The sequence below is a fragment of the Pseudomonas sp. WS 5078 genome, assembly GCF_012985745.1.
Taxonomy (GTDB): domain Bacteria; phylum Pseudomonadota; class Gammaproteobacteria; order Pseudomonadales; family Pseudomonadaceae; genus Aquipseudomonas; species Aquipseudomonas lundensis_A.
Genome location: NZ_JAAQWX010000012.1, coordinates 115,344 through 168,236, shown reverse-complemented (window position 1 = coordinate 168,236; position 52,893 = coordinate 115,344). Strand labels below are relative to the sequence as shown.

The 52,893-nt window shown below is 56.8% G+C and carries 43 protein-coding genes (1 of these 43 cut by a window edge); 19 read left to right on the top strand and 24 right to left on the bottom strand.

Annotated elements, in window-relative coordinates:
• Positions 1 to 209: 209 nt before the first annotated feature.
• Entirely contained in the window at positions 210 to 998 is a 789-nt protein-coding gene (locus tag HBN68_RS16735; protein WP_169965360.1) for a VacJ family lipoprotein, read from the bottom strand.
• Positions 991 to 2,289 carry a serine/threonine protein kinase gene (locus HBN68_RS16730; RefSeq protein ID WP_169965358.1) on the bottom strand — a complete coding sequence of 433 codons (1,299 nt, stop codon included), beginning with the start codon at positions 2,287 to 2,289 and terminating at the stop codon, positions 991 to 993. The genes HBN68_RS16735 and HBN68_RS16730 overlap by 8 nt, the downstream gene beginning before the upstream one ends.
• Before the next feature lie 229 nt (positions 2,290 to 2,518).
• Between HBN68_RS16730 and HBN68_RS16725 the strand changes: the two genes are divergently transcribed.
• Positions 2,519 to 2,884: a hypothetical protein gene (locus tag HBN68_RS16725; RefSeq protein ID WP_169965357.1), complete on the top strand. Its 366-nt coding sequence runs from the start codon at positions 2,519 to 2,521 to the stop codon at positions 2,882 to 2,884.
• A gap of 48 nt (positions 2,885 to 2,932) precedes the next feature.
• On the opposite strand, the gene HBN68_RS16720 is transcribed toward HBN68_RS16725, so the two are convergent.
• Positions 2,933 to 4,486: a glycosyl hydrolase family 17 protein gene (locus tag HBN68_RS16720; RefSeq protein WP_169965355.1), complete on the bottom strand. Its 1,554-nt coding sequence runs from the start codon at positions 4,484 to 4,486 to the stop codon at positions 2,933 to 2,935.
• A gap of 212 nt (positions 4,487 to 4,698) precedes the next feature.
• Here HBN68_RS16720 and HBN68_RS16715 point away from each other — a divergent pair, with 212 nt between their 5' ends.
• The 3 genes from HBN68_RS16715 (at position 4,699) to HBN68_RS16705 (ending at position 7,742) form a co-directional block, all read left to right on the top strand.
• Entirely contained in the window at positions 4,699 to 5,550 is an 852-nt protein-coding gene (locus tag HBN68_RS16715) for a glycine betaine ABC transporter substrate-binding protein (RefSeq protein WP_094995134.1), read from the top strand.
• A gap of 225 nt (positions 5,551 to 5,775) precedes the next feature.
• Positions 5,776 to 6,087 (top strand): DUF485 domain-containing protein, encoded by a 312-nt coding sequence (locus tag HBN68_RS16710; protein WP_047274253.1) that lies wholly within the window; start codon positions 5,776 to 5,778, stop codon positions 6,085 to 6,087.
• Positions 6,084 to 7,742: a cation acetate symporter gene (locus HBN68_RS16705; protein ID WP_070411960.1), complete on the top strand. Its 1,659-nt coding sequence runs from the start codon at positions 6,084 to 6,086 to the stop codon at positions 7,740 to 7,742. Before HBN68_RS16710 ends, HBN68_RS16705 begins: the two co-directional genes overlap by 4 nt.
• 305 nt (positions 7,743 to 8,047) lie before the next feature.
• On the opposite strand, the gene gltA is transcribed toward HBN68_RS16705, so the two are convergent.
• The gene (gene gltA / locus HBN68_RS16700; RefSeq protein ID WP_094995135.1) at positions 8,048 to 9,337 is read right to left on the bottom strand and encodes a citrate synthase; all 1,290 of its coding nucleotides are present in this window, start codon (positions 9,335 to 9,337) and stop codon (positions 8,048 to 8,050) included.
• 351 nt (positions 9,338 to 9,688) lie between these two features.
• Between gltA and sdhC the strand changes: the two genes are divergently transcribed.
• From sdhC to HBN68_RS16640, 12 genes are all read left to right on the top strand, one after another.
• Complete coding sequence (gene sdhC, locus HBN68_RS16695; RefSeq protein WP_070411961.1) at positions 9,689 to 10,075, top strand: succinate dehydrogenase, cytochrome b556 subunit; 387 nt, start codon at positions 9,689 to 9,691, stop codon at positions 10,073 to 10,075.
• Positions 10,069 to 10,437: a succinate dehydrogenase, hydrophobic membrane anchor protein gene (gene sdhD, locus HBN68_RS16690; RefSeq protein WP_003446906.1), complete on the top strand. Its 369-nt coding sequence runs from the start codon at positions 10,069 to 10,071 to the stop codon at positions 10,435 to 10,437. The genes sdhC and sdhD overlap by 7 nt, the downstream gene beginning before the upstream one ends.
• A gap of 3 nt (positions 10,438 to 10,440) precedes the next feature.
• Positions 10,441 to 12,216 carry a succinate dehydrogenase flavoprotein subunit gene (gene sdhA / locus HBN68_RS16685; RefSeq protein ID WP_047274260.1) on the top strand — a complete coding sequence of 592 codons (1,776 nt, stop codon included), beginning with the start codon at positions 10,441 to 10,443 and terminating at the stop codon, positions 12,214 to 12,216.
• An 11-nt stretch (positions 12,217 to 12,227) separates the two neighbouring features.
• Positions 12,228 to 12,932: a succinate dehydrogenase iron-sulfur subunit gene (locus HBN68_RS16680; protein ID WP_047274262.1), complete on the top strand. Its 705-nt coding sequence runs from the start codon at positions 12,228 to 12,230 to the stop codon at positions 12,930 to 12,932.
• Positions 12,933 to 13,191: 259 nt separating this feature from the next.
• Positions 13,192 to 16,023 carry a 2-oxoglutarate dehydrogenase E1 component gene (locus HBN68_RS16675; protein WP_169965353.1) on the top strand — a complete coding sequence of 944 codons (2,832 nt, stop codon included), beginning with the start codon at positions 13,192 to 13,194 and terminating at the stop codon, positions 16,021 to 16,023.
• 39 nt (positions 16,024 to 16,062) lie between these two features.
• A complete protein-coding gene (gene odhB / locus HBN68_RS16670; protein WP_047274266.1) occupies positions 16,063 to 17,283 on the top strand; it encodes a 2-oxoglutarate dehydrogenase complex dihydrolipoyllysine-residue succinyltransferase in 1,221 nt (406 codons plus the stop codon).
• 106 nt (positions 17,284 to 17,389) lie between these two features.
• On the top strand, positions 17,390 to 18,826 hold the full coding sequence (lpdA, locus tag HBN68_RS16665) for a dihydrolipoyl dehydrogenase (protein WP_047274268.1): 1,437 nt from the start codon (positions 17,390 to 17,392) through the stop codon (positions 18,824 to 18,826).
• 226 nt (positions 18,827 to 19,052) lie between these two features.
• Positions 19,053 to 20,219, top strand: coding sequence for an ADP-forming succinate--CoA ligase subunit beta (sucC, locus tag HBN68_RS16660; RefSeq protein ID WP_047274270.1), 1,167 nt, complete (start codon positions 19,053 to 19,055; stop codon positions 20,217 to 20,219).
• Positions 20,219 to 21,100 (top strand): succinate--CoA ligase subunit alpha, encoded by an 882-nt coding sequence (gene sucD, locus HBN68_RS16655; RefSeq protein WP_016780174.1) that lies wholly within the window; start codon positions 20,219 to 20,221, stop codon positions 21,098 to 21,100. Before sucC ends, sucD begins: the two co-directional genes overlap by 1 nt.
• Before the next feature lie 579 nt (positions 21,101 to 21,679).
• Positions 21,680 to 22,993 (top strand): branched-chain amino acid transport system II carrier protein, encoded by a 1,314-nt coding sequence (gene brnQ, locus HBN68_RS16650; RefSeq protein ID WP_169965351.1) that lies wholly within the window; start codon positions 21,680 to 21,682, stop codon positions 22,991 to 22,993.
• 152 nt (positions 22,994 to 23,145) lie between these two features.
• Entirely contained in the window at positions 23,146 to 23,886 is a 741-nt protein-coding gene (locus HBN68_RS16645) for a DUF599 family protein (RefSeq protein WP_094995138.1), read from the top strand.
• Positions 23,883 to 24,284, top strand: coding sequence for an MAPEG family protein (locus tag HBN68_RS16640; RefSeq protein ID WP_094995139.1), 402 nt, complete (start codon positions 23,883 to 23,885; stop codon positions 24,282 to 24,284). The genes HBN68_RS16645 and HBN68_RS16640 overlap by 4 nt, the downstream gene beginning before the upstream one ends.
• Positions 24,285 to 24,351: 67 nt before the next feature.
• Here HBN68_RS16640 and HBN68_RS16635 read toward each other — a convergent pair whose 3' ends face one another.
• A complete protein-coding gene (locus HBN68_RS16635) occupies positions 24,352 to 24,630 on the bottom strand; it encodes a hypothetical protein (RefSeq protein WP_094995140.1) in 279 nt (92 codons plus the stop codon).
• A 336-nt stretch (positions 24,631 to 24,966) separates the two neighbouring features.
• Between HBN68_RS16635 and htpG the strand changes: the two genes are divergently transcribed.
• A complete protein-coding gene (gene htpG / locus HBN68_RS16630; protein WP_169965349.1) occupies positions 24,967 to 26,871 on the top strand; it encodes a molecular chaperone HtpG in 1,905 nt (634 codons plus the stop codon).
• 59 nt (positions 26,872 to 26,930) lie between these two features.
• A complete protein-coding gene (locus tag HBN68_RS16625) occupies positions 26,931 to 27,659 on the top strand; it encodes a dienelactone hydrolase family protein (protein ID WP_169965347.1) in 729 nt (242 codons plus the stop codon).
• A gap of 30 nt (positions 27,660 to 27,689) precedes the next feature.
• Here the strand turns inward: HBN68_RS16625 and yegQ are convergent, their stop codons facing one another.
• A complete protein-coding gene (gene yegQ, locus HBN68_RS16620; RefSeq protein ID WP_169965345.1) occupies positions 27,690 to 29,045 on the bottom strand; it encodes a tRNA 5-hydroxyuridine modification protein YegQ in 1,356 nt (451 codons plus the stop codon).
• A gap of 160 nt (positions 29,046 to 29,205) precedes the next feature.
• On the opposite strand from yegQ, the gene HBN68_RS16615 reads away from it, so the two are divergent.
• Positions 29,206 to 30,288 carry an AI-2E family transporter gene (locus HBN68_RS16615; protein WP_094995144.1) on the top strand — a complete coding sequence of 361 codons (1,083 nt, stop codon included), beginning with the start codon at positions 29,206 to 29,208 and terminating at the stop codon, positions 30,286 to 30,288.
• On the opposite strand, the gene HBN68_RS16610 is transcribed toward HBN68_RS16615, so the two are convergent.
• The 18 genes from HBN68_RS16610 to aceA all read right to left on the bottom strand — a co-directional run.
• Entirely contained in the window at positions 30,285 to 32,402 is a 2,118-nt protein-coding gene (locus HBN68_RS16610) for a TonB-dependent receptor (RefSeq protein WP_169965343.1), read from the bottom strand. The genes HBN68_RS16615 and HBN68_RS16610 overlap by 4 nt on opposite strands.
• A gap of 85 nt (positions 32,403 to 32,487) precedes the next feature.
• A complete protein-coding gene (locus tag HBN68_RS16605; protein WP_169965340.1) occupies positions 32,488 to 33,444 on the bottom strand; it encodes a class I SAM-dependent methyltransferase in 957 nt (318 codons plus the stop codon).
• Between the two features lie 4 nt (positions 33,445 to 33,448).
• On the bottom strand, positions 33,449 to 34,642 hold the full coding sequence (locus HBN68_RS16600; protein WP_262373558.1) for a YcaO-like family protein: 1,194 nt from the start codon (positions 34,640 to 34,642) through the stop codon (positions 33,449 to 33,451).
• A 633-nt stretch (positions 34,643 to 35,275) separates the two neighbouring features.
• The gene (locus HBN68_RS16595) at positions 35,276 to 36,127 is read right to left on the bottom strand and encodes an alpha/beta fold hydrolase (RefSeq protein ID WP_169965336.1); all 852 of its coding nucleotides are present in this window, start codon (positions 36,125 to 36,127) and stop codon (positions 35,276 to 35,278) included.
• Positions 36,128 to 36,548: 421 nt separating this feature from the next.
• Positions 36,549 to 38,018, bottom strand: a complete 1,470-nt coding sequence (gene nuoN, locus HBN68_RS16590) for an NADH-quinone oxidoreductase subunit NuoN (RefSeq protein ID WP_094992625.1) — start codon at positions 38,016 to 38,018, stop codon at positions 36,549 to 36,551.
• Between the two features lie 7 nt (positions 38,019 to 38,025).
• Positions 38,026 to 39,558 carry an NADH-quinone oxidoreductase subunit M gene (gene nuoM / locus HBN68_RS16585; RefSeq protein ID WP_094992624.1) on the bottom strand — a complete coding sequence of 511 codons (1,533 nt, stop codon included), beginning with the start codon at positions 39,556 to 39,558 and terminating at the stop codon, positions 38,026 to 38,028.
• Between the two features lie 38 nt (positions 39,559 to 39,596).
• Positions 39,597 to 41,450 carry an NADH-quinone oxidoreductase subunit L gene (nuoL, locus tag HBN68_RS16580; protein WP_094992623.1) on the bottom strand — a complete coding sequence of 618 codons (1,854 nt, stop codon included), beginning with the start codon at positions 41,448 to 41,450 and terminating at the stop codon, positions 39,597 to 39,599.
• Positions 41,447 to 41,755, bottom strand: a complete 309-nt coding sequence (nuoK, locus tag HBN68_RS16575) for an NADH-quinone oxidoreductase subunit NuoK (RefSeq protein WP_003446970.1) — start codon at positions 41,753 to 41,755, stop codon at positions 41,447 to 41,449. The genes nuoL and nuoK overlap by 4 nt, the downstream gene beginning before the upstream one ends.
• A gap of 1 nt (position 41,756) precedes the next feature.
• Entirely contained in the window at positions 41,757 to 42,260 is a 504-nt protein-coding gene (gene nuoJ, locus HBN68_RS16570) for an NADH-quinone oxidoreductase subunit J (RefSeq protein WP_169965334.1), read from the bottom strand.
• A 9-nt stretch (positions 42,261 to 42,269) separates the two neighbouring features.
• Positions 42,270 to 42,818, bottom strand: coding sequence for an NADH-quinone oxidoreductase subunit NuoI (nuoI, locus tag HBN68_RS16565; protein ID WP_016780194.1), 549 nt, complete (start codon positions 42,816 to 42,818; stop codon positions 42,270 to 42,272).
• Positions 42,819 to 42,830: 12 nt separating this feature from the next.
• Complete coding sequence (gene nuoH / locus HBN68_RS16560) at positions 42,831 to 43,838, bottom strand: NADH-quinone oxidoreductase subunit NuoH (RefSeq protein WP_047274301.1); 1,008 nt, start codon at positions 43,836 to 43,838, stop codon at positions 42,831 to 42,833.
• Positions 43,835 to 46,549: an NADH-quinone oxidoreductase subunit NuoG gene (nuoG, locus tag HBN68_RS16555; protein WP_094992621.1), complete on the bottom strand. Its 2,715-nt coding sequence runs from the start codon at positions 46,547 to 46,549 to the stop codon at positions 43,835 to 43,837. Before nuoG ends, nuoH begins: the two co-directional genes overlap by 4 nt.
• 132 nt (positions 46,550 to 46,681) lie before the next feature.
• Positions 46,682 to 48,037, bottom strand: a complete 1,356-nt coding sequence (nuoF, locus tag HBN68_RS16550) for an NADH-quinone oxidoreductase subunit NuoF (RefSeq protein ID WP_169965332.1) — start codon at positions 48,035 to 48,037, stop codon at positions 46,682 to 46,684.
• Positions 48,034 to 48,531 (bottom strand): NADH-quinone oxidoreductase subunit NuoE, encoded by a 498-nt coding sequence (nuoE, locus tag HBN68_RS16545; RefSeq protein WP_047274305.1) that lies wholly within the window; start codon positions 48,529 to 48,531, stop codon positions 48,034 to 48,036. The genes nuoF and nuoE overlap by 4 nt, the downstream gene beginning before the upstream one ends.
• Positions 48,532 to 48,533: 2 nt before the next feature.
• The gene (gene nuoC, locus HBN68_RS16540) at positions 48,534 to 50,318 is read right to left on the bottom strand and encodes an NADH-quinone oxidoreductase subunit C/D (protein WP_094992619.1); all 1,785 of its coding nucleotides are present in this window, start codon (positions 50,316 to 50,318) and stop codon (positions 48,534 to 48,536) included.
• 74 nt (positions 50,319 to 50,392) lie between these two features.
• Positions 50,393 to 51,067: an NADH-quinone oxidoreductase subunit B gene (locus tag HBN68_RS16535; RefSeq protein ID WP_094992618.1), complete on the bottom strand. Its 675-nt coding sequence runs from the start codon at positions 51,065 to 51,067 to the stop codon at positions 50,393 to 50,395.
• Positions 51,068 to 51,077: 10 nt separating this feature from the next.
• On the bottom strand, positions 51,078 to 51,491 hold the full coding sequence (locus HBN68_RS16530; RefSeq protein ID WP_003446990.1) for an NADH-quinone oxidoreductase subunit A: 414 nt from the start codon (positions 51,489 to 51,491) through the stop codon (positions 51,078 to 51,080).
• Positions 51,492 to 52,031: 540 nt separating this feature from the next.
• On the bottom strand, positions 52,032 to 52,893 hold the 3' portion of the coding sequence (aceA, locus tag HBN68_RS16525; RefSeq protein ID WP_047274311.1) for an isocitrate lyase. 464 nt of this gene lie beyond the right edge of the window; only the last 862 of its 1,326 coding nucleotides appear in the window; its start codon lies off the right edge, out of view; it ends in the stop codon at positions 52,032 to 52,034.

Sequence of the window (52,893 nt, the reverse complement as noted above, 5' to 3'; positions counted from 1 at the left end):
AAATGCGCAGCCCACTCGTTACGTTTGGAACGCCAAAGGAGAAGACATATTGAACAAAATACAACAAGCCCGCGAGGCAATGGCGTCGCAGGCATGAGGGATATTATTTCTGAGACAGCACACTAGCCTGTTTCACCTTGCTTAACCGTCGCTCGCAAACATTTGCTAAAGACCCTGCGGGTGCTCAGACTGCTGTGCGACGTAGGTTCTTATTCAGCAATCTGTAACTTGCGTGCCTCGGTGTAGATATAACGCAATTTGTCGTACTCAAATGGCGAATCGAACTGTCCATAACGGAAGCTGGTGGTGTAGCGCTTGTCGACAGCGCCCAATACCCAAATTTCCGGGTGACGCGTGCTTTCGTGTGGCACGTTGAGGAAGTTGATTTCCTGATTGACGCCGTAGTCGACCACTAACCCGGTGGTGTCCCGCAGGTTGGACGGGCCAAGAATCGGAAGCATCAAGTAAGCCCCACCTGGAACGCCATAGAAACCCAAGGTCTGACCGAAGTCTTCGCTGACGCGCGGCAGGCCCATTGACGTGGCCGGGTCCCACAGGCCGCCGATCCCTAAGGTGGTATTCAACAACAGTCGCCCGGTGGTTTCCAGGGAGCGCTGCCCCTTGAGTTGCAGCAGGCTGTTAAACAGGTTGGGGACGTCGCCCAAGTTGTTGAAAAAGTTACTCACGCCTGTGCGCACAAAGCTTGGCGTCACGTAGCGGTAGCCATTGACCACCGGCAGGAACACCCACTGATCGAAGCGGTAGTTGAAGTGGTAGATCCGGCGGTTCACCGACTCCAGCGGGTCATAAACGCTCAGGGCGTTCATGGTGGCGCGTTCAAACTCGCGTTGATCCAGCCCGGGATTGAACTTGAGGAGTTTCAAGGGTTGGGTGAAGCCATCGACATCTGCGGTTCGTTCAAGGTTGGCCTTGCTGTTGTCCGCTTGGGCAACGCCAGCGCTGAGCAGGGCGGCAACCAGTAATAAATGTTTAGCCACGGAAGAACTCCAGCATATCGTCAGCGTTGACACGGTAGTTGAGGTTGCCGCAATGGCCGCCATACGGGTAGACAGTCAGCCGATTGCCAAAGGTTTTACGCAGAAACCCAAGGTCGCCAGGGCCGAGGATGATGTCGTCGGCGTTGTGCATGACGGCAATTTTCGGGCTGTTTTGCAGGTAGTCCTTCAGGGCGTACAGGCTCACCTGATCGATCAATTGCAACAACGTTCCGCCATCGGTGCGGGCCCGCCACATGGGGATGACTTGCTCAGTCAGGTAGCAATCGAAGTCGCACTGCAGTGAGCGCTTGAGGAACGGCGTGAGGCTGGTGCCTTCGGTGATCGGGTAATTGGGCGGCGTGATCAGCCCACGACGGTTGATCAGGTCGGAGGTGAACACGATGTCGGCTGACGAGAAACGGAACATGGTGCCGATCAACATCGCCATTTGTTCGTTGGTCAGTCGTTCCTTGGAGTTCTGGATGTCGTACACCAGTGCAGCGTTGATGTCGACGTAGCCTTTTTGTTTGAAGTACCGGGTCAATTTGTTCAGCACCAGTTCATAGAAGGTGGTGCTGTTGTTGATCCCTTTGACTTCGGTCTGTACCAGTTTGTCGAGGTTGCTGATGGAGGTGTACAGGTTGACTGGCGGGTTGAGCATCAGCACTTTTTTAAAGTTGAAGCTCTTGCGCGTCTCATCCAGGTGGCTGACAAAGGCTGCGTCCAGCGCGCCCAGGCTGTAGCCGCTGAGGTAGTAGTCGGTCACCGGGACATCGGCCTGCTGCGCACGCACCGCTTGCATGACGCGGTAGAGGTCTTCGGCATCGTATTGGCTGATGCCGGGCGTCGCAAAGCGTGAGGCGGCGCTCATGAAGTCATAGCTGGTGGGCGATGAGAGCTGCACCACGTGGTAACCGGCCTGGTAAAACAGTTTTTTCAGAAATTCGTTGAGGCTGCTGTTGTAGGGGGCGCCGGTGCCGGCAATCAGGAACATCAAGGGCGCCGGGTGATCTTGTCGGGCCATGCGGTAGGTGAGTTTTTTGACTGCCCAAAAGTTGGCGGGCAGGGTGAACTCGCGCTCAGGGCGCAGGGTCAGGCTGTAATCCGATTGTCGAATGTCATCTTCGCTCGGTAGATACGGGCGCATCTCCGGTGGCGTGGTGGCGATGGTGGCTTCAAACGGATTGGTGATCGGGTAGCCATAGGTTGCGGGGTCGACATCGACCGCCTGTGCGGACGCACTCAATACAAGGCCGCCGAGCAAGGCAAGGAGGGACAGAGAACGAAGCATGAAGACTATCCTAGAGAAGGTGCTGAGAAGATTCGCAGGCTATGACCACAGGGCTACCTTCGAAGTGCCTTTTGCACCCCTAAATAAATCCCCCTACGTGTCGCAGGCGGCAATTGGCTACCAGACGATACACGTTGATTGACTTTAGTGAACAGATATCTGATTGCAAGGCTTGCATACCCGACAAGTGTGATTAAGCTGAGCGCCGCTTTTGCCTATCGGAGTTGTTATGCGCCCTCGTTTGCCGTTGATATTGCTGCTCATTGCTGTGCCCGTGTGGCTGGCTGCTGGTTATGGCCTGCGCTATGGCTTGATGGAAGATCCGCAGTGGGTGGGCACCTGCGTGGCTGAGGCGGCCCGCTGGGAGTGCCAGTTGCGCGCGAATTTGGGCTTGTTGATTCATTTCAGGGTGTTGGGTTGGGCTGCGATTGCCACTGCGGTTGTGGCCTTTTTTGTGCGTGGCCCTCTTGGTAATGCTTTGGCGGTGCTGGCATTGGCTTTTGGGCTGCCAGCACTGGCGTTGTATAACGCCAGTCTCGCTGTGTTTGCGGTGGTGATTGCAGGGTTGCGACTGGTGAGGGCCAAGCGGATTTAAACCGCGCGAGGGTTGTATCCCATGCAGCCTCGCGCAGCGTTGCAGCAATTACCGGTGGTGCAGTCTCAAGCTGCGCCACAATGCCATCACCAGTAATACGCTTACCATCGCCCAACCCCACGCCTGTTCGTTGCTGAGGCCTTCGCGGTACAGCTGCAAGGGGATGCCCGCGCCGATAATAAACGCCAGTAACCCGAACTCACGGCGCGGCCCGCGCACCGGGCGCAGCAGGTATACCAGTGCCGGCAGCAACAGCGCAGCACTCGGGAAGCTGCGATAGCGCGGTTCAAACACCAGGCCGAGCATCATTACGGCTCCGGCAAACCCGGCAGCGGCCAACCACCAGCCAGCGCGGCGTTCGAGCACATTGAACAGTCGCTCGCGCCATCCGTCTTTTTGCCCTAATGCCAGCGCGGTATGGGCCATGACGATCAGATTGAGTCCCAACAGGATCCCGGCCCATAGCCATTCTCCGGCAAAGCGGCTGGTGACAGACGCCAGTTCAGCCCAGGCACTGATCGTGCACCCCGACAGTGCGCCCAAAGCAGGCAACAGCAGTGCAGCACGGCTGCTGCGAACCCGGCCGCCAATCAGTAAGGTAGCGATCAATAATGCGACGCCGAGACCTAGCCAGACGGGCCAGTGCGGCAGATTGGTCACAGGGCCTGCGAGTATCCCTTTGTCTTGACGGTCCGCATCGAACAAGCCCCAGTAACCGCCGACAGCACCTTCACTGCCGCGTTTCCAGGGTTGATCGAAGGCTTCAATCAGGTTGTATTTCCAGCCGTTCTGCTCGGCAAGGGTCACAAAACCACGAATGAAACGGGCTTCATTGACCCGGCTTGGCAGTGCTGTTTCGCGCTGGCGACCCTCGCTGGGCCAGCCGGTTTCACCGATCACAATGTCCTTGGGCGCAAACTTGCTACCGAAGGCTTGGCGAATTTGTGCGACATGGTTAACCGCCTGATCGATCCCGGCAGGGTCATCTTCCCAATAGGGCAGTAGGTGAATGGTCAGGAAGTCGACAGCGGGCGCGATTTCCGGGTGTTGCAGCCAGAACTCCCAGACGTCCGCATAGGTGACGGGTTGTTTTATCTGGCTCTTCACCTGCTCGATCAGCGTGACCAACTGCGGGGCAGTGATTTCTTTGCGTAGCAGCGCCTCATTACCCACGATGACCGAGCTGACGATATCCGGGTTGGCATTGGCCGATGCAATCAGCGCATTGACTTCTTCGGCGGTGGCTACCGGGTCCCGGCTTACCCAGGCCCCCATCATGACTTTGAGCCCATGTTTGCGAGCCAGCTCGGGCAAAGCTTCAAGACCGGCCTGCGAGTAGGTGCGTACGCAATTAAAACGCGTGGCCAGCAGGGCCAGGTCAGCATCCATTTGCTCAATGCGCGGCACGAACGGTTGATCGAAGGGTGATTGATCCTTACCGAACGGCGTATACGAGGCGCACTGCAACTTGTGGGTTGGCGTGGCCGCATCGGGCAGGATCACGGGTTGGCCTAAGCCGTACCAGAAACCGGCCACGGCAAACAGGCTCAGCACGCACGCGAAGAGGTAGGGCAGGGTGGGGAAGCGGGCAGTCGCAGACATGGTCAGGCCGTATGGGAGCAAAGCCGCGCATCTTACCTGCAATTAGGGCTGCCCAGCATGTGTGAATGATTTTGTTACGTCTAAGCGCATGTCGCTTGCAGCTGGCTTGAGGTCGCCGTCAGAGCAGGTTGCAGTGATTCAGAGGTTGATCATCGAGCTACGGGTTCAAGCGGTCCGGCACCCGTCGGGCCCGACACGGTGAGGATTCATTGATGACGATGCGACGACGCTTGAGTGTGGGGGCTGCTTTGGTGCTGGCTTTGGGGGCGGGCGCAGTCTGCGCGCAGGCGAAACCTACACTTAATATAGGTTACGTCGATGGGTGGTCGGACAGTGTGGCCACAACCCATGTTGCCGCAGAAGTGATTAAGCAGAAGTTGGGCTATGACGTGAAGTTGATGCCGGTGGCAACCGGGATCATGTGGCAGGGCGTGGCCACCGGCAAGCTGGACGCTATGTTGTCCGCCTGGTTGCCGGTCACCCATGGCGAGTATTGGGCGAAGAATAAGGACAAGGTGGTGGATTACGGGCCCAACTTTAAGGACGCAAAAATCGGTTTGATCGTGCCTGACTATGTTGAAGCCACGTCAATTGCCGATCTTAAAGAGGACAAGGGGTATCAACAGAAAATAGTCGGGATTGATGCGGGGTCTGGTGTGATGCTCAAAACGGACCAGGCGATCAAGGATTACGGCCTTGGTTATAAACTGCAAGCCAGTTCCGGCGCGGCCATGACGTCAGAGCTTGGGCGGGCTTATGCCAAAGAACAGCCGGTGGTGGTCACTGGGTGGGTGCCGCACTGGATGTTTGCCAAATGGAAACTGCGCTTTCTGGATGACCCAAAGCAGGTCTACGGGGCCGCAGAAACCGTTAACAGTGTTGGCAGCAAAGCGCTGGACAGCAAAGCACCGGAGGTGGCGGCCTTTTTGAAAAAATTCCAGTGGGCATCGAAAGACGAAATTGGCGAAGTGATGCTGGCCATACAGGAAGGTGAGAAGCCAGAAGTGGCGGCTCGGGAGTGGGTAGCCAAGCACCCCGATCGAGTAGCTGCGTGGACTCAATAAAAACAGCGAGGTGTCTAGCTCGGTGTTTGCGTAACCGCCTGATGCGTGCGTCAGGCGGTTTTTGCGTTTCTGGGGTAGGCAAAATGATGTCAACTTCCATGCAGGCCAGATAAACCGGGGGCTGCAGTGGAAGACGGTTCTACTACTAAAGTCGTCTGGCTTAGAAATTCAAGCCCCCTAATAGTGAAATCGTTCCATCTCATCTGTGCTGCGAGGACAAAAATAATGAACGACAGCATTTACCTCACGATTCAAAACAGCCCCCGTTTCAAGGAGCTGGTCAAAAAAAGAGAGCGTTTCGCCTGGATTCTTTCGGCGATCATGCTTGGGTTATATGCCGGCTTTATCCTGTTGATTGCCTACGGGTCGCACATCATGGGGGCGAAATTGAGCCCCGGTTCGTCCATTACTTGGGGAATACCGATTGGTGTCGGGCTGATTGTTTCAGCCTTTGTGCTGACAGCTATTTATATCCACCGGGCCAATGGCGAGTTTGACGACCTGAACAATGCAATTCTCAAGGAGGCTGCGCAATGATCCGGCGTCTATTGGCAACACTGGGCCTGGCAGCCTTGTCTTCTGGCGTCTGGGCGGGCGAGGCCCTGACCGGTGAAGTGCAGAAGCAACCCCTTAACGTGTCAGCGATCATCATGTTTGTGGTGTTCGTAGGTGCAACACTGTGCATTACGTATTGGGCCTCCAAGCGTAACAAGTCGGCGGCGGACTACTACGCCGCGGGCGGCAAGATCACCGGTTTTCAGAACGGTCTGGCGATTGCGGGTGACTACATGTCGGCCGCGTCCTTTCTGGGTATTTCCGCGCTGGTGTACACCTCTGGCTACGATGGCCTGATTTATTCCATCGGCTTTTTGGTGGGCTGGCCCATCATCCTGTTCCTGATTGCGGAACGTCTGCGTAACTTGGGCAAGTACACCTTTGCCGACGTGGCGTCCTACCGTCTTGGGCAGACTCAGATCCGCTCCCTGTCGGCCTGCGGATCGCTGGTGGTGGTGGCTTTTTACCTGATCGCCCAGATGGTCGGTGCGGGCAAGCTGATCCAGTTGCTGTTCGGTCTCGATTACCACGTTGCGGTGATCTTGGTGGGCATCCTGATGTGCCTGTATGTGCTGTTCGGTGGCATGCTGGCCACCACGTGGGTACAGATCATCAAAGCCGTGCTGTTGTTGTCCGGTGCAACGTTCATGGCTGTGATGGTCATGAAACACGTCAACTTCGACTTCAACTCGCTGTTTGCCGAAGCGGTGCAGGTTCATCCTAAAGGTGAAGCCATCATGAGCCCGGGCGGTCTGGTCAAAGATCCGATCTCGGCGTTCTCCCTCGGTCTGGCACTGATGTTCGGTACTGCCGGTCTGCCGCACATTCTGATGCGCTTCTTCACCGTGAGTGATGCCAAGGAAGCCCGTAAGAGCGTGCTCTATGCGACTGGCTTCATTGGTTACTTCTACATTCTGACGTTCATCATCGGGTTCGGCGCGATCATTCTTGTCAGCACGAACCCTGCGTTTAAAGACGCGGCAGGCGCGCTGCTGGGCGGCAATAACATGGCGGCTGTGCATTTGGCCGATGCCGTGGGCGGCAGTATCTTCCTGGGCTTCATTTCGGCCGTCGCTTTTGCAACGATTCTGGCGGTGGTAGCGGGCCTGACGTTGGCAGGTGCTTCGGCGGTGTCTCACGACTTGTATGCCAGCGTCATTAAAAAGGGCAAGGCAAACGACAAGGACGAGATTCGTGTCTCGAAAATCACCACCATCGCCCTCGGCGTGCTGGCGATTGGCCTTGGCATCTTGTTTGAAAGCCAGAACATTGCGTTCATGGTGGGCCTGGCGTTCTCCATCGCAGCCAGTTGTAACTTCCCCGTGTTGCTGCTTTCCATGTACTGGAAAAACCTGACCACGCGCGGTGCAATGATTGGTGGTTGGCTGGGGCTGGTAAGCGCAGTCGGCTTGATGATTCTGGGCCCGACCATTTGGGTACAGATCCTTCATCATGAAAAAGCCATCTTCCCTTACGAGTATCCGGCGCTGTTCTCCATGATCATTGCGTTTGTGGGGATCTGGTTCTTCTCGATCACTGACAAGTCCAAGTCGGCAGAGAAAGAGCGTGCGTTGTTCTTCCCTCAGTTTGTGCGTTCGCAGACGGGCCTGGGGGCGAGCGGGGCGGTGTCGCACTAAGAAAATAATGTAAGGCTGGGCTACTGAAAAATCCCTCTGTCGAAAGGCAGGGGGATTTTTTGTGCATCACAGAAAGGGGGGGGGGGCAGCGCGTCCGATGTGGCAAACCGGAGCTTGTGGGGGACGGTTAGCGTGATTCGTCAAGCGGCCGGGTGTCCAGGGCTGTGATCGTAGTTGCCTGTCTTGGCAATGATTACAGGGCGCTTAGCGTGATCTTGGTGTGCGGCTTGCGGGCAAAAAAATACGGCCTCTATCAGATAGAGGCCGTATTCGTTGCAGGCAGAGCGCTGTCGTTGGGCAGGCGCTTACTTGCGGTCTTCGAGTTTGGTCAGGTCACGCTGCTCGTAACCGGTGTACAGCTGGCGCGGACGGCCGATTTTGTACGGGCTGGAGAGCATTTCTTTCCAGTGCGAGATCCAGCCTACGGTGCGCGACAGGGCGAAGATCACGGTGAACATGCTGGTTGGAATGCCGATCGCCTTGAGGATGATCCCCGAGTAGAAGTCGACGTTCGGGTACAGCGAGCGCTCGATGAAGTACGGGTCGGTCAGGGCGATCTCTTCCAGGCGCATGGCCAGTTCGAGTTGCGGATCGTTCTGGATGCCCAGCTCTTTGAGAACTTCGTCGCAGGTCTTTTTCATGACCGTTGCGCGCGGGTCACGGTTTTTGTAAACGCGGTGACCGAAGCCCATCAGTTTGAACGGATCGTTTTTGTCCTTGGCCTTGGCGATGAACTTGTCGATGTTGGAGACATCGCCAATTTCGTCGAGCATGGTCAGCACGGCTTCGTTGGCGCCGCCGTGGGCAGGGCCCCACAGTGCGGCGATGCCCGCAGCAATACAGGCGAACGGGTTGGCACCCGAGGAGCCTGCCAGGCGTACGGTGGAAGTCGAGGCATTCTGTTCGTGGTCGGCGTGCAGGATAAAGATCTTATCCATGGCCTTGGCCAGTACCGGGCTGATCGGTTTGATCTCGCACGGTGTGTTGAACATCATGTGCAGGAAGTTTTCGGCGTAGCTCAGGTCGTTACGTGGGTACATCATGGGTTGGCCCATGGAGTACTTGTAAACCATTGCGGCCAGGGTCGGCATCTTGGCAACCAGGCGGATCGCGGAAATTTCGCGATGCTGCGGGTTATTGATGTCGAGGGAGTCGTGGTAGAAGGCAGACAGGGCGCCAACTACGCCGCACATGACGGCCATCGGGTGGGCGTCGCGACGGAAGCCGTTGAAGAAGGTCTTCAGCTGTTCGTGAACCATGGTGTGGTTCTTGACGGTGCTGACGAACTGGGCTTTCTGCTCTGCGGTCGGCAGTTCGCCGTTCAGCAGCAGGTAAGCGGTTTCAAGGTAGTCAGAGTGTTCGGCCAGTTGTTCGATCGGGTAGCCGCGGTGCAGCAGGATACCGTTGTCACCATCAATATAGGTGATCTTCGACTCGCAGGACGCGGTCGACATGAAGCCAGGGTCAAATGTGAACCGGCCCGTGGCCGTGAGGCCTCGCACATCGATTACATCGGGACCCACGGTGCCAGTTAAAATGGGCAGCTCGACGGGGGCTGCGCCCTCGATGATCAACTGCGCTTTTTTGTCAGCCATGTGGCCTCCTATTTATGCTTGAAATCATCAGACAGACCCCCCACGCAGGGCCCGCACCACTATAGTGAGATAAATTTGAATGTCAATTTGCCTAAAGTCTTGCTGTACAAGGCTTTCAGGAGCGTTTTTTAACGATTATCCCTGCCGTTTACGCCTTTTGTAGCTGCATTGCAATGCGCTATTAGGGGGAGGTGATTGCGTTGTCATTAGTGACCTAACTGTCTATACTCGGCAGCCGACCGCCAGGGGCTTTTGGGCCCGTTTAGATGGGGGTCGTCACTCCCTGGGTGGTGGGTACCTGACCAGTGCACATCCCAACAAACTTGCCCTGATTGTTAGGGGCTCTTCAGTGTGAAAAAAGCCGTGAATAGCCAACGACCTGTAAACCTAGACCTAAGGACCATCAAACTCCCCATTACCGGCGTTACGTCATTTCTGCACCGTGTATCGGGCATCATTCTCTTTCTCGGCCTGGGCATCATGCTTTATGCATTGAGCAAATCCCTGGGTTCGGAAGAAGGTTTTGCCGAGGTGAAGGCATGCTTGACCAGTCCGCTGGCCAAATTCGTTGCGTGGGGCCTGCTATCTGCCTTGCTGTACCACCTGGTGGCAGGTATTCGCCATTTGATCATGGACATGGGCATCGGTGAGACGCTGGAAGGCGGCAAACTGGGCTCGAAAATCGTAATCGTCATTTCCGTGGTGATGATCGTTCTGGCGGGAGTTTGGATATGGTAACCAGCGTTACGAACCTGTCGCGTTCGGGCCTCTATGACTGGATGGCACAGCGTGTGTCTGCGGTCGTTCTAGCGGCTTATTTCATCTTCCTGATCGGGTACCTCGTTGCGAACCCAGGCATTGGCTACGCCCAATGGCATGAGCTGTTCGCAAGCAACTGGATGCGTATCTTCAGCCTGCTGGCCCTTGTTGCACTCGGCGCTCACGCCTGGGTCGGCATGTGGACCATCGCGACTGACTACCTCACGCCAATGGCGCTGGGCAAGTCCGCGACAGCAGTACGTTTCCTCTTCCAGGCAGTATGCGGCGTTGCAATGTTCGCTTACTTCGTCTGGGGTGTGCAGATTCTTTGGGGTATCTGAGTCATGGCTAACACAGTTAATACACTTTCGTTCGACGCCATTATTGTAGGCGGCGGCGGTGCTGGCATGCGTGCTGCTCTGCAGCTGGCACAAGGCGGTCACAAGACTGCTGTAATTACCAAAGTCTTCCCGACCCGTTCGCATACCGTATCGGCTCAGGGTGGCATCACTTGCGCCATCGCGTCTGCAGACCCGAACGATGACTGGCGCTGGCACATGTACGATACCGTCAAGGGCTCCGACTACATCGGTGACCAGGACGCTATCGAATACATGTGTTCCGTAGGTCCGGAAGCCGTGTTTGAACTTGAGCACATGGGCTTGCCGTTCTCCCGTACCGAGCAGGGCCGTATTTACCAGCGTCCTTTCGGCGGTCAGTCGAAGGATTTCGGCAAGGGCGGCCAGGCGGCACGTACTTGCGCTGCGGCGGACCGTACCGGCCACGCACTGTTGCACACCCTGTACCAGGCCAACCTCAAGGCTGGCACTGTATTCCTGAACGAATACTACGGTGTGGATCTGGTGAAAAACGAAGACGGCGCCTTTGTTGGCATGATCGTCATCTGCATTGAAACCGGTGAAACCTCTTACGTTCGCGCTAATGCGACCGTACTGGCGACTGGCGGTGCGGGCCGTATTTACTCCTCGACCACCAACGCACTGATCAACACCGGTGACGGTATTGGCATGGCACTGCGCGCAGGCGTTCCGGTGCAGGACATCGAAATGTGGCAGTTCCACCCAACCGGCATCGCCGGCGCGGGTGTACTGGTTACAGAAGGTTGCCGTGGTGAAGGTGGTTACCTGATCAACAAGCACGGCGAGCGTTTCATGGAGCGTTATGCTCCGAACGCCAAAGACCTTGCTGGCCGTGACGTAGTCGCTCGCTCGATGGTTAAAGAAATCATCGCGGGTAACGGTTGCGGTCCGGATGGCGACCACGTGATGCTGAAACTTGATCACCTCGGTGAAGAAGTTCTGCACAGCCGTCTGCCAGGCATCTGCGAACTGTCCAAAACATTTGCGCACGTCGACCCGGTTCTGGCGCCAGTTCCAGTCGTTCCTACTTGCCACTACATGATGGGTGGTGTTGCCACCAACATTCATGGTCAGGCAATTACTCAGGACGCTGAAGGCAACGACGCAATCATTCCTGGCCTGTTCGCGGTCGGTGAAGTGGCTTGCGTATCGGTTCACGGCGCCAACCGTCTGGGCGGCAACTCGCTGCTCGACCTGGTGGTGTTCGGTCGTGCTGCTGGCCTGTTCCTTGAGCAGACCCTGAAAGAAGGCGTTGATTACGCTCGTCCACGTCAGGCTGATATCGACGCTGCTCTGGCGCGTCTGGATGGCTTGAACTCGCGCACTGATGGCGAAGACGTGGCAACCCTGCGTAAAGAGCTGCAAAGCTGCATGCAGAACTACTTCGGTGTATTCCGTACCGGCGAATACATGCAGAAGGGTATTGCCCAGCTGCAAGAGCTGCGCAAGCGCATCGCCAACGTGAAAATCAACGATAAGAGCCAGGCGTTCAACACGGCCCGTATCGAAGCACTTGAGCTGCAAAACCTGCTTGAAGTGGCAGAAGCCACTGCAATCGCTGCTGAAACCCGTAAAGAATCGCGCGGTGCTCACGCCCGTGAAGACTACGAAGATCGTGACGACGTTAACTGGCTGTGCCACACCCTGTATTTCCCGGGTGAGAAGCGCGTAGCCAAGCGTGCGGTGAATTTCTCGCCGAAAACCGTTCCGACCTTCCAGCCAATGGTTCGTACTTACTAAGGGTGGCCGATATGTTGAAAGTCAGTGTTTATCGCTACAACCCGGATCAGGACGCTGCACCGTTCATGCAAGAGTTCCAGGTCAATACCAATGGTAAAGACTTGATGGTGCTGGACGTTCTGGCCCTGATCAAAGAGCAGGACGAAGGTTTCTCCTATCGTCGCTCTTGCCGCGAGGGCGTTTGTGGCTCGGACGGCATGAACATCAACGGCAAAAACGGTCTGGCGTGCGTAACGCCACTGTCCGCTGTCGTAAAAGGTAACAAGTTGGTGATCCGTCCTCTGCCAGGTTTGCCGGTTATCCGTGACCTGGTCGTCGACATGAGCATCTTCTACAAGCAATACGAGAAGGTGAAGCCATTCCTGCAGAACGATACGCCGGCCCCGGCCATCGAGCGTCTGCAATCGCCAGAAGAGCGTGAAAAGCTCGACGGTCTGTACGAGTGCATCCTGTGTGCTTGCTGCTCGACTTCGTGCCCGTCCTTCTGGTGGAACCCGGACAAGTTCCTGGGCCCTGCTGCACTGCTGCAAGCCTACCGTTTCCTGGCTGACAGCCGTGACACCAAGACCAGCGAGCGTCTGGCTTCACTGGATGACCCGTTCAGCGTATTCCGCTGCCGCGGGATCATGAACTGCGTAAACGTGTGCCCTAAAGGTCTGAACCCGACTAAGGCCATCGGCCACGTGCGTAGCATGCTGCTGCAAAGCGGCGTCTGATACACCGCTATACCGTAGATCGCTGTAACCGAAGATGCTACGGCGCAGGCTTCAACCGGCGCCGTAGTTTTAACCTGAGCAGCAGCTCACAAAGTTGCGGCTCTTATTTTGAAGAAATGAGACCAGCAGGGGCATCCGGGCTGGTACCCGGACTATCAGCGTGATCCTAAGTGGCTTGTTTTAGTCGCTGTATTCGGACTTTCTCAAGCATGCTCTGGTGTTCTCGTCGATGGTGTCCCCTAACCGAGGGTGACCAAGCATGCAAGAAAGCGTGATGCAGCGCATGTGGAACAGCGGCTATCTTTCAGGTGGTAACGCTGCCTATGTGGAAGAGCTCTACGAGCTCTACCTGCACGACCCTAACGCTGTGCCAGAAGAATGGCGCACCAAATTTCAGACGTTGCCGACTGACGGCAACTCTGCCAACGATGTTTCGCACTCCACAATCCGCGATCATTTCGTGCTGCTGGCAAAGAACCAGCGCCGCGCCCAACCGGTTTCCGCCGGGAGCGTGAGCAGTGAGCACGAGAAGAAGCAGGTTGAAGTGCTGCGATTGATCCAGGCCTATCGGATGCGCGGCCACCAGGCAGCCCAGCTTGATCCGCTGGGGCTGTGGCAGCGTCCTGCACCTGCAGACCTGTCGATCAATCATTACGGCTTGACCAATGCCGATCTTGATACGACCTTCCGTGCCGGCGACCTGTACATCGGCAAAGAGGAAGCGAGCCTACGCGAAATTCTCGAAGCGTTGCAGCAGACATATTGCCGCACCATTGGCGCAGAGTTCACGCACATCGTCGATTCCGAGCAGCGCCACTGGTTTGAACAGCGCCTCGAAAGCGTGCGCGGCCGCCCAACGTATTCGGCTGAAGTCAAAAGCCATCTGCTTGAGCGCGTCACGGCTGCCGAAGGTCTGGAAAAATACCTGGGGACCAAATACCCGGGCACCAAGCGTTTCGGTCTGGAAGGCGGCGAGAGCCTGATTCCATTGCTGGACGAGCTGATCCAGCGTTCGGGCAACTACGGCACCAAGGAAATCGTCATCGGCATGGCCCACCGTGGTCGTCTGAACGTCCTGGTGAACACCTTCGGTAAAAACCCGCGCGAGTTGTTCGACGAGTTCGAAGGCAAGAAAAAGATCGAGCTGGGTTCCGGTGACGTTAAATACCACCAGGGCTTCTCCTCCAACGTCATGACCTCCGGTGGCGAAGTTCACCTGGCAATGGCGTTTAACCCGTCCCACCTGGAAATCGTTTCTCCGGTGGTTGAAGGGTCTGTACGTGCACGCCAGGATCGTCGTAACGACAAGACGGGCGACAAGGTTCTGCCGATTTCCATCCACGGTGATGCTGCATTCGCAGGTCAGGGCGTGGTCATGGAAACCTTCCAGATGTCGCAAACACGCGGCTTCAAAACCGGCGGCACCGTACACCTGGTGATTAACAACCAGGTGGGCTTCACCATCAGCAACCCGCTGGACTCGCGTTCGACCGAGTACTGCACCGACGTTGCGAAAATGATCCAGGCGCCGATTCTCCATGTGAATGGTGATGACCCTGAAGCCGTCATGTTCGTGACTCAACTGGCCATCGACTACCGCATGCAATTCAAGCGTGACGTCGTGATCGACCTGTTCTGTTACCGCCGTCGCGGTCACAACGAGGCCGACGAGCCAAACGGCACCCAGCCGCTGATGTATCAGCAGATCGCCAAACAGCGCACCACGCGTGAATTGTATGCCGATCGTCTGACTCAGGAAGGTGTGGTTGACGCAGATCGCGTTCAGGCCAAGATCGACGAATACCGCAACGCGCTGGACAACGGTCTGCATGTTGTGAAGAGTCTGGTCAAAGAGCCAAACAAAGAGCTGTTCGTAGACTGGCGTCCGTACCTGGGCCATGCCTGGACAGCGCGCCATGACACGCGTTTTGATCTGAAAACCCTGCAAGAACTGTCGGCCAAGCTGCTGGAAATCCCAGAAGGCTTCGTCATGCAGCGCCAGGTGTCGAAGATCTACGAAGACCGTCAAAAAATGCAAGCCGGCGGCCTGCCGATCAACTGGGGTTATGCCGAAACCATGGCATACGCGACCCTGGCGTTCGAAGGTCACCCGATCCGCATGACGGGTCAGGACATCGGTCGCGGTACGTTCTCGCACCGTCACGCCGTGTTGCACAACCAGAAAGACGCCAGCACCTACATTCCGCTGCAGCACCTGTACGAAGGTCAGCCTCGCTTTGATCTGTACGACTCGTTGCTGTCGGAAGAAGCGGTATTGGCGTTTGAATACGGTTACTCGACCACCACGCCAAACGCGCTGGTGATCTGGGAAGCCCAGTTCGGCGACTTCGCCAACGGTGCGCAGGTCGTTATCGACCAGTTCATCACCAGCGGCGAGCACAAGTGGGGTCGCCTGTGCGGTCTGACTATGTTGCTGCCACACGGTTATGAAGGTCAGGGCCCTGAGCACTCCTCGGCACGTCTTGAGCGTTACCTGCAGCTGTGCGCCGAACACAACATTCAGGTATGCGTACCGACCACGCCGGCACAGATCTACCATCTGCTGCGCCGTCAGGTTATCCGTCCGCTGCGCAAGCCGCTGGTGGTTCTGACGCCGAAGTCGTTGCTGCGCCACAAGCTGGCCGTCTCGACCCTGGAAGATCTGGCAGAAGGTTCGTTCCAGACCGTTATCCCGGAAATCGACGCGCAGGATCCGGCGAAAGTCGAGCGCATCGTGCTGTGTAGCGGCAAGGTCTACTATGACCTGTTGGAAAAACGCCGTGCCGAAGGTCGTGAAGACATCGCCATCGTGCGTCTTGAGCAGCTGTATCCGTTCCCTGAGGACGACTTGATTGAAGTCCTGGCTCCGTACAAAAACCTGAAACACATTGTGTGGTGTCAGGAAGAGCCGATGAACCAGGGTGCCTGGTACTGCAGCCAGCATCACATGCGCCGCATCATTGGCGGTCACGACAAGTCGCTCGTACTTGAGTACGCGGGCCGTGACGCTTCTGCTGCACCTGCTTGTGGTTATGCATCGATGCACGCCGAGCAACAGGCCAAACTGTTGCAAGATGCGTTTACTGTTTAACGCCTTCGCGCACTGAACCGAATTAAAGGAACCACGAACATGGCTATCGAGATTAAAGCCCCAACTTTTCCGGAATCGGTTGCCGACGGCACCGTTGCCACCTGGCACAAGCAACCGGGCGACGCTGTAAAGCGTGACGACCTGATCGTTGACATCGAGACCGACAAAGTTGTGCTGGAAGTACTGGCCACTGCTGATGGCGTACTGGGCGCAATCGTTAAGAACGAAGGCGACACCGTTCTGTCCGACGAAGTACTGGGCTCCATCGTTGAAGGCGGCGCTGCTGCTCCTGCTGCACCGGCTGCCGCTGCTCCTGCCGCTCAAGCCGCTGCACCTGCTGCCGATGGCGAAGATGACCCGATCGCTGCACCGGCGGCTCGTAAAATCGCTGAAGAAAACGGCATCAACATTGCTTCCGTTGCCGGTACTGGCAAAGGTGGTCGTGTGACCAAGGAAGACGTTGTTGCTGCTGTAGCGGCCAAAAAAGCTGCTCCTGCTGCCGCACCTGCCAAAGCCGCTGCACCGGCTGCAACTGCACCGGTATTCGCTGCTGGCGACCGTGTTGAAAAACGCGTTCCAATGACCCGCGTTCGTGCCACTGTGGCCAAGCGTCTGGTTGAAGCGCAGTCCAACATGGCGATGCTGACCACCTTCAACGAAGTGGACATGACTGAAATCATGGCACTGCGTTCGAAGTACAAGGACCTGTTCGAGAAGTCCCACAACGGCGTGCGTCTGGGCTTCATGTCGTTCTTCGTGAAGGCCGCCACTGAGGCGCTGAAACGCTTCCCGGCTGTCAACGCATCTATCGACGGTTCCGACATCGTTTACCACGGCTACGCAGATATCGGCGTTGCCGTCTCCAGCGACCGCGGCCTGGTGGTTCCTGTTCTGCGTAATGCAGAGCTGATGAGCCTGGCTGAAATCGAAGGCGGCATCGCTGCCTACGGCAAGAAAGCCCGTGACGGCAAGCTGTCGATTGATGAAATGACCGGCGGCACGTTCACGATCACAAACGGTGGTACGTTCGGTTCGATGATGTCGACCCCGATCGTTAACCCGCCGCAAGCTGCGATCCTGGGCATGCACAACATCCTTCAGCGTCCTATGGCCGTCAACGGTCAGGTGGTCATCCGTCCGATGATGTACCTGGCTCTGTCTTACGATCACCGCTTGATCGACGGCAAAGAAGCTGTAAGTTTCCTGGTAGCAATCAAAAACCTGCTGGAAGATCCGGCGCGTCTGCTGCTGGATATCTGATAGAAGCAGCCATGAGCTGCAAGTCTGAAGCCTTGTGTCGTTCGCGGCCTGGCTTTGGCTTGCAGCTCGCGGCTTGAAGCTTGTCGCTAAAAGAGGATTCTTTTACATGTCTCAGAAATTTGACGTTGTAGTGATTGGTGCGGGCCCTGGTGGCTACGTTGCAGCCATCAAGGCCGCTCAACTGGGCCTTTCGACTGCTTGCATCGAAAAATACACCGACAAGGAAGGCAAACTGGCGCTGGGCGGTACGTGCCTGAACGTTGGCTGCATTCCATCCAAGGCGCTGCTGGACAGCTCCTGGAAGTACCACGAAGCCAAGGATGCGTTCGCCATCCACGGTATCAGCACCGGTGAAGTGAAGATGGACGTGCCGGCGATGGTAGGCCGCAAGGCCAACATCGTTAAAGGTCTGACTTCCGGTGTTGCGACCCTGTTCAAGGCAAATGGCGTGACGTCCTTGCAAGGTCACGGCAAATTGCTGGCCGGCAAGAAAGTTGAACTGACCAAGCCTGACGGCAGCGTCGAAATCATCGAAGCCGAGAACGTGATTCTGGCTTCGGGTTCGCGTCCGATCGACATTCCACCGGCTCCAGTGGACAACAACGTAATCGTTGATTCGACCGGCGCCCTGGAATTCCAGTCCGTACCCAAGCGTCTTGGCGTAATCGGCGCTGGCGTAATCGGCCTGGAACTGGGTTCGGTATGGTCGCGTCTGGGGGCTCAGGTCACTGTTTTGGAAGCCCTGGATACGTTCCTGATGGCGGCGGATGCTGCTGTGTCCAAGGAAGCCTACAAAACCCTGACCAAACAAGGTCTGGACATCAAGCTGGGCGCCCGCGTAACCGGTTCCAAGGTGAACGGCGAAGAAGTCGTTGTGACCTACACCGACGCCAACGGCGAACAGACCATTACCTTCGACAAGCTGATCGTAGCGGTAGGCCGCCGTCCGGTGACCACCGAGCTGCTGGCAGCCGACAGCGGCGTGACCATTGACGAACGCGGTTTCGTGTTTGTTGACGATCATTGCGCCACCAGCGTACCGGGCGTCTACGCCATTGGTGACGTGGTGCGCGGCATGATGCTGGCTCACAAGGCTTCCGAAGAAGGCATCATGGTTGTCGAGCGCATCAAAGGTCACAAGACCGAGATGAACTACGACCTGATTCCATCGGTTATTTACACGCACCCGGAGATCGCGTGGGTCGGTAAAACCGAACAGGCCTTGAAAGCTGAAGGCGTTGAAGTTAACGTCGGCACCTTCCCGTTCGCAGCCAGTGGCCGTGCCATGGCAGCAAACGACACCGGTGGCTTTGTAAAAGTCATTGCTGATGCCAAAACTGACCGCGTACTGGGCGTCCACGTGATTGGCCCGAGCGCTGCAGAGCTGGTACAGCAGGGCGCTATCGGTATGGAGTTCGGCACCAGTGCCGAGGACTTGGGCATGATGGTTTTCTCCCATCCAACCTTGTCCGAAGCGTTGCACGAAGCAGCGCTGGCAGTGAATGGCGGCGCCATCCACATTGCCAACCGTAAGAAACGTTAAGACCAGACAATAAGAAACCACGGCGGTTTGCCCGTCGTGAGCCTTGCTCGCAAGCCTCACCGCGGAACTTCCGCCGGACGCAGTCTTGTCCCGTTTCAATCAGGCCCGACTCCGCCCACGCGGGTGTCGGGTTTGTCGAAACAGTGCAAGCAGCAGTCACAGGTGGTGCGGCACTAATAAAAGTGCAGCGCCGAATGCGCAGTACCTAACGAAGACGGTAAAAAGCATGAATCTTCACGAGTATCAGGGTAAGCAGCTGTTCGCTGAATACGGCCTGCCAGTATCCAAGGGTTATGCAGTAGATACCCCGGAAGCGGCCGCAGAAGCATGCGACAAAATCGGCGGAACCGAATGGGTTGTAAAAGCCCAGGTTCACGCAGGTGGTCGCGGTAAAGCGGGCGGTGTAAAGCTGGTTCGCAGCAAAGAAGACGCTAAAGCATTCGCACAACAGTGGTTGGGCAAGCGTCTGGTGACCTACCAGACTGACGCCAATGGTCAGCCGGTCACCAAGATCCTGGTTGAATCGTGCACTGATATCGCTAAAGAGCTGTACCTGGGCGCTGTCGTTGACCGTTCGAGCCGCCGTATCGTGTTCATGGCTTCCACCGAAGGTGGCGTGGACATCGAGAAAATCGCTCACGATACGCCTGAAAAAATTCTTAAAGCCACGATCGATCCACTGGTTGGCGCTCAGCCATTCCAGGGTCGTGAGCTGGCTTTCCAGCTGGGTCTGGAAGGCAAGCAGGTTTCCCAGTTCGCCAAGATCTTCGTTGGTTTGGCCAAACTGTTCCAGGACCACGATCTGGCTCTGCTGGAAGTGAACCCGCTGGTCATCAAGACTGACGGCGATCTGCACTGCCTCGATGCGAAAATCAACATCGACGCTAACGCCATGTACCGCCAGCCTAAGCTGAAGACTTTCCACGATCCGTCCCAGGACGATCCGCGCGAAGCGCACGCTGCCCAGTTCGAACTGAACTACGTAGCGCTGGAAGGTAACATCGGCTGCATGGTTAACGGTGCTGGCCTGGCCATGGGCACCATGGACATCGTCAACCTGCATGGCGGCAAGCCAGCCAACTTCCTCGACGTTGGCGGCGGTGCTACCAAAGAACGCGTAACTGAAGCGTTCAAGATCATTCTGTCCGACAGCAATGTTGCAGCAGTACTGGTCAACATCTTCGGCGGCATCGTTCGTTGCGACATGATTGCCGAAGGCATCATCGGTGCAGTGAAAGAAGTCGGCGTTAAAATCCCGGTGGTTGTGCGCCTTGAAGGCAACAACGCTGAACTGGGCGCTAAAGTACTGGCAGAAAGCGGCTTGAACATCATCGCTGCTACCAGCTTGACCGACGCTGCTCAACAAGTTGTCAAAGCTGCGGAGGGCAAGTAATGAGCGTCCTGATCAATAAAGACACCAAGGTTATCTGCCAGGGCATCACCGGTTCGCAGGGTAGCTTCCACACCCAGCAAGCCATTGAGTACGGCACCAAAATGGTCGGTGGCGTTACGCCGGGCAAAGGCGGTACCACTCACCTGGACCTGCCTGTTTTCAACACCGTAAAAGAAGCTGTTGCGGCTACGGGTGCAACTGCCAGCGTTATTTACGTACCGGCTCCGTTTTGCAAGGACTCTATCCTTGAAGCAGCGTTCGGTGGCATCAAACTGATCGTGTGCATCACTGAAGGCATTCCTACCCTGGACATGCTGGACGCTAAAGTTAAGTGCGACGAGCTGGGCGTGACCCTGATCGGCCCTAACTGCCCAGGCGTGATCACGCCGGGCGAATGCAAGATCGGCATCATGCCAGGTCACATCCACTTGCCAGGCAAAGTAGGCATCGTGTCGCGTTCCGGCACCCTGACTTACGAAGCTGTCAAGCAGACCACTGACGCCGGTTTCGGTCAGTCGACTTGCGTGGGCATCGGTGGTGACCCGATTCCTGGTTCCAACTTCATCGACATTCTGAAGCTGTTCCAGGAAGACCCGAAGACCGAAGCGATCGTTATGATCGGTGAGATCGGCGGTTCGGCTGAAGAAGAAGCGGCTGCTTACATCAAGGCAAACGTGACCAAGCCGGTTGTTTCCTACATCGCTGGTGTGACTGCCCCCGCAGGCAAGCGCATGGGCCATGCTGGCGCAATCATCTCTGGCGGTAAGGGCACTGCAGACGAGAAGTTTGCTGCTCTGGAAGACGCAGGCGTTAAAACCGTGCGTTCGCTGGCAGACATCGGCAAGGCGTTGTCCGAGCTGACTGGCTGGGCAATCAAATAAGCCATTGGCTTAGCTGACTGTTACACCAGGCAAAGGCCACCTTCGGGTGGCCTTTGTGCGTTCAGGCTCCGGTGCATTGAAAAGCGCTATGGCAGAGCTGATATCACATAGGCAAGCCGGGATCGACGCCGTTCCGGAATGCTTGAGGTTCTAGTGCGCCGTCATGTTTCTGCGCGCCCAGCCGAAGACCCGCGATAGCGTTTTAACGACCCTTACGACCTGTGATGCTCTCTCGCGCTACTCTTCAATGGCTCCAAAGCTTGCACACCCTGTTGGCAGGTTTGCCAGCAGGTTAGTGATTGAAAGCGTAGGTTGTTATGACTCGTCTTGTAGGAAAAGCACACCAAGGCGAATTTCGATGTCATCAAAGCGACAACTGCGTGCGTTCATCGGACAGAGCGCCCTGCAACAGTGCGTTGCAGGAAAAAAATGGGTAATCTGACAGCCAATTCTGCGTTCGCATCCCACAAGGAAGCCACGCGCTAGACGGGTTGGACTTATACAGTTCGACAGCATTTCCCACATCCGCACGGGAAATTCCCCCTCTAAATTCCGATTCAGTAGTGTGGTATTTCCGTAATGAAAGTATTGAAAGGCCAGGACATCCTGGCGCTTGGGTTTATGACGTTTGCCCTGTTCGTTGGGGCTGGCAATATCATTTTCCCGCCGATCGTTGGCCTGCAAGCCGGACCTAATGTCTGGATTGCTGCATTGGGCTTTCTGACCACGGCTGTAGGCTTGCCGGTCATCACCGTTGTGGCGCTGGCGAAAGTCGGCGGCGGCATGGATGCGCTGAGTAGCCCGATCGGTAAAATCGCTGGCGGCTTGCTGGCTGCGGTTGCGTACCTGGCGGTAGGTCCGCTGTTCGCGACCCCGCGTACGGCCACCGTGTCGTTTGAAGTCGGCCTCGCGCCTTTGACCGGTGAAAGCCCGCTGGCGCTGTTCCTCTACAGCTCGGTGTACTTCCTTATCGTGTTCTTCGTTTCACTGTACCCGGGCCGCCTTTTGGACACCGTAGGGCGTTTTCTGGCGCCGCTGAAAATCATCGCGCTGGCGATCCTCGGCATTGCTGCGTTTGCGTTGCCGGCTGGCGACATTGGCGTGGCAACCCCGGAATACGTTGCCGCGCCATTCTCCCAAGGGTTCATCAATGGTTATCTGACCATGGACACGCTGGGTGCATTGGTATTCGGCATTGTCATTGTTAATGCCATCCGCTCCCGTGGTGTGGAGTCACCGAAGTTGATCACCCGGTATGCAATCATTGCCGGTTTGATCGCAGGTGTGGGCCTGGCGCTGGTGTATGTCAGCCTGTTCCGTCTCGGTTCTGGCAGCCATGAAGTGGCTGCGGGTGCCACCAACGGCGCTGCGGTACTGCACGCTTACGTACAACACACCTTTGGTTCGTTGGGCAGCGGTTTTCTGGCGGTATTGATTGCACTGGCCTGCCTCGTAACTGCGGTCGGTCTGACCTGCGCCTGTGCTGAATACTTCAGTACTGTTCTGCCACTGTCCTACAAGGCTCTGGTGGTGATGCTGGCAGTCTTCTCGCTGGCGGTGTCCAACCTGGGCCTGACTCAGTTGATCGCGTTCTCCATTCCATTGCTGACAGCGATTTACCCGCCGTGCATCGTGCTGGTGGCGCTGAGTTTCTGCAAAGGCTTGTGGCACGCTCAAGCACGAATCGTGGGCCCGGTGATGCTGGTGTCCTTCATCTTCGGTTCCATCGATGCCCTTAAAGGGGCTGGCATGGCGGGCTGGATTCCTGATCGACTGGTTAACATGCCTTTCAGTGAGCAAGGGCTGGCGTGGCTGGTGCCTTCTCTGGTGGTTCTGTTGGGTGCGGTGATTTGCGACCGCATGCTGGGCAAGCGTCAAGAAGCGCTGGCGTAATCATTCAGCCCGCCACAAGCGGGCAATGACGACATGAAAATGCCCTGTATCAATTTGATACAGGGCATTTTTTATGGGCGTGTCTTTTTGCTGGCTAAAGCGTCGAACGCAAGTGCATAACTCTTACCCTCACGTGCGCTTCGGGAAAACCCATGTCGTTCATTCAGTCAAATTGGACTCATCTTTTAGCCGCACTCTGGTTTGTCGTGTGCTGGGGTGGCTACACACGCTATGCCACCTGGAAAGCGCGTGACACGGCCTGTCTGGCCAGCGTCTTGCACTTGTATCGAAAGGACTGGATGCGCCGCATGCTATTGCGCGACAACCGCATTGCCGACGCGAGTGTGATTGGCAATCTGGAACGCAATGCATCCTTTTTTGCCTCCAGCACCCTGATTATTCTCGCGGGTATTCTGACTGTGCTGGGCGCATCGGAGCGGGCGGTGTCGCTGTTGGCAGATATCCCCATGGTGCAACAAGCGTCGCAGGGCATGTCTGAAATCAAGTTGTTGTGCCTGGCACTGGTATTCGTTTATGCCTTCTTTACCTTCAGCTGGTGCATGCGCCAATACAACTTTGCCGCCATCCTCATTGGATCGGCGCCCATGATTGGCGAGCGCGATGTTGCGGAACAAGAGCGCAAGGCATTTGCATTGCGCGCGGCCAAAGTGATTTCGATGGCAGCCAACCAGTTCAACTTTGGCCTGCGTTCGTATTACTTCGGCATGACCATGCTGGCGTGGTTTGTCAGCCCGTGGTTGTTTATGCTGATGAGCGCGGGTGTCGTCGTGGTTTTATACCGACGCGAGTTTCATTCTGACGTGTTGAGTGTCATGGTCTACACCCCGACTGAGGCGCCGTTGCCTGAGTCAAACAAGGACGCAACCCCATGAGTATTCCTTTCTGGTGTGTTTTTATCAGCGCACTGTTGATCTTTATTGCACGCGTGCCCGTGGCTAAAGCCATGAAAGAGCAGGGCGGCTATGACAATCAATTACCGCGTGAACAACAGGCGCGTTTGACAGGCCTGGGCGCGCGAGCACTGGCGGGGCATCAGAACAGTTTTGAAGCCTTCATGCTGTTCTCGGCGGCTGTATTGATGGCGCACACCACCCAAACACAGGGTTTGCTAATTGACACATTGGCCATTGTGTTTGTGTGCGCACGCATTGTGTTTTTGCTGTGTTACTGGGCTGATAGGGCGTTGCAACGCTCTCTGGCGTGGGTGGTCGGGATGCTTTGCACACTCTTGTTAATGTTGAGTCCTGCATTCAAAAGTTTGTTGGTCTGACTCGGCAAATCGCAGACAAAGTAAAGCCCGCATTGAGCGGGCTTTCTTTTGCAGCCAAGTAAATGAATTACTTGGTAGCAGGAGCAGCTTCTGTAGCAGCAGGTGCAACTGGAGCAGCCGGAGCGGCTTCTTCAGCAGCGGCTTTGTTCGACTCAGCCTGATCTTTAGCGGCTTCGGCGTTCTCTTTTGCAGCTTCGTTTACTTTGTCTTGTGCTTCATTCATTTTTTCTTGAGCTTGCTCGGAGTGTTGAGCAGCGTCTTGTGCTTTATCTTCGGATTTTTTGTCGCAAGCAGCGAGACCGAGGGAAGCAGCCAACATCAAAGCAACAGCGAAAGTCTTACGCATGGGGTGTTTCTCCTTATTGAGTATATCTACCGGCCGTTTGAGCACAGGCCGATAGCTTAAGTTCCTTGGGTGTGCAGATATATAAATGCACGCCGCGCGCGAATTCTACGCAGTCACCGACTGACAAGCCAAGCAGATTAGTCATGGCACGGTAATATCGTCGTAATGCCCTGTTTAGAGGCCCTTAACCGGGTGCGTTAACCCGCAATGACGAGGGGGCTGGGGTAGATTCAAAACACAGGCCTTGAAATTTCAGTACCAGCCCCAACTTTCATGACATCCCGCCGCCAACCCTCTAGGGCGTGGCTCATGCCATCAAATTGGAGTTTTATAACAATGAGCGTGGAAACTCAAAAGGAAACCCTGGGCTTCCAGACCGAGGTCAAGCAACTGTTGCACCTCATGATCCATTCGCTGTATTCCAACAAGGAAATCTTCCTTCGCGAATTGATCTCGAACGCCTCTGACGCTGTCGACAAATTACGTTTTGAAGCGCTGTCCAAGCCAGAACTTCTGGAAGGCGGCGACGAACTTAAAATCCGTGTGAGCTTCGACAAGGACGCCAAGACCGTCACCCTCGAAGACAACGGCATCGGTATGAACCGTGACGACGTGATTACCCACTTGGGCACGATTGCCAAGTCCGGCACCGCCGATTTCATGAAAAACCTCTCGGGCGATCAAAAGAAAGATTCGCACTTGATCGGTCAGTTCGGTGTGGGCTTCTACTCCGCCTTTATCGTTGCAGACAAAGTAGACGTGTTCAGCCGTCGTGCCGGTACCCCTGCCAGCGAAGGCGTGCACTGGTCGTCCAAGGGCGAAGGCGAGTTCGAAGTTGCTACTGTCGAGAAGCCTGAGCGTGGTACCAAAATTGTGCTGCACCTCAAGTCCGGTGAAGAAGAGTTCGCTGATGGCTGGCGTCTGCGCAACATCATTAAAAAATACTCCGACCACATCGCCTTGCCCATCGAACTGCCTAAAGAGCAGGCTGGCGCAGAAGGCGAAGAAGCACCTGCGCTGGAATGGGAAACCGTTAACCGCGCCAGCGCCTTGTGGACCCGACCTCGCGCTGAAGTCAAGGACGAGGAATATCAGGAGTTCTACAAGCACATCGCCCACGACTTCGAAAACCCGTTGGCCTGGAGCCATAATAAGGTCGAAGGCAAGCTGGAATACAGTTCGTTGCTCTATGTGCCGGCCCGCGCTCCGTTTGATCTCTACCAGCGTGAAGCGCCTAAAGGCCTGAAGCTGTACGTACAGCGCGTATTCGTCATGGATCAGGCTGAGTCCTTCCTGCCGCTGTATCTGCGTTTTATCAAAGGCGTGGTCGACTCCAACGATCTGTCGTTGAATGTGTCGCGTGAAATCCTGCAAAAAGACCCGATCATCGATTCCATGAAGTCGGCGCTGACCAAGCGTGTCCTGGACATGCTGGAAAAACTGGCGAAAAACGAGCCTGAGAAATACCAGGGCTTCTGGAAAAACTTCGGTCAGGTGATGAAAGAAGGTCCGGCTGAAGATTTCGCCAACAAAGAAAAAATCGCCGGGCTGCTGCGCTTCGCTTCAACCCACGAGGAAGGCGGCGAGCAAACGGTTTCACTGGCGAACTACCTTGAGCGTGCCAAGGAAGGTCAGGACAATATCTACTACCTGACCGGTGAAACCTATGCTCAGGTTAAAAACAGCCCGCACCTGGAAGTCTTCCGCAAGAAAGGCATCGAAGTGCTGCTGTTGACCGACCGTATTGATGAGTGGCTGATGAGCTACCTCAGCGAATTTGACGGCAAAACCTTTGTTGACGTGGCGCGTGGCGACCTTGATCTGGGCAATCTGGACTCCGAAGAGGACAAGAAAGCCGCAGAAGAAGTGGCCAAGGCTAAAGAAGGTCTGGTTGAGCGCATCAAGACGGCATTGGGCGACAGCGTCAGTGAAGTGCGTGTTTCGCACCGTCTGACCGATTCACCGGCCATTTTGGCGATTGGCGAGCAGGACCTTGGCTTGCAGATGCGCCAGATTCTGGAAGCCAGCGGACAGAAAGTTCCGGATTCGAAGCCTATCTTCGAATTCAACCCGGCTCATCCGCTGATCGAGAAACTGGATGCGGAGCAAAGTGAAGAGCGTTTTGGCGACTTGTCGCACATACTCTTCGATCAAGCAGCACTGGCGGCTGGCGACAGCTTGAAAGATCCGGCGGCCTATGTCCGTCGTCTGAATAAGTTGTTAGTTGAGTTGTCCGTGTAAGACGTCTATAAAAAACCCGCTTCGGCGGGTTTTTTTTGTTTTGAACTCAGAGGTTTTCAATGGAATCTATAACGCTCCAGTCGGTGATCTATCAAATCGATGGCCAGCCTTACGAGGGCCGTCTTGCCTATGACTCAAGCCGAGTGGATCCGTTGCCGGGCTTGCTCATGGCGCCCAATTGGATGGGCATTGGCGCAGGGGCTGAAGAGATTGCCAAGTCCGTGGCCGAACAGGGCTATGTGGTATTGATTGCCGACTTGTACGGTCAAGGCATACGTCCTGCTAATGCTGATGAGGCGGGCGCTGCGATGATGCCGCTGAAAAACGACCGTGCCTTGCTGCGCAAACGTATGTGGGCCGCTTACGATAACTTGCGCAACACCTCGTTTGCCAAAGTCGACAGCGCCAAATTGGCAACCTTCGGCTTTTGTTTTGGAGGCTGTTGTTCGCTGGAGCTGGCCCGCGGTGGTGCACCGCTCAAAGCCGCCATATCCTTCCACGGCACCCTTGATACGCCTAACCCCATTGATGCGAACAGCATCAAAGGGGCGGTGCTGGCGCTGCACGGTGCGTCCGACCCCTTGGTACCCAACGAGCAGCTCCCGGCCTTTGAAAACGAGATGAATGCAGCAGGCGTTGACTGGCAGTTGGTCAGCTACGGTGGCGCCGTGCACTCGTTCACAGATCCACACGCCAACGTTCCGGGCAAGATGATGTATGACGCGAAAACCGCCAAGCGCGCCTTCATCGCCATGCATAACCTGCTGGATGAAGTGTTCAGGGATTGACCACTTGATCCTTGTTACGCCCGTGCGCGTTTACAGCGCAGCCTGTTTGATCGTCTCGCTGATGGTCAGATCCCGCATCAGCAAGGCGTAGCTCAAATCCACTTGATCGGGGATTGGCAGGTACACCGTGTGGCCATCCCCGGGCGCAACCTCAATTGGCAAGTTGGCAGTGTTGAGTAATTGATAAAGATCGAAGTGGTAGTTTCCGCGCGGGGTCATCAGTTCCAGATGATCGCCCACGGAAAACCGGTTTTTGACCTTGACCTCGGCCATGCCGTTGCGCCGTTCCCCGGTCAGCTCGCCCACAAACTGCTGACGCTGGGACAGTGAGCTGCCATGCAGGTAGTTCTGGTATTCGTCATGCACATGGCGGCGCAGGAAGCCTTCGGTGTATCCGCGTTGCGCCAGAGACTCCAGGTCCGTCATCAGGCTGCGATCAAACTCACGCCCTGCCACGGCGTCATCAATGGCCTTGCGGTACACCTGAGTGGCCCGCGCGCAGTAAAAGTGCGACTTGGTGCGGCCTTCAATTTTCAGCGAGTGCACGCCCATTTGCGTCAACCGGCCCACGTGCTGTACGGCACGCAGGTCCTTGGAGTTCATGATGTAAGTGCCATGTTCGTCTTCAAACGCCGCCATTGGCTCTTCAGGACGACTGGTTTCATGCAGCAGAAACACCTCGTCAGTCGGCCGGCCTATGCCTAATGTCGGCTCCACAGACGGGTCAACCACGTTCACGATTGTGCCCAGTTCATTCTCGGTGGCGGGGGCAGCGTCATACTTCCAGCGGCAGGCGTTGGTGCAACTGCCCTGATTGGCATCTCGCTTGTTCATGTAGCCGGACAACAGACACCGACCGGAGTAAGCCATGCACAACGCGCCATGCACGAAGATCTCCAATTCCATGTCAGGCACGTGCTGACGAATCTCTTCGATTTCTTCCAGCGATAATTCGCGCGACAGGATGATTCGGCTAAGCCCTTGCTGACGCCAGAATTCGACGCTGGCCCAATTCACGGTATTGGCCTGCACTGACAGGTGGATTGGCATGTGCGGGAAGTGCTGGCGCACTAGCATGATCAGACCGGGGTCGGACATGATCAACGCATCGGGGCCCATGGCGATCACTGGCGCCAGGTCCTTGAGAAAGGTGCGCAGCTTGGCATTGTGCGGGGCGATGTTGACCACGACGTAAAAACGTTTGCCTTGGGCCTGCGCTTCTTTAATGCCTATAGCCAGGTTGTCGTGGTCGAATTCGTTATTGCGCACCCGCAAGCTGTAGCGCGGTTGGCCTGCGTACACGGCATCGGCGCCATAAGCGAAGGCGTAACGCATGTTCTTCAGGGTGCCGGCAGGGGCGAGGAGTTCGGGCGGTGCAAGGGACATAGTGGAGCCATTCGCAAAGGGCGCGATAGTAATCGGGCTTAAACAGTGGAATGTTGATCTGGATCTATGCTTTATGCAGCAACGATGGCACTTGGCAGACGCTTTGCGGACTAAGCTGGCGCTAACCGACGAATGTGCGCCTTACTGACATGGACGGCCTATGAACGAAACAAGCCTGCAACGCAAAACCCTGCTGTTATTGTTGGCCTTGGTCACAATTGCTTTTATCTGGATCTTGTTGCCGTTCTACGGTGCGATTTTCTGGGCAGTCGCTCTGGGGATTCTGTTCGCCCCCTTACAACGCAAATTAGTGCTTAAGTTCAAGGGGCGGCGCAACCTGGCGACATTTGCCACCCTGGGCATCTGTACCGTGATTGCCATTTTGCCGGTCATCATCACCACCGCCTTGCTGGTACAGGAAGTGGCCATGCTCTACAACGACGTGCAGAGCGGCAAGATCAACGTCGCCAGCTACGTCATGCAGTTCAAAGACATCTTGCCGATGAATGTACAGAATTGGCTTGATCGCTTTGGTCTGGGCAATATCGCCGGTTTGAGTGAGAAAGTGTCCAAAGGCGCTTTGGAAGGCAGTCAGTTCTTTGCCACCCAAGTCTTCAGTTTTGGTCAGAGTACTTTCGAACTGGTGGTGAGTTTTTTCATCATGCTGTACCTGTTGTATTTCTTTATCCGTGATGGCCAGCAGATGGTGCGCACCATTCGCAATGCAGTTCCGCTGGCGGAGCAGCAGAAGCGTTTGCTGCAGCTCAAACTGCGTCGCGTGGTGCGGGCTTCGGTCAAGGGCAACCTGGCGGTTGCGATCACACAGGGCGCTCTGGGCGGACTGATGTTTTGGTTCCTGGGTATCCACAGCTCATTGTTCTGGGCAGTGTTGATGATGTTTCTCTCTCTGCTGCCCGCCGTGGGCGCCGGGATCGTCTGGGCTCCCGTGGCCATTTACTTTCTGGTGACAGGTCAGGTATGGGAGGGGGTGGTACTGGCGCTGTATGGGGTTTTGGTGATTGGCATGGTGGATAACGTGCTGCGCCCGATTCTGGTCGGCAAAGACACCAAAATGCCGGACTTCTTGATCCTGATCTCCACCTTGGGCGGTATGGCCATTTTTGGTCTCAATGGCTTTGTAATCGGGCCGTTGATCGCAGCCCTTTTTCTCTCCAGCTGGGGGCTGTTCAGCGGGACGCGCCGCAAAGTGCGACTGCCCGCCGACATTCAGCCACGCAACTAGCGCAAGTTGTATGACACCCCGACGTAGGCGCCCATGCCTTCGCCGGGGGTCGAGCGCGCGGCGTCCTTGCCGTTGTCGTCATACCCAGGGGTGACGGTAGCGGCATAGCGCTGGCGTGTCAGGTTGCGCAGGTCTAGCCAGGTTTGCCAGTCTTTCTTGGGTGAGGCATACCCGAATGTTGTTCCCCACAGCATGTAGGAAGAGGTGTGATACGAATTGGCGTAATCCACGGCCATGCGCGAGGCCACTTGCGTATTGACCCCGGCGTAGAACCCTTGCGCATGGTCGTAGCGAACCTCGGCCTGATAGTAGTGACGGGGAATGCTGGGCAACGCGTTACTGCCAAAACGTTCATCATTGCGGTAGTGGAAATCACTGAAGGTGTATGCCTGGCGCAACGAGACGTTGCCAATACCGTCTTTTTCCCACAACAGACTGTTGAGTCCGGCCTCAATCCCTTGGTGGACGGTTGGGCTGGCATTGGATTCGCCGATAATTGGCGCTTGAGTGGCGGTTGCAGCTTGCGTCTCGACACTGAGTAGTTCATGCCGAATGGCCGAGTAATACCAGGCGAGATCCCATTGACCAAACCAGGCATCACCCCGGCTCCCCAACTCAAGAGTGGTGGCTGTTTGATTGTGTAAAGCGACAGGTGTGCTTTGACGACCAGTGGCCGGGCCATTATTGACAGGAAACGTAAAAGGCGAGCCCCAGATCATCGACCAGGGATGCGGCGGCTCGACGGAGCGACTCACATTGCCATACACCTGCAACGCGGGATTGAACGCGTAACGCAGGCCGACACGTGGCGCGTAATCCCAATCATGCTGGCTGACCTTGCCGCCGCTGTCCGGATAGCTCACGTCGCTCTCACGGCGGGTGTAGATCAGGGCCATGCCAGTGGTGAGCCATAGATCGGGCATCAGCTCCAGGTCATTGCCGGCGTGCAGCACCGTGTCCGAACCCTGGTAACTGAAGTCGCGCATCTTTGTGCCCGCAGGATACGCCGCGGTGTTTCCCGCAGGAATTCGCACGTATTCCGATGCCCCGCTATTGGGCAGGTGCTTGGTGCTACGCAAGCCCACGGTTGTCTTGCTTTCCAGCCCGAACACGGTGTCACGGCGTTTGTAGTTCAAAGTGCCGCTGACATCGGTATACGCGACTTTCAGCCGGTTAGGGCCTTCACGCAGGTCCATCGGGTAGTCGTGGTACACCAGTCCGGTTTCAAGCTGCGAGTCGTCGTCCAGGTACATCGTCGTTTTGTTGGCGAACCAGGTACTTCCCGGTTGAGGACGGCTGTAATCTCCCTTGACATAAGCAGGGTTGGCCGAGCGTGGATGATGCTTGATCAGGTCTTTGGTAACACGGCCTGCCAGTTGGTTATCAGTCTCGCGATAGCGCAAATAAAAACGCGTCTCCAGTTGCGGGTTGAAGCGATAACCGACATTGGCCGCAACGCCTTTGCTGCTACCCCGGGTATGGTCTTGATAACCGTCGGTAGTGGCGTCATTCAGGGAGATGTAGTAATCAAGATCGCCCAGTACTTGCCCTGAGCTGAGCTGACGTTTTTGATAACCGTAGCTGCCTGTTTCATAACGCACCTGCAGCGGGGTCGCGTCGTAGCCGGTGCGGGTGACGTAGTTGATTGAGCCGCCCAAGGCCAGTGCACCGGTGTCAAACCCATTGGCGCCGCGCAGGACTTCGGCGCGGCTGAGCCATAACGGTTCAAACAATTCATAAGGGCTGCCACCGGGGCCTGTCAGCGGCAGCCCGTCAAACATCACATACAGTCCCGAGCCGTGGGCGCCCGGCGCGCGATTAAGGCCGGAACCGCGCACTGAAACCTTGGCACCGTCGTTGCCCGATGACTGTGCATAGACGCCAGGCTGGTACGCGAGCACGTCGGTATTGCTGCTCGTACGGCCGGTTTCAACGGTGTTCAAATCAATCACATTGCTGGCGCCGGGGACTTCATTCATCCGGGCTCGGGCCAGGTCCAGCTCGCTGCTTTCTTGACTGCGTACTTGCACCTCTCCCAGCTCAAGTGTCTCTGCGAGGGCTGAAGAAGCACAGGCAAGGGCCAAAGGCAGCAGTGCAAAGCGGATAGAACGCATGAATGACAGGTCCAGGGTTGGGCGGGCGGCGCGCAAGCCTATACAAGGCGAGAATCGCTCGCAACTGCCAAACTGGCCTAATGTGTTAGTCCACAGGCGATTGCAATACATAGCACTCGAACAACTCCAGGTGATCCGGCCGAGCGGCCAAGGAAGAGATGAGCTTCAGTCCAGTCGCATGTGCCCAATACCGGATGTTGGGCAGCACCGGGGTATGCCCGAACACGATGGCCATTGCGCCGTGTTTCAAGTGCTTCAACAGCATCATTAGCAACTGTTGCGCGTGGTCTCTGCTCATCACCTCGGCATTCAGGAAGCGCAGAAATAAAACATCGCATTCGGCTGTGGGCTGAGGCGCTTCTTGTGCAGCACGATGGTGAAACTGCAGATTGGGTAATCGATGACGGGTGCGCGCTTGCGCCACCATGCTTAACGAGCAGTCGGCGCCCACACAACGGGTGTGGGGCAACGCACTGGCCATGGACGCTATGAATGCGCCGGTGGAACATGCCGGGTCGAGCAGTCGGGCGCCGGGCTTGAGTCGACTTTGCAGCAAGGCGGTGCAATGGTCTCGAAAGTGTCGTTCATCCTCATTCAGTGTCTGGGCCAGTGTTTCGCTAAAGCGCCAGTGTTCTTCATGCATGACGTACTCCTGTGCATGGCTATCAAGGACGGGGAAGGGAAAGTACAGCTCGCTGCCCGTCAGGTTGGGCGCTCGCTGAAAGAGCTGTGTCTTTTCTGCTTCGCCTGCCGTGATGAACTGCACAGTGACGCCATGGCTCCCGTAAACAATGCGGGTAAAACGCCCGAGCAACATGGAGGGCCGGATCAGGCTGGACAGGTGCTGTCGGCCGCCGAAGGCCGTTGTCAGCGTTTTGCGGCCTACCCAGAGCGAGTCCTCGATATTGAGCATAAACACGTTGTTCAGCCCGGGACCAAGGGGTTCTGTCCACGACGCGTGTTGATGCACCGTCATGCTGCAGAGCGTGTGTATCTGCTGCTGGACGTGCTGCTCGCGGTGTACGGTCAGGGCATGAGTCATGGCATCACCTGACACACTCATTGAGCGCCTGTCCCCGGGCTTGGGGAATGACAACGTTGCCGGTGCTCACAATATAAAAACGCTCAAGCCCCGGGATCACGACGTTGGCCAGGGTGGTACCCCTGTCCGTTTGATAGAGGGTGCTGATACCCAGTTCGCGGTTGTGCGCGCGTACATCACGGGCGATGACGTGGATCTGCTCGTCCAGCGTGCCTGGGGCGCCGTGCATTGGCAGCGCGACCAGTTGCTGGCGGGTATGCATCATCAGGTCGTCTATATCCAGGCGCAGGCAGCGCTGCAGGCGAGGAAACGCAGCTAAATGGCGCATTTGCAAGTCGATATGTTGCGCTGTGTCGGCGCGGGTTGCCGCCAAACGGACTTGCACGAGTTCGGTAAGTGCGCGAGCTGCCGCATGGGACGCACTTAATGACGTGCCGCAGCCGAAAAGGGTGATGGGCTGGTTACCGGAGTGGGTGAAAGCCATACAGGTGGTGACGCAAAACTCACTGCTGATGTCGAGCAGAATGACTTCTGCATGCAACTCTGTCTCAGCTTCCTGCCAAAGGTTGCAGAGAGGGTGGTGTGCCTGCGGGCGTTGGATCCTGCGCAGTGGCCGGTCGTGCCGGTAGTAAAAATGGCTGAGCAGAAAGAGTGAGAGTGCATCGCGCTCCAGGCATTCATTGATGGCGTGCAGAGCTGCTTCCTGGTAGGTGGCGCCAATGGCGATGCCGCTGTTGCTGAAGTAGCGGCGTATACCTGCGTAATCAAATGTGTCGCCTGCCAACGGCCTGCCGGGGTAGTCAGGCAAGCTAAAAGCGATCGGGTAATAGAAGGACGCTGTGTCGAGAGGGCTGTGGTAAAGGCGGCTGGCGATGCTGGCCTCAGTATGTTGAATGACGCTATCCAGAAGACTGTCGTCGTGAAAGATACCGTCGCGCGTGAAACGATTTGCAGGACGCAATTCAACCCCGGCGTGCATCTCGTGATGCTCGCTCAGGTAATGTTCCAATGCTTCATAGTGGGCTCCTACCAAGGCGCTGTCAGCGTAGCCTTTTCCGGAACCGGCCCCCTGATGCCCTGAGTTGGCGTCACTCAGCATCACGCGAGTGTTCACAATGCGCTCTCCGAGTGTACGAACGGAGCAGGCCAGCCCGAGGCAGTTCAGCTCTTGAAGCACTCTTGCATACGCCTCGGGCAAAGAAAGCTCACGTTCGTCAGGAGGAATTAATGTCGTCATGGGAGAGTCCGGTGTAAGGAGGGAAGTCAGAAACGTTCCCTCCTTACGGAGTTAGTCAGCGTGGAGTTCTTCTTTCTCGGCATCGGACAATTCAAGTTGATCGATAAGCTGCTGCTCGGTCTGGGAGTCCAGTGTGTCTGCATCAGGCAGTGCCTGGGTGTTCATAGCCATGTGGTAGCCCATATTGAAAACCTGCTTTAAGTGGATTGAAATTTAATTGAAATATTGAGTTGGCTTAGGCGTCCTAAGCGCGCTTTTAATTTAGTTGCCTGTATTCTTGGCTGTCAATGAACGCAGTTTCAACTTGCGCGAGCGAATTAATATTTTGGTACATGTTTATTTTTGTTCGGTGCTATTCACTGTTCAGTTGGTGTGGGAAGGCGCTGGAATGCGGGTGTGCCCGGCGTTTAATAATACGGAGGCGTGAACTTGAGTGTAGGTACAAGGGTGAGTGTGTGAGGTGTTTATTGTAGGGCTGTCAATAGAGTGCTTTTTTACAGTCAGGGCGTTTTTTTAAGTTGTGTAGGGCACATCACTCATTTCAGGAATTAAGCGAGAGTTCGACGCGATAGGCAGTATTTTCTTACTAAAGCCTTATGGGGCGAGTGTTTGTCGGATGTGGCTCAGTAAGGTGGGCTCAAGTGCATTGTGGCCTGCCTTGACCAGCAAGCTTGGGCCGCTCGAGCGCTCTTGCAGCCAGTGCATGCTCAGCAATCCGCATGGGTCGTCTATTCCCTGAATGAGGGTCGTGTTGGGGCCGATTCGAAGGTTCAGGTCCTCAGGGGTGAAGAAATAGCGGTTGAGGTGATAGTGCAGTTCGAGACGGATGGAGGCGATGGCCGAGCTGTCTACAAAGTCATCCAGTTGCTCATCGGACATGATCCCTGCGAGATGGGCCTTGCTCCAGTTGAGCGCTGCAGCGCGGCGGACTTCATGGCTATCTGTGCACAGCGCCTTGTAGGTTTGGTTGAGGGTCACGCCTACATCGGGTAAACGTTCAAGGGTTTGCTCGAGTATCCGTTCATAGGCACTAAACACTTTTTCTTCAGGTGCAAATACCGACGCAGCAACGCACCGGTTAACGCGATGCTTGAACCGGTGCTGATATTTCAGAGCCAGCCAACTGCCCCATGACACCCCGAGCACGCTGATGCGTTCAAATCCAAAGTAATGGCGCAGAGCGTCTATGTCTTGAACCAGTGCATTCGTATTGTTATCCGTCAATCGCCCTTGGGGCGTTGAGCGCCCGCAGCCCCGTTGATCAAATAAAACGACATCAACGTGCTTAAGATCAAAGAACAGCAGATGTTTTTCATTACAGCTTCCGCCGGGTCCGCCGTGAATAAAGAAAACGGGTTCGCCGCCGAGGTTTCCATGTCGTTCCCAATACAACTGGTGGCCATCGGTCGTTGAGTAATAACCGCTGGACTGGTGAAGAGTCTGCATGGGTCATTTTCCTTTGGTGTTTAAAAAGTCGGTGCGCAGTTCTATTTATTATTTCTAAGGCAGGAAGCTCGCGAGGAAGCGAATGTATGAGGGATAAAAATACCTGTCAATGCACCGTGTTTTTCAGTTTTGTAATAAGTGTTTGATAATTTGTATGTGCGGGAAGGGGACGTATAGAGGCGCAGGCTGCTGTCGTTGCTGAGTGTTTCGCAAGATATAAACAGCAGAGGGGAAAGCAGTGCCAATGGCTAAGCGTGGGTGAATTAACAGTGTGTAGGTAAGTATCAATATCGAGTCTTTGGCAATCAATATTCAGAACTATTTTGGCATTACCCAACTCGCGGGCTGTTTATAAACAGCTGATAAAAAAATACCCCGTGTAAGCCAGGCTTTCACGGGGTAGCGGGTCGAGCGAGAGGGGTTAGCCCAGCAAGCCCAGGGTGGCGCGTTGTACCAGTTCCAGCATCGGCTGAGGGTAAACACCCAGCACGAAGACCAATACCGACACAGCGAGCAACATCACGCCGCCTGCTTGCTGTTCCCAATTGAGCGGAGCATCGTGGCGATGCAGTTTCGGTTCAACAAGGTACAGAGTGACCATCACACGCAGGTAGTAGAAGACGCCGATGGCACTGCCTAGGATCAGGGAAGCCACCAGCCACCATTGCTGCGCCTGAACACCGGTAGCAATGATGTAGAACTTGCCGATGAAGCCTGCGGTCAGGGGAATACCGGCCAGCGACAGCATCATCACCGTCAGTACGGCGGTCATGTACGGACGGCGCCAGAACAGGCCGCGGTATTCATACAGGGCGTCCGCGTCACGGCCTTTGTAAGGCGAGGACATCAATGTGATCACACCGAACGCACCCAGACTGGTGAGTACGTAGGTGATCAGGTAGACGCCGATGGCTTCCATGGCCATGCCTTTACTGGCGACCAGAGCAATCAGAAGGTAGCCGAAGTGGGCGATGGACGAATAACCCAGCAGACGCTTGAGGTTGGTTTGCGTGAGTGCCAGCAAGTTACCGAACAGGATCGAGGCAATCGCGATCACGGTCAGTACGTCGCTCATGACGCCGGTGGTGGCGGCAGGAGAGATCTGGAACAACCGTACCATCACAGCAAATACCGCGACTTTCGAAGCGGTCGCCAAAAACGCCGCTACGGGCGCCGGAGCGCCTTCGTACACGTCCGGCGTCCAGAGGTGGAAAGGCACCAGCGACAGCTTGAACGCCAGACCGACCAGCATCATCCCCAAACCGAGCTGCGCGATGGCACTCGGAGCACCGGTAGCGGCCAACGCATGGCCGATGCCGCTGAAGCTCAGGCTGCCGGCTTCTGCGTAGAGCAAGGCCATACCAAACAACAGGAACGCTGAACCGGCGGCCGACAGCACCATGTATTTGATGCCGGCTTCCAGTGAACGTTTGTTGAAAAAGGCATAGGCCACGAGCCCGTAGACAGGGACCGAGAGCAGTTCCAGACCGATGAACAGGCCTGCCAGGTGTTGTGCGCTGACCAGTACCAGACCGCCCGACGCTGCCAGCAGCATCAATAAGTAAAGCTCTTCGCGGTTGCCCGGGTAACCTGTACCGCCTTCACCCAGATAGGCATGCGCAAGTGTCACGCAGGCCAGGGTCGCGACCAGGATCAGCCCGATATACAGGTAAGCAAAGTTGTCCAGCATCAACAGCGGAGTGACGGCCAATGGAGCGACTTTCAACGCCGGGAAGATCGACAGCAGTGCCAGGTTGAGACCCGCTACCGAGAGCAGGAAGGTCTGTGAGTGGTTGCGGCGCCACGCGATTGCCAGCATCACCACAACGAGGGTGATGCTGGTAATCAACAGTGGAGCAAGCGCGATAAAGTGTTGGATCGTGAATTCCATAGCGCTCTTACCGGGCCGAAGCGAGTTGAGTGAAGGCGGTGCCGAGCCATTGCTGCACGCCATTCATGGTCGCAGCAGAGGTGTCGAGGAACGGTTGCGGGTACACGCCGATGAAAATCAGCAGTACCGCCAGACCGAGCACCATGATCATTTCACGTGCGTCCATGCCGGCCAGTACGGCGTCCGACTTGGAAGGGCCGAAGTAGGCGCGGTGAATCATGATCAACGAGTAGACCGAGCCAAACACCAGGCCGGTCGTGGCAATCGCCGTGACCCAAGGGAAGCTGGCAAACGAGCCAATCAGGATCAGGAACTCGCCGACAAAGTTACCGGTGCCCGGCAAGCCCAGCGACGCGGCAGCAAAGAACAGGCTAATGGCCGGCAGGTAGGCGATCTTCGACCACAAACCGCCCATTTCACGCATGTCACGGGTGTGCAGGCGCTCGTACAGCTGACCGCTGAGAATAAACAGCGCCGCCGCCGATACACCGTGCGCCAGCATCTGGATCACAGCGCCTTGCAGAGCCAGCAGGCTGCCGGAGTAAATCCCGATCAGTACGAAGCCCATGTGGGAAACACTGGAAAAAGCGATCAGACGCTTGATGTCGGTTTGTGCGAAAGCGAGGAATGCGCCGTAGAAAATCCCGATCAGACCCAGGGTCATGGCAATCGGCGCGAATTCGGCCGAAGCGTTCGGGAACAGGGGCAGGGCGAAACGCAGCAAACCATACGCCGCGGTTTTCAGCAAGATACCGGCCAGGTCGACCGAGCCTGCAGTCGGCGCTTGTGCGTGAGCATCCGGTAACCAGGAGTGAAACGGTACAACCGGCAGTTTCACGGCAAAGGCAATAAAGAAGCCGAGCATCAGAATGTACTCGGTAGTGAGTGACATCTTGGTTTTCAGCAACTCGGCATAGCTGAAGGTCAGCACGCCGGTTTCATTGAAGTTGACCAGCACCAGACCGAGGATCGCCACCAGCATGATCAGGCCGGAAGCCTGAGTGAAGATGAAGAACTTGGTCGCTGCGTAAATGCGGGTTTTCTTACCGTCCGATGAACTGTGACCCCAGAGCGCGATGAGGAAGTACATCGGCACCAGCATCATTTCCCAGAAGAAGAAGAACATGAACAGGTCGATGGCGAGGAACACGCCGACCACACCGCCCAGGATCCACATCAAGTTCAGGTGGAAGAAGCCCACGTGACGCTGGATTTCTTTCCAGGAGCACAAGACCGACAGCACACCGAGCAAGCCGGTGAGCAAGATCATCAGCAGGGACAGGCCATCGAGCGCCAAGTGCACGCTGATGCCGAAGCGTTCGATCCAGGTGTGCTGGAACTCAAGCGCCCAGGCCGGGGCTGCGCCCGGGTTAGGTGCCAAGTGGTAGTCCCCGTGCGCCCACAGCCAGAGGCCGAGCGCAAGTTCAAGGGACATGGTCAGCAACGCAATCCAGCGTGGCAAGGTGGCGCCGAAGCGCTCACCCAGCCAGCACAGCAGGCCGCCGATAAAGGGGATCAGGATTAGCCAAGGCAGAATCATGACGGGCTCAATTCCTTTCGCAATGTCGAAGGTTCATATCAGACCGCTACCAGTACGATGGCGCCCATGACCAGTACCGCACCGGCAGCCATGGAAGCAGCGTACCAACGCAGTTGACCGGTTTCGCTGCGGCTCAGGGCGTTGTGCCCGGCCTTGGCCATCTTCGGTACCAGACCGATGGTCTGATCCAGAGGGTCTTTGCGCAGCAGGCGGCAGATCAACAGGTACGGTTTGACGAACAGTTTGTCGTACAGCCAGTCGAAGCCCCATGCAGCAAACCACCAGGCCGACAGGAAGCGACCAATACCGCTGTTGGCCACAGCCGTCACGAAACGACGCTTGCCCAGGTAAAGCAGGGCGGCCAGCAGGATACCCGCCAATGCGATGGCACCCGAGGCGATTTCCAGGCTGTGCTTGGCTTCGCCGCCGGCATGGCCAACGCTTTGTGGCAGTACACCCGCCAGTGGAGGCGTGATCATGGCGCCGATAAAGGTCGACAGGACGATCAGTACACTCAGTGGCAGCCAGTACGACACACCATGGCCTGCATGGGCTTGTGTCTTGGCTTCACCGTGGAAGGTGATGAAGATCAGACGGAAGGTGTACAGCGAGGTCATGAAGGCACCCACCAGACCGGCGTACAGCAACTCGTTGTTGCCGCTGGCGAATGCTTCCCAAAGAATTTCGTCTTTGGAGTAGAAGCCTGCGGTCAGCAGAGGCAGTGCAGACAAGGCCGCGCCGCCGACGATGAAGCTGATGTAAGCCAGTGGCAGTTTCTTCCACAGGCCGCCCATCTTGAAGATGTTCTGCTCGTGGTGGCAGGCGACAATCACCGCACCCGAAGCAAGGAACAGCAATGCCTTGAAGAAGGCGTGGGTCATCAGGTGGAAAATCGCGCCATCCCATGCACCTACGCCCAAGGCGAGGAACATGTAGCCGATCTGGCTCATGGTAGAGTAGGCGAGGATACGTTTGATGTCGGTTTGCACCAGTGCCGCAAAACCGGCCAGTACCAGTGTCACACCTCCCACGATGCCCACCAGATGCAGCACTTCAGGCGCCAGTGTGAACAGGCCGTGGGTACGCGCGATCAGGTAAACACCTGCGGTCACCATGGTAGCGGCGTGAATCAGTGCCGACACCGGCGTCGGGCCGGCCATGGCGTCTGCCAGCCAGGTTTGCAGGGGCAGCTGCGCCGATTTACCGACCGCACCACCCAGCAGCATCAGGGTCGCCAGTACAATCCAGAAATCGCCGGCCTGGAACTTGAGCGGTGCCTGAACTAGCAGCTCCTGAATGTTCAACGTGCCCAATTGCTGGAACAAAATGAACAGGCCGATGGCCATGAACACGTCGCCGATGCGGGTCACGATGAACGCTTTGAGTGCGGCGTTACCGTTGTTGCGGTTGCTGTAGTAGAAACCGATCAACAGGTAGGAGCACAGGCCCACGCCTTCCCAGCCGAAGTACACGAACAGCAGGTTATCGGCCAGGATCAGGAACAGCATGCTGGCGATAAACAGGTTGGTGTAAGCGAAGAAGCGCGAGTAGCCGTCTTCACCGCGCATGTACCACGAGGCAAAGATGTGGATCAGGAAGCCTACACCGACCACCACGCCGAGCATGGTGACGGACAGACCGTCCAGGTACAGGGCGAAGTTCGGCTTGAACTCACCCACCGCCATCCACTGCCACAGCACTTGCGTGTAGTGACCGCCTTCAGGCGGCGAGACGTTGAATTGCCAGATCACGTACGCGGCCACAAGGGTCGACAGGCCGATGGAGCCAACGCCGATCAGGGCCGAGAGGTTTTCGCTGAAGCGTCCACGGGAGAACGACAGCAGCAAAAAGCCGATCAGGGGGAATACGAAAGTCAGAAAGAGAAGGTTCATCCGCGCATCTCACTGGCAGCATCGATATCAAGCGTGTGGAAGCGGCGATACAGCTGCAGCAGGATCGCCAGGCCAATACTGGCCTCGGCGGCTGCCAGGGTGATCACCAGAATGAACATGACCTGTCCATCCGGTTGCGCCCAGCGTGCACCGGCAACGATGAACGCCAGTGCAGCAGCGTTCATCATGATTTCCAGACTCATCAATACGAAGAGAATGTTACGGCGAACCATCAGTCCAACCAGACCGAGGCAGAACAGGACGCCTGCTACCGCAAGGCCATGTTCCAAAGGTATTCCAGGCATCTTATTGCTCCTTCGCCTCGTTGCGGCCCAAGTGGAACGCCGTCACCGCTGCTGCAAGCAACAGCATGGAGGCGAGTTCGACCACCAGCAGATACGGGCCGAACAGGCTCACGCCGACGGCTTTTGCATCAATGGTGGTTTGACCGATGGCAGCGCCGCTCTGCTGTGCGAACAGCACGTACAGCAGTTCGGCCAGCAGGATGGCGGACAGAATGCTCGGTCCGATCCATATACCGGGTTTGAGCCAGTGACGCTCCTGCGTCACCGAGGCCGGGCCCTGGTTAAGCATCATCACCACAAACACGAACAGCACCATGATGGCGCCGGCGTAAGCGATCACTTCGAGGACGCCGGCAAAGGGCGCGCCGAGGCTGAAGAAGGTCATCGCCACGGCAATCAGCGAAATAATCAGGTAGAGCAGGGCGTGCACAGGGTTGGTGTTGGTGATCACGCGCAGCGTGGACACGACAGCAACACCCGATGCGAAATAGAAAGCGAATTCCATCGTTCTTCCTTAAGGCAGCAAGCTCTTCACGTTGATCGGCTCGGCTTCGTTCTGAGCAGCGCCTTTCGGCTTGCCTTCAACGGCCATACCCGCAACACGATAGAAGTTGTAGTCAGGGTTCTTGCCGGGACCGGAGATCAGCAGATCTTCTTTCTCGTACACCAGATCCTGACGTTTGAACTCGGCCATTTCGAAATCCGGCGTGAGCTGGATGGCGGTGGTCGGGCAGGCTTCCTCACACAAGCCGCAGAAAATGCAGCGTGAGAAGTTGATGCGGAAAAACTCCGGGTACCAGCGACCATCTTCGGTTTCGGCTTTTTGCAGCGAGATGCAGCCTACCGGACACGCCACGGCGCACAGGTTACAGGCAACACAACGCTCTTCGCCGTCCGGGTCGCGGGTCAGGACAATCCGGCCACGGTAACGCGGTGGCAGGTAGACCGGTTCTTCCGGGTATTGCAGCGTGTCACGCTTGCGGAAGGCATGGCCAAACACCATCACCAGGCTGCGAAGCTGGGTGTAGGTGCCATGCACGATGTCAAACAAGTACTTGAACATGGGTCTCTATCCTCACTGAACCGCGCCGGCGGGCGTGTTCAACAACACGACTGCGGCGGTTACCAGCAAATTGATCAGGGTCAGCGGCAGGCAGAACTTCCAGCTGAAATCCATCACTTGGTCATACCGAGGGCGCGGAATAGAAGCGCGCAGCAGGATGAAGATCATGATGAAAAACGCGGTCTTCAGGGCGAACCAGATAAACGGAATCTGCGGCAGGATGCCGAAAGGCCCGTGCCAGCCACCGAAGAACAGAGTCACCAGCAACGCCGAGATCAACACGATCCCGATGTATTCACCGACGAAGAACATGCCCCATTTCATACCGGCATATTCAATGTGGTAACCATCGGCCAGTTCCTGCTCCGCTTCCGGCTGGTCGAACGGGTGACGGTGAGTCACGGCGACGCCGGCAATGAAGAAGGTCAGGAAACCGAAGATCTGCGGAATGATGAACCACAGGTTCTGCGCTTGATATTCAACGATATCGCGCATGTTGAACGAGCCAACCTGCACAACGATACCCATCAGCGACAGGCCCATGAACACTTCGTACGAAACAGTCTGAGCCGAGGCTCGCAGGCTGCCGAGCAGGGCGAACTTGTTGTTGCTCGACCAGCCTGCGAACAACACCGCGTACACCGACAGGCCGGCCATGGCGAAGAAGAACAGGATCCCGATGTTCAGGTCCGCCACACCCCAGGTCGGGGTGATGGGGATAATCGCGAAGGCGATCAGCAAGGCGCTCATGGCCACAACCGGTGCCAAAGTGAAAATCACCTTGTCGGCAAACGGCGGTGTCCAGTCTTCCTTGAAGAACATTTTGATCATGTCAGCGGCGATCTGAAACGCGCCGAACGGGCCGACGCGGTTCGGACCGTAACGGTCTTGCCACAGGGCGAGCAAGCGGCGCTCGACCCAGCTCAACAGCGCACCGCATACCACCACGGCGAGCAGGATTACCACGGCTTTGACCACCGAGAGAATCACGTCGATCACTTCAGGCGTGAACCAGGTCATTGGGCTGCCTCCTGCAAACCGTCAACGGTAAGGCCAAAGATCGCTGGCGGGATACCGGCCAGACCGGCAGGCAATGCCACCAGGCCAGCACCCAGCTCTTCATTGATACGCAGCGGCAAACGCAGGCTCACACCGGCTACGTTCAGGCTGAGCAGTGCACCGTCATTAACGCCCAGGCGATCGGCTTCGGACTTGGCCAGCGCGATATAGGCGGCAGGAATGCGTTCTTGTACCGGCGCGGCTTTCGAAGAGTTTTCTTCGCTGCCCAGCAGGTGATAGAACGGCACCACTTGCCAAGTGCCACGCGCCGGGTTGAATGCGCCCGGAATGTTGGCGAACCAGCTTAGCGAATCGCCCTTGCTTTCGATCAGTCGAATGCCTGGATCGCCCGCACGGATGTGACCGCCGACTTCGTCCTGGAACTTGTTCCACGCTTGTGGCGAGTTCCAACCCGGCGACCAGGCAAAAGGCACTTGCTGACGTGGCTCAACGGAGCCCGAGTAGCCTTCCATGGAGAAGGCGAACGCAGTGTCCGGGTCTTGCGGGGTACGCGGCTCGTGCACACTGATGTTGGCGCGCATGGCCGTGCGGCCGCTGTAGCGCAGCGGTTCGCGGGCCAGTTTCAGGCCTTTGATGCGGAAGGCCGCCGAAGGCGCCGCTTCAACGATGCCGGCCAGTTCAGGCGTGCAGGCGGCTGTAGCCTGAGTCACATGGTCCAGCAGCGTCCAGTCGACCGGTTTGTTCAGCAGGGTGCTGCGCAGGGCGTGCAACCAGCGCCAGCCTTCGTGGATCAGGTTGCTGGCGTCCAGATAACGTGGGTCAAACACCTGGAAGAAGCGCTGGGCGCGGCCTTCCTGGCTGACCAGTGTGCCGTCGCCTTCAGCGAAACTGGCCGCTGGCAGTACCAGGTCGGCACGGTCGGTGGTGGCGGTTTTCTGATGGTCGGCAACGATCACGACTTTGGCTGCGTCCAGCGCAGCGTTCACTTTCACGGCATCTACGCGGGTGAAGAGGTCGTTTTCCAGTACCACGATGGCGTCGGCCTGGCCGTCAATCACCGCTTGCAGCGCGGCGTCTACCGATTCACCGCCGAGCATGGCCAGGCCAAGGCTGTTGGCTTCAGGCACGACAAGGCTGATGGAACCGGCTTTTTCGCGCAGGTGCAGGGCTTTGGCAATGTTGCCCGCCGCTTCGATCAAGGCTTTGGAGCCCAGTGAAGTACCGGCAATGATCAGAGGACGTTTGGCGGCGAGCAAGGCGTCGGCAATGCGTTGCGCCAGTGCCTGAGCTTCAGTGTCCAGTCCGGTAACGGCAGGCGCGCTGGCATCGAGGGCATGAGCCACGGCGAAACCGATGCGGGCCAGATCGTCCGGCGCGGCGTGAACGCATTCTTCAGCCACGTCGTCCAGCTTGGTTTCTGCAAGGCTGGCAATGAACAGCGGGTTCAGCGCGTGCTGACCGATGTTTTTCACCGCCGCGTCAAGCCACGGCTGAACGCGCATGGCGTCGGCCATGTCTTCGGCTTTGCCCTTGACCGACTGACGCAACGACAGAGCCATGCGCGCGGCGGTCTGGGTCAAGTCTTCGCCCAAGACGAAAATCGCGTCGTGGTCTTCGATATCGCGCAGGTTCGGCACCGGCAGCGGGCTGTCCTTGAGGACTTGCAACACCAGACGGATACGCTCCAGCTCACCGGCTTCGATACCCGAGTAGAAATGCTCGGCGCCTACCAGCTCGCGCAGTGCGAAATTGCTTTCGAGGCTGGCGCGAGGCGAACCGATACCCACAATATTGCGACCGCGCAGCAGTTCGGCTGCCTTGTCCAGTGCAGCGTCGACGCTCAGCTTGTTGCCGTCGGCCAGCAGCGGCTGACGCGGGCGATCGGTACGGTTGACGTAGCCGTAACCGAAGCGACCACGGTCACACAGGAAGTACTGGTTGACCGAACCGTTGAAGCGGTTTTCGATGCGGCGCAATTCGCCATAACGCTCGCCCGGGCTGATGTTGCAGCCGCTGGAGCAACCGTGGCAGATGCTTGGCGCGAATTGCATGTCCCACTTGCGGTTGTAGCGCTCGGAGTGGGTTTTGTCGGTGAACACACCGGTCGGGCAGACTTCGGTGAGGTTGCCCGAGAACTCGCTTTCGAGAACGCCGTCTTCAACGCGACCGAAGTACACGTTGTCGTGAGCGCCGAATACGCCGAGGTCAGTACCGCCAGCGTAGTCTTTATAGAAACGCACGCAGCGATAACAGGCGATGCAGCGGTTCATCTCGTGAGCGATGAACGGGCCAAGTTCCTGGTTCTGGTGGGTGCGTTTGGTGAAACGATAACGGCGCTCGTTGTGACCGGTCATCACGGTCATGTCTTGCAGGTGGCAGTGACCGCCTTCTTCGCACACAGGGCAGTCGTGCGGGTGGTTGGTCATCAGCCATTCGACAACGCTGGCACGAAACACTTTCGCTTCTTCGTCGTCGATGGAAATCCAGCTTCCGTCAGTGGCCGGGGTCATGCAGGACATCACGATACGACCACGGGTGTCGTTCTCGTCGGTGTATTGCTTGACTGCGCACTGGCGGCAGGCGCCAACACTGCCCAGGGCAGGGTGCCAGCAGAAATACGGAATATCGAGTCCCAGCGACAGACAGGCCTGTAACAGGTTGTCTGCCCCATCGACTTCGAGCTCTTTGCCGTCTACGTGGATAGTGGCCATGGTTCAAAGGTCTTCGTTGGCCCGGTGTCAGCGGGCGTGGCTAATGGAATCTTGTTATTCGTTCGAAGCTACCCAGCCTTACGGCGTTATCGAACGATCAGAGGGCGGCACGGACCACCCTCATTCAGAACGTTACGCGCCGATTACAATCGGGCGTGCCAGAGGTGGAACACCGGGTTTTGCTTGCGCAATGCCGGCTTCGAATTCTGGACGGAAGTACTTGATTGCGCTGCCCAGTGGCTCCACGGCGCCCGGTGCGTGGGCACAGAACGTCTTGCCCGGGCCCAGGAAACCCACCAGACCCAGCAGGGTCTCGATGTCGCCCGGCTGGCCTTTACCTTTCTCGATGGCCATCAGCAGCTTGACGCTCCATGGCAGGCCATCGCGGCAAGGCGTGCAGAAACCGCACGACTCGCGGGCAAAGAACTGCTCCATGTTGCGCAGCAGCGAGACCATGTTGACGCTGTCGTCCACGGCCATGGCCAGGCCCGTACCCATGCGGGTACCCACCTTGGCGATCCCGCCGGCGTACATTTGTGCGTCCAGGTGTTCAGGCAGCAGGAAGCCTGTACCGGCGCCGCCCGGCTGCCAGCACTTGAGCTTGAAGCCGTCTCGCATGCCGCCCGCGTAATCTTCGAACAGCTCGCGCGCAGTCACGCCAAATGGCAGTTCCCACAGGCCGGGGTTCTTGACCTTGCCGGAGAAGCCCATCAGCTTGGTGCCGTGGTCTTCGCTGCCCTCGCGTGCCAGGGATTTGTACCAGTCAACGCCGTTGCCGATGATGGCCGGTACGTTGCACAAGGTCTCTACGTTGTTGACGCATGTCGGCTTGCCCCAAACGCCCACAGCTGCCGGGAAGGGCGGTTTGGAACGCGGGTTGGCACGTCGGCCTTCAAGGGAGTTGATCAGTGCGGTTTCTTCACCGCAGATATAACGCCCGGCACCGGTGTGCACGAACAGTTCGAAATCAAATCCCGAGCCCAGAATGTTTTTGCCCAGCAGGCCCGCGGCCTTGGCTTCTTCGACGGCACGGCGCAGGTGCACGGCCGCTGTGGTGTATTCGCCACGCAGGAAGATGTAGCCACGGTAGGTTTTCAGTGCACGGGCACTGATCAGCATGCCTTCAATCAGCAGATGGGGCAGTTGCTCCATCAGCATGCGGTCTTTCCAGGTGTTGGGCTCCATCTCATCGGCGTTACACAGCAGGTAACGGATGTTCATGGATTCGTCTTTGGGCATTAGCCCCCACTTCACGCCGGTGGGGAAACCAGCACCGCCGCGACCTTTGAGGCCAGCGTCTTTCACGGTCTGGACGATGTCGTCCTGAGCCATGTCAGCGAAGGCTTTGCGAGCCGCCGCATAGCCGTTTTTGGCTTGATATTCGTCAAGCCACACCGGCTCGCCGTCGTCACGCAGGCGCCAAGTCAGGGGATGGGTTTCTGCCGTGCGCGCAATGCGGTTGGCAGGCCCGAAAGAAGTCAGGGTCATGGGTAGCCCTCCAACAACGTTGCAACGCCCGATGGCTGGACATCACCGAAAGTGTCGTCGTCGATCATCAACGCAGGCGCCTTGTCGCAGTTGCCCAAGCAGCACACCGGCAGCAGCGTGAAGCGACCGTCTGCTGTGGTCTGGCCCAGGCCGATGCCCAGCTTGGTCTGGATCTCGCTGACCACGGACTCGTGACCACCGATGTAGCAGACCATGCTGTCGCATACGCGAATGATGTGTCGACCGACCGGCTGGCGGAAGATCTGGCTGTAGAATGTGGCCACGCCTTCGACGTCACTGGCGGGGATGCCCAGCAGTTCGCCAATGGCATAAATCGCGCCGTCCGGCACCCAGCCACGTTCTTTCTGAACGATCTTAAGCGCCTCGATCGACGCTGCGCGCGGATCTTCGTAGTGATGCATCTCGTGCTCGATGGCCGAGCGCTCGGTTTCGCTAAGGGCGAAACGGTCTGTCTGGATAAGCGTGCTGTTCATGCTTAGCGGTCCACGTCGGCCATAACGAAATCGATACTACCCAGGTACGCAATCAAGTCCGCGACCATTTCGCCTTTGATCACCGAAGGGATCTGCTGCAAATGGGCAAAGCTTGGGGTGCGAATCCGGGTGCGGTAGCTCATGGTGCCGCCATCGCTCGTCAGGTAATAACTGTTGATGCCCTTGGTCGCTTCAATCATCTGGAAGGATTCGTTGGCCGGCATGACCGGGCCCCACGAAACTTGCAGGAAGTGCGTAATCAAGGTCTCGATGTGCTGCAAGGTGCGCTCTTTGGGCGGCGGCGTGGTCAGCGGGTGATCCGCCTTGTACGGGCCGGCCGGCATGTTGCGCATGCACTGCTCAATGATTTTCAGGCTCTGGCGCATCTCTTCGACACGCACGATGCAACGGTCGTAGGCATCGCCATTGGCCGCCAACGGCACTTCGAACTCGAAGTTCTCGTAGCCCGAGTAGGGACGCGCCTTACGCAGGTCGAAGTCGCACCCGGTAGAACGCAGGCCAGCACCTGTAACGCCCCATTCGAGGGCTTCTTTGGTGTTGTACTGTGCAACGCCGATGGTACGGCCTCGCAGGATGCTGTTGTCCAGAGCGGCTTTTTGATATTCGTCCAGACGCTTTGGCATCCACTCGACGAATTCCTGAACCAGTTTTTCCCAGCCGCGAGGCAGGTCGTGAGCAACGCCGCCGATGCGGTACCAGGCCGGGTGCAGACGGAAACCGGTAATCGCCTCAATCACTTTGTAGGCGCGTTGACGGTCAGTGAAGGTGAAGAACACCGGCGTCATGGCGCCCACGTCCTGGATATAGGTCCCCAGGAACAGTAGGTGGCTGGTGATACGGAAGAACTCGGCCATCATGATGCGGATGGTGTCGACGCGGTCCGGTACCTTGATCCCGGCCAGTTTTTCAACCGAGAGCACGTACGGCAGGTTGTTCATCACGCCGCCGAGGTAATCGATACGGTCGGTGTACGGGATGAAACTGTGCCACGACTGGCGCTCGGCCATTTTTTCGGCGCCACGGTGGTGGTAGCCAATGTCAGGCACGCAGTCGACGATTTCTTCGCCGTCCAGTTGCAGGATGATGCGGAAGGCACCGTGAGCCGAAGGGTGGTTCGGCCCCAGGTTGAGGAACATGTAGTCCTCGTTTTCGCCGGAACGCTTCATGCCCCAGTCTTCAGGCTTGAAGCGTGCGGCTTCTTCTTCCAGCTGGACTTTGGCCAGGCTCAGGCTGTACGGGTCGAATTCCGTGGCGCGTGCAGGAAAGTCCTTGCGCAGCGGGTGACCTTCCCAGGTCGGGGGCATCATGATGCGCGACAGGTGCGGGTGCCCGGCAAAGTCGATGCCGAACATGTCCCACACTTCCCGCTCGTACCAGTTGGCGTTCGGCCAGATCCCGGTCACGGTCGGCAGGCTCAGATCGCCTTCGGACAGGGCGACCTTAATCATGACGTCGCTGTTACGCTCAAGCGACATCAGATGATAGAACACAGTGAAGTCGGCACCCGATGGCAGGCCCTGACGCTTGGTGCGCAGACGTTCGTCGACACCGTGCAGGTCATAGAGCATGACGTAGGGTTTTGGCAGGTTGCGCAGGAAGGTCAGCACGTCGACCAGTTTGGCGCGGGCAACCCAAAGCACCGGCATGCCGGTGCGCGTGGCCTGGGCAGTGAATGCATCAGGGCCAAAACGGTTATTCAGTTCGACAACCACATCGTGGTCGTCAGCCTTATAAGGCGGGATGTACAGAGCGGAGCCTGTAGTCATGGTTTTTTATCGCTTTCGTTCAACGTAAAGAATGAAGCCAGTGTCTCGTTCTATAAAAAAGACGCGGGGCTGGATCAGACTTCGTCGGGGCTGCGCAGGTTGGTCACCTGAATACGCTGTTCGCGGCGCTGTTCCTTTTGCGATGGCATCTCGGCGCGGTACACGCCTTGTTCGCCAACGACCCAGGAAAGTGGGCGACGCTCCTGGCCAATCGACTCTTGCAAGAGCATCAAGCCTTGCAGGAAAGCCTCAGGGCGGGGTGGGCAGCCGGGTACGTAAACGTCCACGGGCAAAAACTTGTCCACCCCTTGAACCACGGAGTAGATGTCGTACATGCCACCGGAGTTGGCGCACGAACCCATGGAGATGACCCATTTAGGTTCAAGCATTTGCTCGTAGAGACGCTGAATGATCGGCGCCATCTTGATGAAGCAGGTACCGGCAATAACCATGAAATCCGCCTGGCGCGGCGAGGCCCGGATAACTTCGGCGCCAAAGCGCGCGATGTCGTGGGGCGCCGTGAAGGCGGTGGTCATTTCCACGTAGCAGCACGACAGACCGAAGTTGTACGGCCACAGGGAGTTTTTACGCCCCCAGTTGACCGTGCCGTTCAGCACGTCTTCAAGCTTGCCCATGAAAATGTTTTTGTGGACTTGATCTTCTAACGGATCGGCAACGGTTTCCCGTTTGCCGATCGGGTATTGCTCGTTAGGAGCATCCGGGTCGATCCTGGTGAGTTCGTATTGCATCGCCAAAGCCTCATTGTTTCAGCTTGGCCTGCCGCTTACGACGAGCTTCCGGTGCCCAATCAAGAGCACCCACCCGAAATAGGTAGACAAGGCCTGCCAACAGAATTGCTATGAAAACGAGAGCTTCGACGAATCCGGTCCAGCCGCTTTCGCGAACAGACACAGACCAGGCAAAGAGAAAGAGGGCTTCGATATCGAAGATCACGAACAGCATCGCGACCAGATAGAATTTTGCGGAGAGCCGCAAGCGGGCGCCACCGGTGGGTAGCATGCCGGACTCGAACGGTTCATTTTTGCTGCGGCCCCAGGCTTTTGACCCGAGGAGGCTGGAGACGCCAAGCATGAAGGCACAAAGGCCGACAACGCCGAGAAGGAAAATGGCAAAGCCCCAGTTGTGGGCTATGAGTCCTGTCGCTTCGGGCATGCTGGTAATCCTTAACAGAGAGCCAATGTCTCTGAGCTCAAAAAGGTAATAAAGCAGTGACGATATGTCGCAGCGCAATTGATGGGCGGGATTTTATGGCTAAACACCCAGCAAGTAAATTTTCTAAGATGAATTAATTCAGTCCTTTAGTGGTATAGCTTCCTCCAAAGTCTACGTAGGCCACGTGATGCGGGCCTTACAGCTTATTTCAGCAATGATGTTTTGTTTGCACGGCTAAGCACCGGATCGCTTACAAATGATAATGAATATCGTTTGGGTGCGAGTGTGTTGTTTTACAGCTTAGCCTGCCTGCGCAAGTTGGCTTATATATGTAGCCGTTGCAAGTTTCGAACTTGGTTTTTTAACCTGATTTTGTTTTCGATGTATGGATCTGGGTCAGGTTTTGGTCGGCGTGCGGGCACATTTTCACAAAATCCAAATAAAAAAACGCCCCGAACCGGTCGGGGCGCTATGTTCAAGGCATTGCGATTGTTCTTTACAGGCGAGGCAATGGCCGTCGTTTCACTGGTTGCCGGGCAATCAGTGGAACTGTTCTTCTTCAGTCGAGCCGGTCAGGGCGGTGACCGAGGACGAGCCACCCTGAATCACGGTGGTCATGTCATCGAAGTAGCCAGTGCCCACTTCTTGCTGGTGCGCAACAAAGGTGTAGCCTTTGGCAGCATCAGCAAATTCCTGTTCTTGCAGCTTCACGTAGGCGGTCATGTCGTTACGGGCGTAGTCATGCGCCAGGTTGAACATGCTGTGCCACATGTTGTGGATGCCGGCCAGGGTGATGAATTGGTGCTTGTAGCCCATTGCCGACAGCTCGCGCTGGAATTTGGCGATGGTCGCGTCGTCCAGGTTTTTCTTCCAGTTGAAGGAAGGCGAGCAGTTGTAGGACAGAATCTGGTCCGGGTATTCCTTCTTGATGGCTTCAGCAAAGCGACGGGCTTCGTCCAGGTCCGGCTTGGCGGTTTCACACCAGATCAGATCGGCATACGGTGCGTAGGCCAGGCCACGGGCAATGGCTTGATCCAGGCCAGCGCGCACTTTGTAGAAGCCTTCCTTGGTGCGTTCGCCGGACACAAAAGGCTTGTCGTACGGGTCGCAGTCAGAGGTCAGCAAGTCGGCAGCGTTAGCATCCGTACGGGCCAGAATGATGGTTGGCACGCCCGCCACGTCGGCAGCCAGTCGCGCAGCCGTCAGCTTCTGTACCGCTTCCTGGGTTGGAACCAATACCTTGCCGCCCATGTGGCCGCATTTTTTAACCGAGGCCAGTTGATCTTCGAAGTGAACGCCCGCGGCGCCCGCTTCGATCATGTTCTTCATCAACTCGTAAGCGTTGAGTACGCCGCCGAAGCCAGCTTCAGCGTCTGCCACGATGGGTGCGAAGTAGTCGATG

What these genes read in the sequence shown, in the direction of transcription:
- HBN68_RS16730 (WP_169965358.1), bottom strand. Translation starts at nt 2,289, where the DNA reads ATGCTTCGTTCTCTGTCCCTCCTTGCCTTGCTCGGCGGCCTTGTATTG.
- HBN68_RS16725 (WP_169965357.1), top strand. Translation starts at nt 2,519, where the DNA reads ATGCGCCCTCGTTTGCCGTTGATATTGCTGCTCATTGCTGTGCCCGTG.
- HBN68_RS16720 (WP_169965355.1), bottom strand. Translation starts at nt 4,486, where the DNA reads ATGTCTGCGACTGCCCGCTTCCCCACCCTGCCCTACCTCTTCGCGTGC.
- HBN68_RS16715 (WP_094995134.1), top strand. Translation starts at nt 4,699, where the DNA reads ATGACGATGCGACGACGCTTGAGTGTGGGGGCTGCTTTGGTGCTGGCT.
- HBN68_RS16710 (WP_047274253.1), top strand. Translation starts at nt 5,776, where the DNA reads ATGAACGACAGCATTTACCTCACGATTCAAAACAGCCCCCGTTTCAAG.
- HBN68_RS16705 (WP_070411960.1), top strand. Translation starts at nt 6,084, where the DNA reads ATGATCCGGCGTCTATTGGCAACACTGGGCCTGGCAGCCTTGTCTTCT.
- gltA (WP_094995135.1), bottom strand. Translation starts at nt 9,337, where the DNA reads ATGGCTGACAAAAAAGCGCAGTTGATCATCGAGGGCGCAGCCCCCGTC.
- sdhD (WP_003446906.1), top strand. Translation starts at nt 10,069, where the DNA reads ATGGTAACCAGCGTTACGAACCTGTCGCGTTCGGGCCTCTATGACTGG.
- sdhA (WP_047274260.1), top strand. Translation starts at nt 10,441, where the DNA reads ATGGCTAACACAGTTAATACACTTTCGTTCGACGCCATTATTGTAGGC.
- HBN68_RS16680 (WP_047274262.1), top strand. Translation starts at nt 12,228, where the DNA reads ATGTTGAAAGTCAGTGTTTATCGCTACAACCCGGATCAGGACGCTGCA.
- HBN68_RS16675 (WP_169965353.1), top strand. Translation starts at nt 13,192, where the DNA reads ATGCAAGAAAGCGTGATGCAGCGCATGTGGAACAGCGGCTATCTTTCA.
- odhB (WP_047274266.1), top strand. Translation starts at nt 16,063, where the DNA reads ATGGCTATCGAGATTAAAGCCCCAACTTTTCCGGAATCGGTTGCCGAC.
- lpdA (WP_047274268.1), top strand. Translation starts at nt 17,390, where the DNA reads ATGTCTCAGAAATTTGACGTTGTAGTGATTGGTGCGGGCCCTGGTGGC.
- sucC (WP_047274270.1), top strand. Translation starts at nt 19,053, where the DNA reads ATGAATCTTCACGAGTATCAGGGTAAGCAGCTGTTCGCTGAATACGGC.
- sucD (WP_016780174.1), top strand. Translation starts at nt 20,219, where the DNA reads ATGAGCGTCCTGATCAATAAAGACACCAAGGTTATCTGCCAGGGCATC.
- brnQ (WP_169965351.1), top strand. Translation starts at nt 21,680, where the DNA reads ATGAAAGTATTGAAAGGCCAGGACATCCTGGCGCTTGGGTTTATGACG.
- HBN68_RS16645 (WP_094995138.1), top strand. Translation starts at nt 23,146, where the DNA reads ATGTCGTTCATTCAGTCAAATTGGACTCATCTTTTAGCCGCACTCTGG.
- HBN68_RS16640 (WP_094995139.1), top strand. Translation starts at nt 23,883, where the DNA reads ATGAGTATTCCTTTCTGGTGTGTTTTTATCAGCGCACTGTTGATCTTT.
- HBN68_RS16635 (WP_094995140.1), bottom strand. Translation starts at nt 24,630, where the DNA reads ATGCGTAAGACTTTCGCTGTTGCTTTGATGTTGGCTGCTTCCCTCGGT.
- htpG (WP_169965349.1), top strand. Translation starts at nt 24,967, where the DNA reads ATGAGCGTGGAAACTCAAAAGGAAACCCTGGGCTTCCAGACCGAGGTC.
- HBN68_RS16625 (WP_169965347.1), top strand. Translation starts at nt 26,931, where the DNA reads ATGGAATCTATAACGCTCCAGTCGGTGATCTATCAAATCGATGGCCAG.
- yegQ (WP_169965345.1), bottom strand. Translation starts at nt 29,045, where the DNA reads ATGTCCCTTGCACCGCCCGAACTCCTCGCCCCTGCCGGCACCCTGAAG.
- HBN68_RS16615 (WP_094995144.1), top strand. Translation starts at nt 29,206, where the DNA reads ATGAACGAAACAAGCCTGCAACGCAAAACCCTGCTGTTATTGTTGGCC.
- HBN68_RS16610 (WP_169965343.1), bottom strand. Translation starts at nt 32,402, where the DNA reads ATGCGTTCTATCCGCTTTGCACTGCTGCCTTTGGCCCTTGCCTGTGCT.
- HBN68_RS16605 (WP_169965340.1), bottom strand. Translation starts at nt 33,444, where the DNA reads ATGACTCATGCCCTGACCGTACACCGCGAGCAGCACGTCCAGCAGCAG.
- HBN68_RS16595 (WP_169965336.1), bottom strand. Translation starts at nt 36,127, where the DNA reads ATGCAGACTCTTCACCAGTCCAGCGGTTATTACTCAACGACCGATGGC.
- nuoN (WP_094992625.1), bottom strand. Translation starts at nt 38,018, where the DNA reads ATGGAATTCACGATCCAACACTTTATCGCGCTTGCTCCACTGTTGATT.
- nuoM (WP_094992624.1), bottom strand. Translation starts at nt 39,558, where the DNA reads ATGATTCTGCCTTGGCTAATCCTGATCCCCTTTATCGGCGGCCTGCTG.
- nuoL (WP_094992623.1), bottom strand. Translation starts at nt 41,450, where the DNA reads ATGAACCTTCTCTTTCTGACTTTCGTATTCCCCCTGATCGGCTTTTTG.
- nuoK (WP_003446970.1), bottom strand. Translation starts at nt 41,755, where the DNA reads ATGCCTGGAATACCTTTGGAACATGGCCTTGCGGTAGCAGGCGTCCTG.
- nuoJ (WP_169965334.1), bottom strand. Translation starts at nt 42,260, where the DNA reads ATGGAATTCGCTTTCTATTTCGCATCGGGTGTTGCTGTCGTGTCCACG.
- nuoI (WP_016780194.1), bottom strand. Translation starts at nt 42,818, where the DNA reads ATGTTCAAGTACTTGTTTGACATCGTGCATGGCACCTACACCCAGCTT.
- nuoH (WP_047274301.1), bottom strand. Translation starts at nt 43,838, where the DNA reads ATGACCTGGTTCACGCCTGAAGTGATCGACGTGATTCTCTCGGTGGTC.
- nuoG (WP_094992621.1), bottom strand. Translation starts at nt 46,549, where the DNA reads ATGGCCACTATCCACGTAGACGGCAAAGAGCTCGAAGTCGATGGGGCA.
- nuoF (WP_169965332.1), bottom strand. Translation starts at nt 48,037, where the DNA reads ATGACCCTGACTTCTTTCGGGCCTGCCAACCGCATTGCGCGCACGGCA.
- nuoE (WP_047274305.1), bottom strand. Translation starts at nt 48,531, where the DNA reads ATGAACAGCACGCTTATCCAGACAGACCGTTTCGCCCTTAGCGAAACC.
- nuoC (WP_094992619.1), bottom strand. Translation starts at nt 50,318, where the DNA reads ATGACTACAGGCTCCGCTCTGTACATCCCGCCTTATAAGGCTGACGAC.
- HBN68_RS16535 (WP_094992618.1), bottom strand. Translation starts at nt 51,067, where the DNA reads ATGCAATACGAACTCACCAGGATCGACCCGGATGCTCCTAACGAGCAA.
- HBN68_RS16530 (WP_003446990.1), bottom strand. Translation starts at nt 51,491, where the DNA reads ATGCCCGAAGCGACAGGACTCATAGCCCACAACTGGGGCTTTGCCATT.